63 protein-coding genes and 1 tRNA gene (2 of these 64 cut by a window edge) are annotated in these 57360 nt (G+C 47.1%); 25 read left to right on the forward strand and 39 right to left on the reverse strand.

Features of this window, described 5'->3' with window-relative positions:
- The 4 genes from B4E62_RS14015 to fliS (B4E62_RS14030) all read right to left on the reverse strand — a co-directional run.
- Positions 1 to 200, reverse strand: the 5' portion of a protein-coding gene (locus tag B4E62_RS14015) for a sigma-54 dependent transcriptional regulator (RefSeq protein ID WP_310070224.1). The gene continues 1261 nt to the left of window position 1, outside the view; the window shows 200 of its 1461 coding nt (coding positions 1-200); the start codon lies at positions 198 to 200; its stop codon lies beyond the left edge, outside the window.
- A gap of 294 nt (positions 201 to 494) precedes the next feature.
- Positions 495 to 902, reverse strand: coding sequence for a flagellar export chaperone FliS (fliS, locus tag B4E62_RS14020; protein WP_331352469.1), 408 nt, complete (start codon positions 900 to 902; stop codon positions 495 to 497).
- A gap of 159 nt (positions 903 to 1061) precedes the next feature.
- Entirely contained in the window at positions 1062 to 1340 is a 279-nt protein-coding gene (locus tag B4E62_RS14025; protein ID WP_331352470.1) for a hypothetical protein, read from the reverse strand.
- A 13-nt stretch (positions 1341 to 1353) separates the two neighbouring features.
- On the reverse strand, positions 1354 to 1740 hold the full coding sequence (fliS, locus tag B4E62_RS14030) for a flagellar export chaperone FliS (protein ID WP_310070216.1): 387 nt from the start codon (positions 1738 to 1740) through the stop codon (positions 1354 to 1356).
- Between the two features lie 115 nt (positions 1741 to 1855).
- Between fliS (B4E62_RS14030) and B4E62_RS14035 the strand changes: the two genes are divergently transcribed.
- The 4 genes from B4E62_RS14035 (at position 1856) to B4E62_RS14050 (ending at position 4200) form a co-directional block, all read left to right on the forward strand.
- On the forward strand, positions 1856 to 2686 hold the full coding sequence (locus B4E62_RS14035; protein WP_331352471.1) for an SDR family oxidoreductase: 831 nt from the start codon (positions 1856 to 1858) through the stop codon (positions 2684 to 2686).
- A gap of 59 nt (positions 2687 to 2745) precedes the next feature.
- The gene (locus tag B4E62_RS14040; RefSeq protein ID WP_331352472.1) at positions 2746 to 3108 is read left to right on the forward strand and encodes a DUF2845 domain-containing protein; all 363 of its coding nucleotides are present in this window, start codon (positions 2746 to 2748) and stop codon (positions 3106 to 3108) included.
- Between the two features lie 86 nt (positions 3109 to 3194).
- Positions 3195 to 3797, forward strand: coding sequence for a transcriptional repressor LexA (lexA, locus tag B4E62_RS14045; RefSeq protein ID WP_310070207.1), 603 nt, complete (start codon positions 3195 to 3197; stop codon positions 3795 to 3797).
- Complete coding sequence (locus B4E62_RS14050) at positions 3790 to 4200, forward strand: cell division inhibitor SulA (RefSeq protein WP_310070204.1); 411 nt, start codon at positions 3790 to 3792, stop codon at positions 4198 to 4200. The genes lexA and B4E62_RS14050 overlap by 8 nt, the downstream gene beginning before the upstream one ends.
- 137 nt (positions 4201 to 4337) lie before the next feature.
- Here B4E62_RS14050 and B4E62_RS14055 read toward each other — a convergent pair whose 3' ends face one another.
- The 6 genes from B4E62_RS14055 to B4E62_RS14080 form a co-directional block, all read right to left on the reverse strand.
- A complete protein-coding gene (locus B4E62_RS14055; protein ID WP_310070201.1) occupies positions 4338 to 4604 on the reverse strand; it encodes a hypothetical protein in 267 nt (88 codons plus the stop codon).
- A gap of 177 nt (positions 4605 to 4781) precedes the next feature.
- Entirely contained in the window at positions 4782 to 5960 is a 1179-nt protein-coding gene (fadA, locus tag B4E62_RS14060; RefSeq protein ID WP_331352473.1) for an acetyl-CoA C-acyltransferase FadA, read from the reverse strand.
- 12 nt (positions 5961 to 5972) lie between these two features.
- Positions 5973 to 8123 (reverse strand): fatty acid oxidation complex subunit alpha FadB, encoded by a 2151-nt coding sequence (gene fadB / locus B4E62_RS14065; RefSeq protein ID WP_331352679.1) that lies wholly within the window; start codon positions 8121 to 8123, stop codon positions 5973 to 5975.
- A gap of 122 nt (positions 8124 to 8245) precedes the next feature.
- Positions 8246 to 8842, reverse strand: coding sequence for a helix-turn-helix domain-containing protein (locus tag B4E62_RS14070; RefSeq protein WP_331352474.1), 597 nt, complete (start codon positions 8840 to 8842; stop codon positions 8246 to 8248).
- 59 nt (positions 8843 to 8901) lie between these two features.
- On the reverse strand, positions 8902 to 9264 hold the full coding sequence (locus tag B4E62_RS14075) for an MmcQ/YjbR family DNA-binding protein (RefSeq protein WP_310070192.1): 363 nt from the start codon (positions 9262 to 9264) through the stop codon (positions 8902 to 8904).
- Between the two features lie 448 nt (positions 9265 to 9712).
- Positions 9713 to 11449, reverse strand: a complete 1737-nt coding sequence (locus B4E62_RS14080; RefSeq protein ID WP_414633266.1) for an NAD-dependent malic enzyme — start codon at positions 11447 to 11449, stop codon at positions 9713 to 9715.
- Positions 11450 to 11549: 100 nt separating this feature from the next.
- Here B4E62_RS14080 and B4E62_RS14085 point away from each other — a divergent pair, with 100 nt between their 5' ends.
- Together B4E62_RS14085 and B4E62_RS14090 are read left to right on the forward strand one after the other, a co-directional pair.
- Positions 11550 to 11906, forward strand: coding sequence for a HopJ type III effector protein (locus B4E62_RS14085; RefSeq protein ID WP_331352475.1), 357 nt, complete (start codon positions 11550 to 11552; stop codon positions 11904 to 11906).
- A gap of 2 nt (positions 11907 to 11908) precedes the next feature.
- Positions 11909 to 12334 carry a secondary thiamine-phosphate synthase enzyme YjbQ gene (locus B4E62_RS14090; RefSeq protein ID WP_331352476.1) on the forward strand — a complete coding sequence of 142 codons (426 nt, stop codon included), beginning with the start codon at positions 11909 to 11911 and terminating at the stop codon, positions 12332 to 12334.
- Positions 12335 to 12392: 58 nt separating this feature from the next.
- On the opposite strand, the gene ffh is transcribed toward B4E62_RS14090, so the two are convergent.
- Entirely contained in the window at positions 12393 to 13784 is a 1392-nt protein-coding gene (gene ffh, locus B4E62_RS14095) for a signal recognition particle protein (protein ID WP_331352477.1), read from the reverse strand.
- 257 nt (positions 13785 to 14041) lie between these two features.
- On the opposite strand from ffh, the gene B4E62_RS14100 reads away from it, so the two are divergent.
- Positions 14042 to 14842 (forward strand): cytochrome C assembly family protein, encoded by an 801-nt coding sequence (locus B4E62_RS14100; protein ID WP_310070042.1) that lies wholly within the window; start codon positions 14042 to 14044, stop codon positions 14840 to 14842.
- A gap of 3 nt (positions 14843 to 14845) precedes the next feature.
- On the opposite strand, the gene B4E62_RS14105 is transcribed toward B4E62_RS14100, so the two are convergent.
- From B4E62_RS14105 to B4E62_RS14170, 14 genes are all read right to left on the reverse strand, one after another.
- Positions 14846 to 15145 carry a hypothetical protein gene (locus B4E62_RS14105; protein WP_310070040.1) on the reverse strand — a complete coding sequence of 100 codons (300 nt, stop codon included), beginning with the start codon at positions 15143 to 15145 and terminating at the stop codon, positions 14846 to 14848.
- 18 nt (positions 15146 to 15163) lie between these two features.
- Positions 15164 to 16015: an HAD family hydrolase gene (locus B4E62_RS14110; RefSeq protein ID WP_331352478.1), complete on the reverse strand. Its 852-nt coding sequence runs from the start codon at positions 16013 to 16015 to the stop codon at positions 15164 to 15166.
- Positions 16012 to 16212 carry a hypothetical protein gene (locus B4E62_RS14115; RefSeq protein WP_331352479.1) on the reverse strand — a complete coding sequence of 67 codons (201 nt, stop codon included), beginning with the start codon at positions 16210 to 16212 and terminating at the stop codon, positions 16012 to 16014. The genes B4E62_RS14110 and B4E62_RS14115 overlap by 4 nt, the downstream gene beginning before the upstream one ends.
- A 14-nt stretch (positions 16213 to 16226) precedes the next feature.
- Positions 16227 to 17627 carry a cysteine--tRNA ligase gene (gene cysS, locus B4E62_RS14120; protein ID WP_331352480.1) on the reverse strand — a complete coding sequence of 467 codons (1401 nt, stop codon included), beginning with the start codon at positions 17625 to 17627 and terminating at the stop codon, positions 16227 to 16229.
- Between the two features lies 1 nt (position 17628).
- Positions 17629 to 19350 carry a glutamine--tRNA ligase/YqeY domain fusion protein gene (locus B4E62_RS14125; protein WP_331352481.1) on the reverse strand — a complete coding sequence of 574 codons (1722 nt, stop codon included), beginning with the start codon at positions 19348 to 19350 and terminating at the stop codon, positions 17629 to 17631.
- A 124-nt stretch (positions 19351 to 19474) separates the two neighbouring features.
- Complete coding sequence (gene mltG, locus B4E62_RS14130) at positions 19475 to 20539, reverse strand: endolytic transglycosylase MltG (protein WP_331352482.1); 1065 nt, start codon at positions 20537 to 20539, stop codon at positions 19475 to 19477.
- A 13-nt stretch (positions 20540 to 20552) separates the two neighbouring features.
- A complete protein-coding gene (gene pabC / locus B4E62_RS14135) occupies positions 20553 to 21425 on the reverse strand; it encodes an aminodeoxychorismate lyase (RefSeq protein ID WP_331352483.1) in 873 nt (290 codons plus the stop codon).
- A gap of 72 nt (positions 21426 to 21497) precedes the next feature.
- A complete protein-coding gene (gene fabF / locus B4E62_RS14140; RefSeq protein WP_331352484.1) occupies positions 21498 to 22739 on the reverse strand; it encodes a beta-ketoacyl-ACP synthase II in 1242 nt (413 codons plus the stop codon).
- Positions 22740 to 22931: 192 nt separating this feature from the next.
- Positions 22932 to 23168, reverse strand: coding sequence for an acyl carrier protein (gene acpP / locus B4E62_RS14145; protein ID WP_007640684.1), 237 nt, complete (start codon positions 23166 to 23168; stop codon positions 22932 to 22934).
- 194 nt (positions 23169 to 23362) lie between these two features.
- Complete coding sequence (gene fabG, locus B4E62_RS14150) at positions 23363 to 24106, reverse strand: 3-oxoacyl-ACP reductase FabG (RefSeq protein WP_331352681.1); 744 nt, start codon at positions 24104 to 24106, stop codon at positions 23363 to 23365.
- Positions 24107 to 24181: 75 nt separating this feature from the next.
- Entirely contained in the window at positions 24182 to 25123 is a 942-nt protein-coding gene (gene fabD, locus B4E62_RS14155; RefSeq protein ID WP_331352485.1) for an ACP S-malonyltransferase, read from the reverse strand.
- Positions 25124 to 25180: 57 nt separating this feature from the next.
- The gene (gene plsX / locus B4E62_RS14160) at positions 25181 to 26203 is read right to left on the reverse strand and encodes a phosphate acyltransferase PlsX (RefSeq protein ID WP_331352486.1); all 1023 of its coding nucleotides are present in this window, start codon (positions 26201 to 26203) and stop codon (positions 25181 to 25183) included.
- Positions 26204 to 26227: 24 nt separating this feature from the next.
- Positions 26228 to 26410 carry a 50S ribosomal protein L32 gene (rpmF, locus tag B4E62_RS14165; RefSeq protein WP_310070006.1) on the reverse strand — a complete coding sequence of 61 codons (183 nt, stop codon included), beginning with the start codon at positions 26408 to 26410 and terminating at the stop codon, positions 26228 to 26230.
- A gap of 40 nt (positions 26411 to 26450) precedes the next feature.
- Entirely contained in the window at positions 26451 to 26984 is a 534-nt protein-coding gene (locus B4E62_RS14170) for a YceD family protein (protein WP_310070003.1), read from the reverse strand.
- Between the two features lie 130 nt (positions 26985 to 27114).
- Between B4E62_RS14170 and B4E62_RS14175 the strand changes: the two genes are divergently transcribed.
- Positions 27115 to 27732, forward strand: a complete 618-nt coding sequence (locus tag B4E62_RS14175; protein WP_310070001.1) for a Maf family protein — start codon at positions 27115 to 27117, stop codon at positions 27730 to 27732.
- Here the strand turns inward: B4E62_RS14175 and B4E62_RS14180 are convergent.
- Complete coding sequence (locus B4E62_RS14180) at positions 27699 to 28346, reverse strand: HAD-IA family hydrolase (RefSeq protein ID WP_310069998.1); 648 nt, start codon at positions 28344 to 28346, stop codon at positions 27699 to 27701. The genes B4E62_RS14175 and B4E62_RS14180 overlap by 34 nt on opposite strands.
- A gap of 21 nt (positions 28347 to 28367) precedes the next feature.
- Complete coding sequence (rluC, locus tag B4E62_RS14185; RefSeq protein WP_414633267.1) at positions 28368 to 29369, reverse strand: 23S rRNA pseudouridine(955/2504/2580) synthase RluC; 1002 nt, start codon at positions 29367 to 29369, stop codon at positions 28368 to 28370.
- Positions 29370 to 30211: 842 nt separating this feature from the next.
- Here rluC and rne point away from each other — a divergent pair.
- From rne to B4E62_RS14220, 7 genes are all read left to right on the forward strand, one after another.
- Positions 30212 to 33064 carry a ribonuclease E gene (gene rne, locus B4E62_RS14190; protein WP_331352487.1) on the forward strand — a complete coding sequence of 951 codons (2853 nt, stop codon included), beginning with the start codon at positions 30212 to 30214 and terminating at the stop codon, positions 33062 to 33064.
- Positions 33065 to 33219: 155 nt separating this feature from the next.
- Positions 33220 to 33309: transfer RNA gene (locus B4E62_RS14195), tRNA-Ser, on the forward strand.
- Positions 33310 to 33539: 230 nt separating this feature from the next.
- A complete protein-coding gene (locus B4E62_RS14200; protein ID WP_331352488.1) occupies positions 33540 to 34223 on the forward strand; it encodes a Bax inhibitor-1/YccA family protein in 684 nt (227 codons plus the stop codon).
- Positions 34224 to 34288: 65 nt separating this feature from the next.
- Positions 34289 to 34678, forward strand: coding sequence for a sulfurtransferase complex subunit TusD (gene tusD, locus B4E62_RS14205; protein ID WP_310069988.1), 390 nt, complete (start codon positions 34289 to 34291; stop codon positions 34676 to 34678).
- Between the two features lie 5 nt (positions 34679 to 34683).
- Positions 34684 to 35046 (forward strand): sulfurtransferase complex subunit TusC, encoded by a 363-nt coding sequence (tusC, locus tag B4E62_RS14210; protein WP_331352489.1) that lies wholly within the window; start codon positions 34684 to 34686, stop codon positions 35044 to 35046.
- A gap of 1 nt (position 35047) precedes the next feature.
- Positions 35048 to 35356: a sulfurtransferase complex subunit TusB gene (tusB, locus tag B4E62_RS14215; RefSeq protein ID WP_310069983.1), complete on the forward strand. Its 309-nt coding sequence runs from the start codon at positions 35048 to 35050 to the stop codon at positions 35354 to 35356.
- A gap of 1 nt (position 35357) precedes the next feature.
- Positions 35358 to 35690: a TusE/DsrC/DsvC family sulfur relay protein gene (locus B4E62_RS14220; RefSeq protein ID WP_331352490.1), complete on the forward strand. Its 333-nt coding sequence runs from the start codon at positions 35358 to 35360 to the stop codon at positions 35688 to 35690.
- 19 nt (positions 35691 to 35709) lie between these two features.
- Here the strand turns inward: B4E62_RS14220 and B4E62_RS14225 are convergent, their stop codons facing one another.
- The 9 genes from B4E62_RS14225 to B4E62_RS14265 all read right to left on the reverse strand — a co-directional run bounded on the left by B4E62_RS14225 (position 35710) and on the right by B4E62_RS14265 (position 44132).
- Positions 35710 to 37059: a sodium:alanine symporter family protein gene (locus B4E62_RS14225; protein WP_331352491.1), complete on the reverse strand. Its 1350-nt coding sequence runs from the start codon at positions 37057 to 37059 to the stop codon at positions 35710 to 35712.
- 80 nt (positions 37060 to 37139) lie between these two features.
- Positions 37140 to 37484 (reverse strand): preprotein translocase subunit YajC, encoded by a 345-nt coding sequence (yajC, locus tag B4E62_RS14230; protein WP_310069973.1) that lies wholly within the window; start codon positions 37482 to 37484, stop codon positions 37140 to 37142.
- Positions 37485 to 37589: 105 nt separating this feature from the next.
- Positions 37590 to 38033: an AraC family transcriptional regulator gene (locus tag B4E62_RS14235; RefSeq protein ID WP_310069968.1), complete on the reverse strand. Its 444-nt coding sequence runs from the start codon at positions 38031 to 38033 to the stop codon at positions 37590 to 37592.
- 226 nt (positions 38034 to 38259) lie between these two features.
- Positions 38260 to 38733, reverse strand: coding sequence for a thioredoxin-dependent thiol peroxidase (bcp, locus tag B4E62_RS14240; RefSeq protein ID WP_331352492.1), 474 nt, complete (start codon positions 38731 to 38733; stop codon positions 38260 to 38262).
- 132 nt (positions 38734 to 38865) lie between these two features.
- Positions 38866 to 39561, reverse strand: a complete 696-nt coding sequence (locus B4E62_RS14245) for a GGDEF domain-containing protein (protein ID WP_331352493.1) — start codon at positions 39559 to 39561, stop codon at positions 38866 to 38868.
- Positions 39562 to 39696: 135 nt separating this feature from the next.
- Positions 39697 to 40593, reverse strand: coding sequence for a carbon-nitrogen hydrolase (locus B4E62_RS14250; RefSeq protein ID WP_331352494.1), 897 nt, complete (start codon positions 40591 to 40593; stop codon positions 39697 to 39699).
- On the reverse strand, positions 40593 to 41636 hold the full coding sequence (locus B4E62_RS14255) for an agmatine deiminase family protein (RefSeq protein ID WP_331352495.1): 1044 nt from the start codon (positions 41634 to 41636) through the stop codon (positions 40593 to 40595). Before B4E62_RS14255 ends, B4E62_RS14250 begins: the two co-directional genes overlap by 1 nt.
- A gap of 74 nt (positions 41637 to 41710) precedes the next feature.
- On the reverse strand, positions 41711 to 42334 hold the full coding sequence (locus B4E62_RS14260; RefSeq protein ID WP_310069953.1) for a hypothetical protein: 624 nt from the start codon (positions 42332 to 42334) through the stop codon (positions 41711 to 41713).
- 16 nt (positions 42335 to 42350) lie between these two features.
- Positions 42351 to 44132, reverse strand: a complete 1782-nt coding sequence (locus B4E62_RS14265) for a hypothetical protein (protein ID WP_331352496.1) — start codon at positions 44130 to 44132, stop codon at positions 42351 to 42353.
- Positions 44133 to 44261: 129 nt separating this feature from the next.
- Between B4E62_RS14265 and B4E62_RS14270 the strand changes: the two genes are divergently transcribed.
- The gene (locus B4E62_RS14270; protein WP_331352497.1) at positions 44262 to 44771 is read left to right on the forward strand and encodes a molecular chaperone DnaJ; all 510 of its coding nucleotides are present in this window, start codon (positions 44262 to 44264) and stop codon (positions 44769 to 44771) included.
- Between the two features lie 2 nt (positions 44772 to 44773).
- Here B4E62_RS14270 and B4E62_RS14275 read toward each other — a convergent pair whose 3' ends face one another.
- Positions 44774 to 45577, reverse strand: coding sequence for a methyltransferase domain-containing protein (locus B4E62_RS14275; RefSeq protein ID WP_331352498.1), 804 nt, complete (start codon positions 45575 to 45577; stop codon positions 44774 to 44776).
- A gap of 38 nt (positions 45578 to 45615) precedes the next feature.
- On the opposite strand from B4E62_RS14275, the gene B4E62_RS14280 reads away from it, so the two are divergent.
- From B4E62_RS14280 to B4E62_RS14320, 9 genes are all read left to right on the forward strand, one after another.
- The gene (locus B4E62_RS14280; protein ID WP_331352499.1) at positions 45616 to 45930 is read left to right on the forward strand and encodes a GIY-YIG nuclease family protein; all 315 of its coding nucleotides are present in this window, start codon (positions 45616 to 45618) and stop codon (positions 45928 to 45930) included.
- Positions 45927 to 46610, forward strand: a complete 684-nt coding sequence (locus B4E62_RS14285) for a tRNA-uridine aminocarboxypropyltransferase (RefSeq protein ID WP_331352500.1) — start codon at positions 45927 to 45929, stop codon at positions 46608 to 46610. Before B4E62_RS14280 ends, B4E62_RS14285 begins: the two co-directional genes overlap by 4 nt.
- On the forward strand, positions 46607 to 49525 hold the full coding sequence (locus B4E62_RS14290) for an insulinase family protein (protein WP_331352501.1): 2919 nt from the start codon (positions 46607 to 46609) through the stop codon (positions 49523 to 49525). Before B4E62_RS14285 ends, B4E62_RS14290 begins: the two co-directional genes overlap by 4 nt.
- Positions 49526 to 49668: 143 nt before the next feature.
- Positions 49669 to 50535: a PP2C family protein-serine/threonine phosphatase gene (locus tag B4E62_RS14295; protein WP_310069934.1), complete on the forward strand. Its 867-nt coding sequence runs from the start codon at positions 49669 to 49671 to the stop codon at positions 50533 to 50535.
- Between the two features lie 139 nt (positions 50536 to 50674).
- The gene (locus tag B4E62_RS14300; protein WP_414633268.1) at positions 50675 to 53029 is read left to right on the forward strand and encodes a bifunctional serine/threonine-protein kinase/formylglycine-generating enzyme family protein; all 2355 of its coding nucleotides are present in this window, start codon (positions 50675 to 50677) and stop codon (positions 53027 to 53029) included.
- A 19-nt stretch (positions 53030 to 53048) separates the two neighbouring features.
- Positions 53049 to 54068: a helix-turn-helix domain-containing protein gene (locus B4E62_RS14305; RefSeq protein WP_331352502.1), complete on the forward strand. Its 1020-nt coding sequence runs from the start codon at positions 53049 to 53051 to the stop codon at positions 54066 to 54068.
- 219 nt (positions 54069 to 54287) lie between these two features.
- The gene (locus B4E62_RS14310; RefSeq protein ID WP_310069925.1) at positions 54288 to 54653 is read left to right on the forward strand and encodes a hypothetical protein; all 366 of its coding nucleotides are present in this window, start codon (positions 54288 to 54290) and stop codon (positions 54651 to 54653) included.
- Between the two features lie 34 nt (positions 54654 to 54687).
- On the forward strand, positions 54688 to 55122 hold the full coding sequence (locus tag B4E62_RS14315; protein WP_310069922.1) for a hypothetical protein: 435 nt from the start codon (positions 54688 to 54690) through the stop codon (positions 55120 to 55122).
- Positions 55123 to 55314: 192 nt separating this feature from the next.
- The gene (locus B4E62_RS14320; protein WP_310069920.1) at positions 55315 to 55815 is read left to right on the forward strand and encodes a hypothetical protein; all 501 of its coding nucleotides are present in this window, start codon (positions 55315 to 55317) and stop codon (positions 55813 to 55815) included.
- Here the strand turns inward: B4E62_RS14320 and B4E62_RS14325 are convergent.
- Together B4E62_RS14325 and B4E62_RS14330 are read right to left on the reverse strand one after the other, a co-directional pair.
- Positions 55781 to 57214 (reverse strand): RsmB/NOP family class I SAM-dependent RNA methyltransferase, encoded by a 1434-nt coding sequence (locus B4E62_RS14325; RefSeq protein WP_310069917.1) that lies wholly within the window; start codon positions 57212 to 57214, stop codon positions 55781 to 55783. The two genes, B4E62_RS14320 and B4E62_RS14325, sit on opposite strands and share 35 nt — an antisense overlap.
- Positions 57215 to 57295: 81 nt before the next feature.
- Positions 57296 to 57360 carry the end of a cache domain-containing protein gene (locus B4E62_RS14330; protein WP_310069913.1) on the reverse strand. 529 nt of this gene lie beyond the right edge of the window, so 65 of the gene's 594 nt are visible here — the last part of the coding sequence; its start codon lies off the right edge, out of view; the stop codon is at positions 57296 to 57298.

Below are 57360 nucleotides of genomic sequence, written 5' to 3' on the forward strand. Positions count from 1 at the left end.
AGGGATTGATTGCTGTCGCGGTAGTCACCAATCAAAATGGCAACATAATCTTCACCATTGTTTTCTTCGGCGACTGCCGCTTGCCAGGTATCGCTGGCTGCAGTGAGTGTGGTTTCGCTGAGAAAATCCAGCAGAATTTTTAAATCGTGCCTGCGTGACTGATTGTCGTCAATAACAAGAACTTTATTGTTGCGCCACATACCCCAAGACCTTTTTTCATTTCATGCCAAAATCTTGAATACGGGAAAAACTTATTCAAGACGGCGAGACGGCTTATTGGAGTAAGTAATAGACGAGGCAGTAGTCTTAGTCAAATTTATGGCGAAATGTTTTTGGCGTTTTAACAACATTCACTCAAGTAGAATAAATATTCGCCAAAAATATGCCTTTTATTTACTTTTTATCCAACAATATTTCACATCATTCTTCATGAGGATACCGATTAGGAATTACACAAAATATTTTTATGATTGCTCGTTTTATGATTGCGCAATTTATGGCTGGGTAGATGAAACCTGCGGAGCGATTTCATCCCATCCTGATTTAACGGTTTTTAGCAGTTGAATTGCCTCATTCACCTTTTCAGCATCATTTTGCACTGAGGCTTCCAATAACTTCAAATTGATGTATTCATAGAGCTGATCAAGACGCTCGGATAACTCCCCGGCACTCATATCCAGCGAGCTGCGCAAACCACCAACAATACTGATAGCTTTGCCCAACAGCTCTCCTTTGGCTGCCGGATCACCACGCTCGATAGCCCCTTGGGCAGCCGCCAAACGCGCCAATGCACCCTCAAACAACAGTTGAATTAAACGATGCGGTGAAGCATTGCTGACTTCGGATTCAATACCCAATTGACGGTATTGCTTCAGTGCTTCTTGCGGATTGTAGTTAGACACAGACTATCCCCTGCTAGCAGTTATGTTCCTTAAGGCTAGCAGGGCTAAGACGTTTTTGCGAGTTTTGCTATAAGAGAGTTGTTTTAAAAACCTTATGAGCTAGTACTTGTTAACACTTTTTATCACAAACGAACACAATGTTGCGTCGAAGCCTACGCCTCAAGTCGCGTGCAGCAGGGTCACCTCGCGCTGACATTGCGCAATCAGCCCTGCATAAACCCCCTTCAATTCACTCAGGGCACATACCAAAGTAGATCTGTCATCGCGATTAGCAGCAATGACTTTATCAATCAACACCACGCAGATGCGATCCAGATGTCGCACTCTATCCCAATCCTCAACTTGTAGCGCTTTGGTTAATTCCTGCTGTAGGTTGCGAATCGCCGTAATACCAGCCTGACCACAATAGTCAGGCGCAGACACCAACTGAATCGCCATAACAAACTCCTCATTACACTTGACTGCCAATCGCATCCCAAGCGGTTTTTATCTCACCCAGCAAACGACCACATTCATCAAGGTACTCAACGTTGTTTTCGTAATTTGCCTGACTCAAGCGACGAATAATGTAGTCATATAGGCCATCGAGGTTGGCAGCTAAAGCTCCACCCTCTTTGTCATTCAGACTTCCTTGCAATCCTCCGACAATGGCTACCGCTTTACCAATCAGCTCGCCCTTGCGTGCAACCTGATTTTGCGCCATAGCACCTTTAGCTTGAGCAATACGTTCAAGTGCACCTTCAAATAACATTTGAATCAATCGGTGCGGTGATGCAGTTTCAATACTTGAATGTACTTTAACACTGGAATAATTTTGCACGGCAGAGTAGGAATTCATAAATCACCACAGAGTGTTTGAATTTTGTTTTGCTATTATCGGAGCTAACAGAACAATTCCCGACCCTTAAGCTAACGGCAAAATACCTAAAACCTTTAACCAGAAACTGACAATAATGCAAAAAACTATTCTTATAACCGGCGCATCAACCGGCATAGGCTTTTACGTTGCACATGAACTAAAGAAAGCCGGCTACCGTGTTATCGCCTCCTGCCGATCGATAGCAGATGTGGCGCGTTTGCAGCAAGAAGGACTGGAGTGCGTGCAACTTGACCTGGCGAATTCAACATCAATCCAGATAGGGTTTGCACAGGCAATGGAACTTACCGGGAACGAGCTTTACGGCTTATTTAACAATGGCGCTTATGGCCAGCCGGGAGCAATAGAAGATTTACCAATTAACGCGCTGCGCCAGCAATTCAATACAAATTTTTTTGGTTGGTGCGAACTGACTAATTTAGCCCTGCCTATCCTGCTTAAACAGGGCTATGGACGAATTATTCAAAACTCTTCTGTACTGGGTATTGCAGCTATGCCTTTGCGCGGGGCCTACAACGCCAGCAAGTATGCTATTGAAGGAATTAGCGATACGCTGCGACTTGAGCTTGAGGGCACCGGCATCTACGTCAGCCTGATCGAACCCGGCCCGATTGAAAGCCAATTCAGAAAAAATGCTTTGACAGCACTGCGAGACCATATCGATATTGAGAAGAGCCGTCATCTCGCAACCTACCGCAACGCAATCGCAAGGCTTGAAAAGACTGAAACAACAACACCTTTTACATTAGGCCCTGACGCTGTATATCAACGCGTCATTCACGCACTGGAGTCCAAGCAGCCGCAGGCGCGTTATTACGTCACCTTCCCCACCTATCTGGTGGGTTTTATGAAACGCATTTTACCTACCTGCTGGCTAGATAAATTATTGCGCAAACTCGGTAGTTAATTCATTTCTCATTCAGTTGTGACGGCTAGAGTTGACGAGACCACAGGCAGGAGAAAATCATGAACAAATACGTTACCGCACTATTGTACACAGCCATTTGCGCAAGCTTTTCCAATATGAGCGTTGCTGAATCCCTGCGCTGCAACACCAAACTTGCGCAAGTGGGAGATACCAAAGCGGAAGTGATTGATAAGTGTGGCGATCCGGTAATGACCGACAATTTCTGCCAACCCGTAGCAGCAACCACCCAACCACAGGGAATACAAAATGGTAACAACAACGTACAAAACAATATCGCTATCGCCACATGCGAGAACATAGACATCTGGACTTACAACCCCGGTAAGGGCAAGTTTATGACGCACTTGTATTTTGCACGGGGCCAATTACAGAGCATACGCTACGGCGACAGGGTGAAATAAGCAGCAGATTGAAAAACTATTGCACAACCTGAATTACTGTATATAATCACAACCACTGTACAAATAAACAGATTCAGGAGTGCGCCATGTCTGACTTAACACCCCGCCAGGAACAGGTACTACAGCTCATCCGCCAATATGCGGAAGAAACAGGTTATCCGCCCACGCGTGCGGAAATCGCCCGGATTCTCGGCTTTAAGTCAGCTAATGCCGCCGAAGAACACATCAAAGCCCTTGCCCGAAAAGGTGCTATCGAAATCATCCCCGGTGCTTCACGTGGGATAAAACTACCTGAACTGCAATCCGGCATCCCTATTATTGGCCGCGTTGCAGCAGGTAACCCGATACTTGCGCAAGAACACATCGAAGACTACTGCAACATTCCACAGAGCTTTTTTTCACCCACCGCAGATTTTTTCCTACGTGTTCACGGCATGAGCATGAAAGATGCCGGTATTCTTGATGGCGATCTACTGGCTGTTCATAAAACCGATCAAGCGCGCAACGGGCAGATTGTTGTTGCACGTATCGGCGAAGAAGTGACGGTCAAACGGTTCAAACGGATAGGTAATAACGCACAGGTTGAATTGTGGCCAGAAAACCCAGAGTTCGAGGTCATCCTGGTAGATATGCGCGATCAGGAGTTTAGTATTGAAGGCCTTAGTGTAGGAGTGATTCGTCGTGACTAATATCGCCCGTGTAATACCCGCAACCACTACAACTCGCCAACAACCTGCCAGTGGTGTTACCGAACTGGTATTGACTAGTGATTCGCCTGAGCAAGTTGCGCTGCTGTTACCCATGATTGCATTTCTTAGCAACGCTTGCAGCGACCGCTGGATTACCTGGATAGCACCGCACAATATCAGCCGTGAGCTGCTGCAATCCTACGGTGTTAATACACGTTATATTCGTGTGATTCACTGCCAGAATCCGCAAACACTATTGTGGATCACTTGGGAAGCACTCTCTGCAGGCAATAGCCATACGGTGATATCAAGCCCGGGGAAATTGACAGATAAAGAACTTACACAGCTTGAATTGGCTGCTAAAACCGGCGGGTGTCAGGGATTACTGTTGAGAGTTCGTTAAATTTGCTGAGATTATTTAAATAATCAAATTTGTAAGGTAGGACAGATTACTTTGAAGTATTGAAGTAATGCAGGGAGGCAAGACCTCAATAATTGAACAAATAAAAAATTAAACAGACAAAACCATTCACCCATCGGTTAGTGCAACATCAGTTTTTCGGTATCACTTAGCTCTTCTACCAAATCATCCAGCATAGCTTCCGCCTGTTGATCAGCAATATCCCCCGCAGCCTCCATTCCCGCCTCAATCATGGCTTTGGCGACCATGAATTTTTCCTCGCCTAAAAAAGCCAGGGATTCTTCCGAAAAACGAATGGTTACCAAGGGTTCATTGCTCTCATCGTCAGCTCGCGCCAAAGCAACATCACCATTCAGCAATTCAATAATTTCGTAAAAAGACGACATAACTACCTCTGCGGCCTCAGCGCGAAACGGGCGCGCATTCTAGCACCCAATTATCTCAAAACCTATTCAAGAGATTTTTAGCTGCAAAGGCCTTTAATAGATTCCTAAACCCAACAAAAAAACAAAAGGCCAACACAACGCTGGCCTTTTTCGCCCTAGACACGGTCGTGTTGCAGATTAGTTCAAACGCTCCAACACTGTCGTAATCCCCTGCCCCAGACCTATACACATGGTTGAAACGCCCAGATTCAAATCCCGATCCTGCATCACTGTCAATAGTGAACCGGTAATGCGCGTACCTGAGCAGCCAAAGGGATGTCCAAGAGCGATAGCGCCACCGTGCACATTTACTTTATCGTTCATCACGTCCAGCAACTTTAAATCTTTCAACACCGGCAAGGCCTGGGCTGCAAATGCTTCATTAAGCTCAACAGCGTCTATATCCTCGATGGTTAGATTGGCCGCTTTCAACGCTTTTTCTGTTGAAGGCACGGGTCCATAACCCATGATGGATGGATCGACACCCGCAAGCCCCAGCGAAACTACTTTAGCAATCGGTTTTAACCCTAAAGATTTTGCTCGCTCAGCTGACATCACCAGCATTACCGATGCTCCATCACTTAATTGCGAAGAAGTACCCGCCGTCACCTGACCATTTTTAGGATCAAATACCGGCGGCAATTTGGCTAAGGCTTCAACTGTAGTGTCCGGGCGGATAGTTTCGTCCTGATCAACCGAGATTAGAAATCCATCGCTGTTATGCCCCTCAACCGCAATAATTTCGCGGGCGAATTTACCAGTCTCACGCGCTTTGGCTGCGAGCTGATGCGAACGCGCGCCGAACTCGTCCATTTGCTGGCGATTGATGCCGTGCAAGAGCGCAAGATATTCAGCAGTCATTCCCATATTGCCTGCCGCTTTAGCGACGGATAAGCCCAGCAAGGGGTTGATGCTGACCGATTCATACATCGGCAAATGCCCCATATGTTCAACACCGCCAATCAAATACACATCACCCTGCCCGGCGCGAATATTCACCGTTGCAGTATGCAAAGCCGACATCGAAGAACCACAGAGGCGGTTAATCGTTTGCGCAGGAATTGTGTGCGGCAAGCCGGCCAATAATAAAATATTACGCGCTACGTTAAATGCCTGCTCTTCGCGCTGCATTACGCAACCCCAAAGTAAGTCATCAATGGTGTTTGGATCAAGTTTTGGATTGCGTGCAAGCAAGCCTTTAATAATTGCAGCAGAAATATCATCTGCACGCATATGGCGGAAGCAACCGTTTTTGGAGCGCCCCATGGCGCTGCGGGCGTAATCAACAATAACGGCATCGCGTGGTTGTAAGCTCATTAGAATAACTCCTTAGCCGTAAAATTTTTGGTTGTTAGCCGCTTTGGCTTTGAGACTATCAGGCGCTTGGTAAAGTGCACCCAGAGCGGTAAATTTTGCAGCCATATCACAAAAGGTTTGCGCACCAATAAAATCAATCCAGCGGAAAACACCACCACGGAAAGGTGGGAAACCTGTGCCATAAACCAACGCCATATCGGCTTCAGCGGCCGTCTCCACTATGCCCTCATCAAGGCAGCGGGTTAATTCAGTAGCCATGGGAATCATCATGCGTGCGATGATATCCTCGTCGCTTATTTCAATTGCACCCCGGATAGTAGGCTTGAGAATATCAGCCACTTCAGCGGCCGCCACTTTCGCAGGTTTACCTTTTTTATCCAGCTCGTAATTATAAAAACCTTTTTCATTTTTCTGACCGAGACGGCCCGCTGCAAAAAGCGCATCAGTGCAGGAAGTAAAATCGCGCTGCATACGATCAGGAAAACCATTAGCCATAACTTTTTCGGCATGCACTGCGGTATCAATACCAACCACATCGAGCAAATAGGCCGGCCCCATCGGCCAACCCCAAGTTTCCATCAATTTATCAATACGCTGGAAATCCACACCATCGCGCAGCAACATCGCAAAACCCGCCAAGTACGGAAACAGCACGCGATTAACTAAAAAGCCGGGGCAATCTTTTACCACAATTGGTTTTTTACCCATGGCATTTGCATAAGCAACGGTACGGGCGACAGCATTGTCCGATGTCTTTTCGCCACGAATCACTTCTACTAACGGCATCATATGCACCGGGTTGAAAAAGTGCATACCGCAAAAATTTTCCGGGCGCGCCAAACCTTCCGCAAGATAGGTGATGGAGATGGTAGAAGTATTTGATGCGAGCACAGTATCGCTGCTAACTTTTGTTTCAACTTCAGCCAGCACGGCTTTCTTTACTTTAGGGTTTTCAACAACCGCTTCAACCACGATATCAACGTGATCAAAACCATCGTAAGTCAATGCGGGCTCAATGCGGTTGAGTACATCCCCCATTTCTGATGCAGTGAGCTTTTTTCGCTCGACTCGCTTGCTCAATAATTTATTCGCTTCTGCAAGGCCAAGATCAATTCCTTGCTGGGCAATATCTTTTAGTTTAATCGGCACACCTTTTAGCGCCGATTGGTAGGCGATGCCACCACCCATAATCCCAGCACCCAGAACAGCTGCGCGCGCGATTTTTTTATCGGCCTTTTTCTCCCAGGCTTTGGCTTTTTTACCAAGAATTTGCTCATTGATAAAAATGCCCACCAGCGATTGTGCGACGGGGGTTTGTGCCATTTTTGCAAAATTCTCAGCCTCGGCCTGCAATGCTTCATCGCGACCTTTGTCAGCGGCTTTTTGCATCGCTTTAATAGCAGAAACCGGAGCTGGATAATTGCGCCCTGCTTGCCCTCCCACAAACGCTTTTGAAGTTTCAAAAGCCATCATGGATTCAATAAAGTTTAATTTAAGCGGCGATTTTTTTTGCGCGCGACGCGCCTGATAATCAAACTTGCCACTGATACACTGCTGCAAACAATTCAGCGCAGCGTCATGTAATTTTGCCGGTTCAACAACGGCATCAACCACCCGCGCAGTCAATGCAGCCTCGGCGTCATTCTCTTTACCCGCAGCAATCCACTCAACCGCAGTATCGAGGCCTGCCACTCGCGGCAGGCGCACTGTGCCGCCCCAGCCTGGGATAATCCCCAACTTGGTTTCAGGCAATCCCACTTTGGCAGCAGTGCTGGCAATACGGTAATCACACGCCAAACAAAACTCCAAACCACCGCCCAATGCAAAACCGTTAATCGCCACAACGGTAGGAAATGGCAGATCTTCGAGGCGGCAAAAGTTGCGATTATTGGTTGCCAAGTGGCCAGTGATTTGTTCGGGGCCAGAAGCGAATACTGCACCGAACTCCATAATATCGGCGCCCACGATAAAGACATCTTTGGCGCTCTTGATCAGCAACCCGCGAATATCATTTGCTTTTTCAAGTAGGTCGAGTACTTTCTGGAGTTCAGAAACGACGAGCAAACTGAATTTGTTCACCGATTCACCTTGCAAATCAAAGGTCAGTTCAGCGATGCCATCGGGCAACAGGGAAACCTTTAGGGCTTTTCCTTGAAACATAATAAATCTCTCTTTCTAGTAAGGAACGAGGAGGGAAAATCTGGCTTTGAGTGTAGCAGGCTGGCGTGGACTTGCCTTGTAGGAGTGCAGGCTGCTGGGTTATAACGCACAAAAAATTGCGTGAATTACCCCTTATGCACAAAAAGCGAACAGCGGAACAGGCTCGCATCATGCCCTGAAAGGTTAATCAAGCGAAAGAGCTGGTTGGCTGGAATATAAAAGCTCTCGCCTTGCTTCAACAATTGATTACCACCCAGCAATGTCAGTTGTAAACTGCCGTCAAGTACCACACCACAAGAATCTATTGCGGGTGCACTAAACGCAGTGGACTGCCCGGCTGATAAATACTCAGTACGTACATCCAATTGTTGGTGATTGTAATTTAGGGTGCGAATATCCAACCCCCCAGTAGATGGGGCACAAATATCGCCAGAGAGTTTGAAACTAAAAAAATCAGCCAGACTTATGGGAAATGCAGCCAAAATACGCGAAAGGGATTGAACGCTAGGGCTAACCTGCCCCTGCTCAATCATCGATATGCTGCTATTAGTAACGCCAGCGCGCTTCGCTAGCTCGCGCTGAGAGTAGCCTATAGCATCGCGAATCAATTTTAGCCGGATTGCCACATCCAAAACTGAACTACAGGGATTGGAATCAGCCGAGTCGCCGGGAAGTATCGTAATATTGAGGGAAGAGTCCATACCAGTTGCGTCATTCGACATGCTTGGTACCTGGGCGAAAAGGAGCACCGGACACATTTGCCCAGTGCTACTAGCGGAATTTACTTTTTGGAGGCGAGCAACTGATCTCGCTCAGCGGTCGGTAGATTATCGACGATCAACTGGTAAGAATGATCAATCATTCGCTGAATCTGATCGCTAGGAACAGAGCCATCCAAAATAATAGTGTTCCAATGTTTTTTGTTCATCTGAAAGCCTGGGCGCACCGCTGGGTATTGCTCCCGCAACTGCAACGCAAGATCAGGGTCGCATTTCAAGCTAATACGCGGAACACCGCCCTCTGCGGTCAGTGTGGAAAACATTTTATGGCAGACTTTATAGACCGCCATATCGGGGCCAGAGGGAAACATCTCTTTGGCTTGGTGCTTCGTTAAAAGGTATTTCTGTGCGGAAAGAAAATCCATGTTTTAGTCCTTTATCGAACAACTCAGGTCGATTAAAAAGCTATAAATTTGGGTTAAGGTCGAGCTAATACATTGATAATTTTTTGCTTCTGCCGCAAGTTCCTACATGCAATGCCTTTCAGTATAGGTAACAAGAAACGAATATGTGCTTATCATCACCTCTGTAATCAGCCTCGCTCCCTCACCTAACACCTATTCTGCATCAGCTACAGCAGAAACGATAGCAAGAATGGCGCAGAAGTCATCATTTTTTACTTGTGTGGCGATTTTATGGTCAACATGACCAGTTGTCACCCCTTTCCTTCGACAAATCCAATTAGAATCACACACTCTCGGCTATCGGATTGATGTGTCGCTATTTCTTACAATCTCTGCAGAAGCCTAGCATAGAAGAGCCAATCGGGTCATTGCATATATTATTCGCCGAATCAGGTAATCACCTCTAGCCCTAAAAAGAGGTGCGCCGATACTCCCTATACTCAGGCTGCCAAAAATTCTTTTCGATTTTTTCATCAATAACATCGTGAGGTATCGGCAAGGCTACCCCATCGGCTATCGCCTGCAAAATGACCGCTCTAGCAATCAATTTGCTCACCTCTCTGATGTCACCCAATGGCGGCAACAAAGCCCCCGCCCCGAACTGAACAGCGGGCGATGCATCAGCCAATGCTTTGCTCGCAGTCATCATCATATTATCCGTGATGCGTGCTGCCTTGGCAGTGATAACTCCCAGACCAATGCCCGGAAAAATGTAACTATTATTGCATTGGGCAATCTCAACGAGCTGCTCCCCCATGTGAACGGGTGGAAATGGGCTGCCGGTTGCAACCATTGCCTTACCGGATGTCCAACGCAGAATATCCACCGGCTGCGCTTCTGCCTGTGAGGTTGGGTTTGAGAGTGGCAATATCAATGGCCGCTCGCAATTTACCTGCATTGCTTCGACAACCGCCTTGGTAAACAAACCCGCCTGACCGGAAACTCCAATCAATACCGTAGGCCGCGCATTGCTCACCACATCCAATAAATTGATGGCGCCATCAATGCGGCTGTGCGCCAATGTCCAACTGCTCACCACATCATCAGGAGTACAAAAGGGAATCTGGAAATCAAATAAATCCGGCATATTGCGCTGTAACAATCCATCGCGGCTAATCAAAAAAATCTTACTGCGCGCTTCCGCATCGCTCGCGCCTTCTGCTTTCATTTGTTTAACGATTTGATCTGCAATTCCACATCCAGCCGAACCTGCACCCGCAAACACGATGCGCTGATCTCTTAGCATTTCACCTTTCGTTTTACAGGCCGCAATCAAGGTACCGACCGCAACAGCTGCAGTACCCTGGATGTCATCATTAAAACAACAGAGTTGATCGCGATAGCGATTCAACAGTGGAGTCGCATGGTCCTGTGCAAAATCCTCAAACTGCAGCAGCACATTTGGCCAGCGCACCTTAACTGCTTGCATAAACTCATCGACAAACCGGTAGTAATCATCACCTGTGATGCGCGGGTGACGCCACCCCATATACATAGGGTCATCCAGCAGTGCTTGATTATTGGTGCCGACATCGAGCGTTACGGGCAATGTATAGGCCGGGCTGATACCTCCGCAGGCTGTATAGAGCGCAAGCTTACCGATAGGAATACCCATACCGCCGATGCCTTGATCACCCAACCCTAGGATACGCTCGCCATCGGTAACGACGATCACTTTGACATTTTGTTTAGTTGCGTTTTGCAGCATATCCTCGATTCGGTCACGATCAGGATAGGAAATAAACAAGCCGCGTTTGCGTCGATATATTTTGGAAAACTGCTGGCAGGCTAACCCTACGGTAGGGGTATATATCAGCGGCATGATCTCTGTGAGGTGATCAGTTACCAGGCGGAAATACGCTGTCTCGTTGGTATCTTGAATATTGCGCAGATATATATGTTTATCGATCGGTGATTCAAATGAACAGAGCTGCTGGTAAACCCGCGCTTCCTGCTCTTCAATTGTCTCAATGTTATAGGGCAGCAAACCCTCGAGATTAAACTGCTGCCGCTCACGCTGGGTAAAGGCACTGCCTTTGTTTAACAGCGGTGCTTCCAGCAATGCAGGACCAGCAAAGGGAATATAAATAGGACGTTTTTTCGCCATGGCATTCACTGACAAATTCTGTGGATATAGTGCAACCATAGCGCAATTGCAGTCGAACAACCAGCAAAGGAATAACAATTATTATTTTGTCCATAGTGTGGGTAAAATACTTAGCATTTTTACTTACTGGTGAACCGATATGACTCTCAATACTTTTTTTGCGACACTTAACTCAGCACCAGACACGATCCAATTTAGCGATACCATTGCCGTTATCGAGGCCCATTATGAGTTCACACCTACAGCATTCCAAAATGGATCGATAAAAAATGAAGCCGGGCAAAATTCAGGCTCTTGCAAATTATTTTCGTTTGCTAAATTACACGAATTAACCGAACAGCAAACACTCGCCTGCTTTGGCGATTATTACCGCGTCGATGTATTACAACATCCCGATGCCCAAGATCATCAAAACATTCGCAATTTTATGCAATATGGTTGGAGTGGTATTCAATTTGATAACCAAGCATTAACAAAAAAAATCCTAAGCAATTAATCATGTGGACACAAAAAGAATTCAGTTTAACTGCTCGCACCCGGGGCTTTCATTTGATTACCGATGAAATCTTGCGGCAGTTACCTGAGCTGGCGAGCTATAAAATCGGCCTGCTGAATATTCTGCTTAAACACACATCCGCATCGCTAACCATTAACGAAAATGCCGACCCAACCGTGCGCAAGGATTTTGAAAGCTTTTTTAACCGCGCAGTGCCACAAGATGAGCCTTATTACTTGCATAACGATGAGGGTAGTGACGATTTACCCGCACATTTAAAAGCCAGCATTCTTGGCGCCAGCGTCAATATTCCCATCACCAATGGACGTTTAAACCTGGGAATCTGGCAAGGAATTTATCTGTGCGAGCATCGCAACCATGGCGGTAGCCGCACATTAGTCGCAACACTTCAGGGCGACACCTTTTAAATACTACAGACAATAAAAAACCCGCTGGTAGCGGGTTTTTTATTAGATGGATCAAAATTTATTTACGGAAGCCCGGGGGTAAAACACCGCCATGTGCTGCACCGCCGCCCGGCATCATACCGCCGATACCGCGCATCATTTTCTGCATGCCGCCGCCCTTCATTTTGCCCATCATTTTTGCCATTTGTTTGTACTGTTTTAACAAACGGTTGAGATCCTGAATTTGTGTGCCCGAACCTGCGGTAATACGGCGTTTGCGCGAGCCACTTAAATCATCCGGATTGCGGCGTTCTTCCGGGGTCATGGAATTAATAATCGCTTCCATGGTTTTAAACTGCTTGCCCATGTTGGCGGTCTGCGCCATTTGCGCTACGTTGCCAAGGCCAGGCAACTTATCCAGCATTGAGGGTAAACCGCCCATGTTTTGCATTTGCTGCAATTGATCGCGCAAATCTTCCAGATCAAATTTTTGACCTTTGCTGACTTTCTTGATCAGTTTTTCCGCTTTCTCTTTATCAACTGTACGCTCAACTTGTTCGATCAGCGAGAGCACATCACCCATACCTAAAATGCGTGAGGCAATACGGTCAGGATGGAAAGGCTCGAGCGCATCAACCTTCTCGCCCATACCCAAAAACTTGATTGGCTTGCCAGTGATGTGACGTACAGAAAGCGCCGCACCACCGCGCGCATCGCCGTCAGCTTTGGTGAGGATGACACCAGTCAATGGCAGCGCATCATTAAATGCTTTTGCGGTGTTCACTGCATCCTGACCGATCATAGCGTCGATCACGAACAGGGTTTCAATCGGGTTAATCGCAGCGTGCAGGTCCTTGATTTCAGTCATCAAGTCTTCATCGATATGAAGACGACCAGCGGTATCTACAATCAACACATCAAAGAATTGTTTCTTCGCGTGATCAATCGCATTGCGCGCAATATCAAGCGGCTTTTGCTCGCCGGTGGATGGATAACATTCAACACCCACTTCTGCCGCCAAAGTTTGCAATTGCTGAATCGCCGCCGGACGATATACGTCGGCGCTGACCACCAAGACTTTTTTCTTTTCCCGCTCTTTCAAAAAGCGCGCAAGCTTGGCCACCGAGGTCGTTTTACCTGCACCTTGTAAACCTGCCATCAAAACAATAGCGGGTGGCTGTTGGGCAAGGTTCAGCGATTCATTCGCTTGCCCCATAGTCGCAATCAGCTCAGCTTCAACGATCTTGATAAATTGCTGGCCGGGATTTAGCGCCTTGCTAATCTGCTGGCCCAGAGCGCGGCTGCGCACCTGGTCGATAAATGCTTTAACAACTGGCAGCGCAACATCTGCCTCCAGCAACGCCTTGCGCACGTCGCGCAACGCATCCTTAATGTTGTCTTCACTAAGGCGCGCCTTGCCGGTGATACTGCGCAGCGTGTGGGATAAACGGTCGGTTAGATTCTCAAACATAGCCTGTCTCGAACAAACGGTTGATTCGCGGCGGGTCAAACCCAGTGGATTACTCCGAGCCCAGCCCATAAAAAGTGGCGGCGATTATACCCCCAAAGCCAGTGTAATTGGTGCAATCTCCTACAGAATCCCGACGCCTACCGCGATTTGCGTAATAAGGACTCTTCTCATCTACCCTTCTCTTTAAGGGTACCTTGTGACACACTTGCGGCCTTGGTTTAGCCTATGAAAACACCCTACGGACCAGCCCTATCAGTATGATAACCCTAAGCGCCAACCTGATCGCCATTCTTATCTATACCGCCGCAGCCATTTATTTTGGCAGCCAGTTCGCGCGTCAAAAATCCTTTCAGCCATCGCAGCTGCTCAGCACTGCAGCATTGGGACTTATTGCTCACGGCATAGGGGTTTACGGTATCAGCGTGAACGGAAGCAGTTTGAACTTCAGCTTATTCTCCGCTTCATCGCTTATTTTCTGGGTAATTAACGCGATTGTACTAATTAGCAGCCTGAAAAAAGAATTGCATAATCTGTTTTTATTATTGTTCCCACTCTCTGCAATATCCGTTATCGCCTCCATTACTGCCACTAATCCCGAATGGCAACACTCACTCAGCTACACCATCGCTGCGCACGTTATCCTCTCCATACTCGCTTACAGCTTGCTGACGATCGCCAGCTTGCAGGCATTGATATTGGCCTACCAAAACCATGCCCTTAAAAACAAAAGCCGCATAGCAAATGCGCGCTTGTTGCCACCGCTGCAAACGATGGAATCACTACTGTTTGAATTGTTGTGGGTAGGTGAAATATTACTGACGCTGGCAATACTGTCAGGTTTTTATTTTCTGGAAGATATGTTCGCGCAGCACCTCGTGCATAAAACCGTATTCGCACTCAGTGCCTGGTTTATTTATGCGTTGCTCTTGTGGGGACGCCATCAAATGGGGTGGCGCGGGACTAAAGCGATTCGCTGGGCACTGGCAGGATTTATCTGTTTGATGCTCGCTTATTTTGGCAGCAAGCTGGTGCTGGAAGTTATATTAAACCGGGTGTAGCTTCTAATCGCGTTTCGTTTGCTGATCTTCGTTATTCTGTTCTTTTTCATCGTGATCCTCATCAATCTTAGTAGTGGCTGCGGGATAAGTATTTTCCCCGCGACTCATAAACTTGCGCAACAACCAACCCAGCAAAGCAGCAAGTCCAATCAAGCCGACCAGGAATACAAGGATAACGAGTAAATAGCCACCCAAGTCTTCCCAATCCAAGCCCCAGCCATACACCGCCAGCATCAAAAAACTGAAGCCGGCAATCAGGTTTACGCCCAAGCCACGGTGTTTGAATAGTCTGCGAAAAATCATATTAAGACCGGATTTATACTAGAGATTTAAATGGTTTAAGGCGAAAGCGACACCTGCCTCATCAGCAGTTTTAGTTACCCAATCAGCGACAGATTTTACATTTTGATTGGCATTACCCATGGCAACACCAATACCCGCCATCTGCAGAAAATCCATATCCGACTCTGCATCGCCAAAGGCAATAACTTGATGGGGTTTCAACTGATGGTGATGCAATAAACAATCAAACGCACGCTGTTTGGTTGCAGCACCAGAAATGACGCTGGCGAATTGCCAATCAGGATATGCCACCAAGTAAGCACGCGCAAAAATCAACTGCGGAAACTGTTTTTCTAGTAGCGAGATTTTACCGTCGTTAACTGCGCGATTAACTCCCACCAACAACTTGGAAACGCTGCTGCGGCTCACCACAGTAAGCAAATCGTCAACTTCAGGATTTACACGAAGGTGCGCAGCATGCACACGGCTAATTTCAGTCTGCTCCTGCACATAAAAACCACTTGGTGTATAGACCTCTGCATACAAACCCAATGCTTGCGCAGACTGCACAACAGCCAGTGCATCAGCAACTGGCAAAGGCACCTCAAGCAATGTCTGTTGCGCACAAGGATCAAATAAATGCGCGCCGGTATAAAACATACCTGCATCGCTAATGCCTAATTCATCCACTAAGAAACGCGCTGCAAAATAGGGGCGCCCTGATGCAATCGCCGTTTTTATTCCTTTGGATTTCAATCGTGCAATCACAGGATAAAGTTGGGGATGAATTTGTCCGTGCGAATCAAGCAGCGTGCCATCAATATCGAAAAATGCCAACCGAATATCGGCCGCTGCCGTAAGCAAATGTGCGTCCGGTTGCATCACACTCATGCAATTACAAACTGCACGAGCACATAGGCCAAACCAAAACCACCAATCGCTATCAGTTTTACCAACACACTCTTTTGAATGGGCGATAAAAACTGAAAGCGCGGATGTTTGGCAACAAGTAACTGCGCCAATACATAAATCAATAAAAAGCCACCCGCCCAATGAAGCGCATATTGGTTAAATAATTCTGCTTTCATAATCGCTCATTAACTCAGGTAGATTCACGGCGCCATTGTGTAGTGCCATCGCGGGAATCCTCCAACACCACACCGGCAGCAAGCAATTCTTTGCGGATCTCATCGGCACGTGCATATTGTTTGTCTTTTTTTGCCTGAATACGCTCAGCAATCAAACGCTCAACATCATCAGCTGCGATTTGATCTGAGCCGCCCGCTTGCAAAAACACCTCTGGATTTTCTTGCAATACACCCAAAATCAATCCTAATGCTTTCAACTGACCAGCGAGATTTTTGGCCAGCTCCGGGTTGTTTTTGGCATTATTCAAATCGCGCACCAAATCAAACATACCGGCTAAAGCAACGCGGGTGTTGAAGTCGTCGTTCATGGCTTCAACAAATGCGAGATAATAAGCGCTCGACTGGATCTCATTCAATGACAGAGGAGCAATATCAGCGTAATCGCGCAAGCCGCCATAAAAACGCTCAAGTCCACTACGCGCCTCAATCAAATTGTCTTCGGCATAGTTAATGGGGCTACGGTAATGACTGCTGACCAGTAAAAAGCGTACCACTTCCGGATGATACTTTTCCAACACATCGCGGATGGTGAAAAAGTTGCCGAGTGATTTCGACATTTTTTCGCCATCAACACGCACGGCGCCAGCATGCATCCAATAGTTGACATACTTGCAACCGTTAGCCGCTTCACTTTGGGCGATTTCATTTTCATGGTGCGGAAATGGCAAGTCGGGACCACCACCGTGAATATCAAACGTTTCACCGCAGCAATTTTTGCTCATCGCGGAGCATTCAATATGCCAACCGGGACGGCCATTTCCCCAAGGGGATTTCCATGCAGGCTCTCCTGCCTTCGCGGCTTTCCACAAAACAAAATCACGGGGATCTTCTTTGACTTCATCAACTTCGATGCGCGCACCAACCAATAACTCATCAACGTTTTTGTTGGTGAGCTTGCCGTAATCGGCGAAGCGCGTTACGCGGTAATACACATCACCATTACTAGCTGCATAAGCAAATCCTTTGTCGATCAACGTTTTGTTCATATCAACAATTTGATCAATATAGGCTGTTGCACGCGGCTCAATATCAGGGCGAGCAATTCCCAAGCGGGCTTCATCTTCGTGCATATAATCGATAAAGCGTTTAGTCAGCGCAGAAAACTCTTCACTGTTTTCATTGGCGCGCTTGATAATCTTATCGTCGATATCAGTAATGTTACGTACATAGCTAACATCCCAACCCTGACTACGCAGGAATTTGGTAATAACATCAAAAGCGACCAGCACTCGCGCGTGACCAATATGGCAATAGTCATACACGGTGATACCGCAGACATACATAGAAATCTTGCCCGGGTGAATCGGTTTAAAAATTTCTTTTTGGCGTGTGAGTGTGTTGTATATCTGTAGCATGTTATTCCTGATCTTCTGTTTTGCCGAAGCTGTCTTTTAAACTGATGGTACGGTTGAATACGGGCTTTGCTGCGGTACTGTATTTACTATCCAAACAGAAATAACCTTGACGCTCAAATTGGTAGCTATTGCCAACAATGGCACCGGCCAAACTGATTTCTGCTTTACAGCCTTGCAGAATTTCCAAACTCTCAGGATTAATACAATCGAGGAAATTCTTACCACCGGCATCAGGAGCTTCATCGGTAAATAAACGGTTATACAAACGAACTTCGCAATCAAGATGATTGGTTGCCGAGACCCAGTGAATAACGCCCTTGGGCTTTACACCATCCGCAGGATCTTTACCCAAGGTGCCTTCGATGATTCGTGCACGTACTTCAACAATATTGCCAGCAGAATCTTTGATCGCCTCATCAGCTTCAATTACATATGCTCCACGCAAACGTACACGCTTACCAGTGACCAAACGCTTGTATTTTTTATTGGCTTCTTCGCGGAAATCCTCTTGCTCAATAAATACGGTTTGCGTAAATGGAATCGTGCGATCACCTAAATCATCACGGTTGGGATGATTATGCACATTCAAGGTTTCCACTTTTTCAGCTGGATAATTGGTGAGCGTCACTTTCAAAGGTTTCAACACACACATAGCGCGCGGCGCGTTTTTATCCAAATCATCGCGCACACAAAATTCCAGCACACCAACATCGACAATACCGTCCGAGCGGGTAACGCCGATACGCTCGCAAAAATCGCGCAACGCAGCGGGTGTAAATCCACGGCGACGCATACCGGATATAGTCGGCATGCGCGGGTCATTCCAACCATCCACATGGTTTTCATCGACCAATTGTTTTAATTTACGCTTACTGGTTACCGAATAATTAATATTCAAGCGCGCAAATTCATATTGGCGCGGCACCGCTGGCACGGGCAAGTGTTGGATAAACCAATCGTACAACGGTTTATGGTCTTCAAATTCAAGGGTGCAAATGGAGTGGGTAATTCCTTCAATTGCATCGCTTTGACCATGGGCAAAATCGTATGAAGGATAAATACACCATTTGTCACCGGTTTGATGATGATGAGCCTTCTTAATGCGATAAATAATGGGGTCGCGCAAATTAATATTGGGCGATGTCATATCAATTTTTGCGCGCAGTGAGCAAGCACCTTCCTCAAAGGCTCCCGCGCGCATTTTTTCAAACAGCGCGAGATTTTCTTCCACACTGCGCTCGCGGAATGGACTGTTCTTACCCGGCTCAATCAATGTGCCGCGATACTCACGCATTTGCTCTGCCGTTAAATCGCAAACAAATGCCAAACCATTGTTGATTAAATGAATAGCCCATGCGTGCAACTGATCAAAATAATCCGATGTGTAGCGCACAGCACCATCCCATTTAAAACCTAACCACTCTACATCCTGCTTGATGGAATTAACGAATTCTTCGTTTTCTTTTTCAGGATTGGTATCGTCAAAGCGCAAATTGCAAGCACCACCAAACTCTTCTGCCATACCAAAATTCAGGCAGATAGATTTGGCATGACCGATGTGCAGATAACCATTAGGCTCGGGCGGAAAACGCGTGACGATTTTTTTATGCTGCCCTTGCTCCAGATCTTTGCGGATAATTTGTTGGATAAAATGCAAAGGTTTGGTTTTTACTTCTGTACTGTCAGTATCGGCAGTACCAATCGTTGAATGATTGTCGCTCATAGGATAAATAAATCCGTTAGGTGTGATCGTAGATCAGGGGTGGTCATCGAGAATTGGGGCTATTGTACTGAGTCGAGGGCGCTTTTCATACCGCGAAAAATAGCGCGCAACGCGCAAAAAACACTCAATTTTCCACTGCAGATGGCGGTGCCGCACGATAATCACTGCGCCGGTTCAACTGATAGCGCCTGACCGCCTGGTTGTGTGCATCCAGCGTATCGGAAAACTCGCTGGTGCCATCGCCTTTGGCGACAAAGTAGAGCGCCCTGCCCGGCGCTGGATTGAGCGCCGCTTTGATCGAAGCCGCGCTGGGAAGGGATATTGGTGTGGGCGGCAATCCCGGGATCACGTAGGTGTTATAAGCTGTCGGCTCTTCGAGGTTCTTACGGGTAATACGCCCTTTGTAATTGTCGCCCATACCGTATATCACCGTCGGATCAGTCTGCAGTTTCATGCCCTGTTGCAAGCGGCGGACAAAAACACCGGCAATTTGGTCACGCTCACTGTGATGCCCGGTCTCACGCTCAACTATCGAAGCCATGATTAAGGCTTCATAAGTGTTTTTATAAGGTAAATTTGATGCACGCTTTGCCCATTCAACCTCAAGCAGAGATTGCATTTTACGATAGGCATTTTGCACAATTTCCACATCCGACGTATTGCGGCTAAAGCTGTAGGTGTCAGGAAAAATCCACCCTTCCAGATCTTTCACCGGCAGCGCTAATAATGCCAACTGATCAGCAGAAGATTTACCCGCAAGTAGGTGATCAATGCTATCCATTTTTTCCAATGCAACCAGCGCCTGCTTTACCGTCCACCCCTCTACAAAAGTGACTTGATACAAAATCACATCGCCCTTAATGAGTTTTTGTAGCAAGCTTTCCGGCGTTGTGCCCTGCGGGAAAAAATACTCGCCTGCATGAACTTTGTTGGCGTCATTCAACCGCGCATAAAGGCGCAATAAACGCGGATGTTTTAATACACCAGCCACACCCATATCATTGGCCAAATGCCCGAGGGATTGGCCCTGCTTTAATTCATAGACATAACCTGCATCCGATATTTGCAGTGGCGTTTTCAACCAATTCTGTACATAAAACCACACCGCCAAAAGGCTCAAAAAAGCAGCAAGAAAAACTCCCCCCGCCACGCCCAATAACTTCACCGTAAACGATATTTTTTTGCTCATAAGGGATTCGTTGTTATTCGCCCAGCAAGTGCGCTAATTGTTGCTGTAAGGTCCGGGTAATCTGATGGCTGCTGTAACTAGTGAGCGTTGCAGTCACTGATTGCCGGTCATCGACCAACATATTTACCGGCCAGATACCATAGACACTATTGCACAGAAATATTTCATCGGCCCCGCGCACAAAATCCAATTCCATATTCACGATCTGGCAAGCCAATCCCAGCGCGGGCGCCAATTTTTCAGTAATGGTGCGGCGCATAACGCCAGCAACACCGGCAGCGGATAAATCTGGTGTATACAACTGATTATTTTTTACCACAAAAAGGTTGCTGACCGTTGCTTCAACAACCCTGCCCTGTGCATCAAGCAATAGACCTTCCGCAAATTCATCCTGCCACTCTGCACGCGCCAGAATGTGTTCAAGGCGATTTAAATGTTTCATGCCCGCCAATGCTGGCGCCTGCGACAGGCGCAAATCGCAAATACGCACAGCAACTCCATTTCGGTATTGCTCAGTCTGTAATGGAGTACACGGAAAAATACCAATGCAATAGGTTGGCACAATCTGATCAGGCAGACGATAGCCGCGCCCACCAACACCACGGGTCAGGATAATTTTTACCACTGAGTGTGCGATATTCGCATTGCGGAGATACGCCAGCATGGCATCGAGGTACTGCGCCAATAAACTCTCATTGAGTGGGATTTTTAATCGCTCAGCGCTACGCGACAAACGCTCGCGATGGTAGCTCCAAAGCGGAATCGTGCCCCGGCTATAACGGCAGGTTTCAAACACACCATCACCATAGGAAAAACCTCGATCAAGTGGCGATATGGCCGAATCGAGTATACCGTTGACGCTGATCAGGGGCAGATTGATTGACATAGGTGGAGTCTATACAAAAACGCCGGACTGTCTCCAGTCCGGCGCCATTTTTTAACTCAAAATAAACAAGAATTACAACTTGCGGAAAATCAACGAGCCGTTAGTGCCACCAAACCCAAAAGAGTTGGACAACACTGCATCAATTTTGCGCTCTTGCGCTGTGTGCGGTACCAGATTGAGATCCGCACAGGAGTCTTCCGGATTATCCAAATTGATTGTCGGCGGCGCAACTTGATCGCGAATCGCCAACACACTGAATATCGCCTCAACTGCGCCCGCAGCACCCAGCAAGTGCCCAATCATGGATTTGGTAGAGCTTACAGCGACCTGCGCCGCCGCCGCCCCCATAACCGACTTCACTGCCTGGCACTCCGCCTTATCGCCAGCAGGTGTTGAGGTTCCATGAGCGTTGATGTAATGAATTAACTCGGGCGATATGCCCGCATCCTGAATTGCATTGCGCATAGAGGCTGCTGCACCTGAACCGTCTTCTGGTGGTGAGGTCATGTGATAGGCATCGCCGCTCATACCAAAGCCAATCAGCTCGGCATAAATTTTCGCACCGCGTTTTTTCGCGTGTTCGTACTCTTCTAACACTAATACACCGGCACCATCGCCAAGTACAAAGCCATCGCGATCTTTATCCCAGGGGCGGCTTGCAGCTTGCGGATTATCATTGCGTGTTGAAAGCGCACGTGCAGCAGCAAAACCACCTAATCCCAATGGTGTGGTTGCCATCTCTGCACCACCGGCCACCATCACATCCGCATCGCCATACTGGATCATGCGCGCGGCAAAACCAATACTGTGCGTACCTGTTGTACAAGCAGTTGTGATAGCAATATTTGGGCCGCGCAACCCAAACATGATCGACAAATTGCCTGAGATCATATTGATGATGGCGCTGGGCACAAAAAACGGGGAGATTCGGCGCGGCCCCTTGTGCTCAAGCGTAGATGAACCCTCTTCAATGGTTCCTATGCCACCGATACCTGAACCAATCGACACACCAATTCGTCCGGCATTGGCTTCAGCAATCTCCAATCCAGAATCGCGAATTGCCTGAATACCAGCAACCATGCCGTATTGGATAAATGGATCCATTTTGCGTGCTTCTTTGCCGGGGAAATAATCATCCACCACCAAACCTTTCACCGATGCACTAAATTGCGTGGTAAAAGCCGATGCATCAAAGTGGGAAATAGTTGCCACACCACTTTTCCCGTTGACAATGCCATGCCAAGTATCTGCAACGGTATTACCCAGTGAACTGATCATACCCAGACCAGTAACTACAACTCTTCTACGCGACACGATTGAGGTTCTCCTGCGAAAGATGATTGAGTGCAACAAGCAACACCCCAACTATCTTGGTGATTCGTAAGAAATCGAAAAATACGATTGGACAATGCCTTGCGGCAAAAGAAAAAGCCGTACTATTTTGCAATAATACGGCTTTTCGAAAACAGGTATCAGCTGCCGGTTAAATAACTACAAACAAGCAGGTTATGCCAGATTGGCATTGATGTAATCGATAGCTAATTGAACGGTAGTGATTTTCTCGGCTTCTTCATCCGGAATCTCAGTTTCGAATTCTTCTTCGAGAGCCATTACCAACTCTACGGTATCCAAAGAATCAGCGCCCAGATCTTCGACGAAAGAAGCTTCGTTTTTAACTTCGTCTTCTTTCACACCCAGTTGCTCAGCAACGATCTTTTTTACGCGTTCTTCAATGCTACTCATGATGTTATGTAACTCCTAGTGGTTATATGTTCGAAACACCTGACTGATCAAGCCAAAAAACAGCTGAGTCGAGCGTTCCGGTCAAAATCGTCGCGCATTTTACATCGATTTTCAGGTTGTTGTAATGCCAAGAGGCAAATTTCTTTGATTTTTAGAATATAACCCATAAAAAACAACAAGTTATAAGCAAAAAATTACGCCATATACATGCCGCCATTGACGTGAATTGTCTCTCCACTGATGTAAGCACCCGCATCACTGGCGAGGAAAACAACAACAGAAGCAATCTCTTCAGGTGCACCAAGACGCCCTAATGGAATACGGGATAAGAGCTGTTGTTTTTGCTCTTCTGGCAACACTTTAGTCATATCGGTATCGATAAAACCTGGCGCAACGGTATTCACGGTAATATTGCGTGAACCCACCTCTGCGGCCAAAGAGCGCGCAAAACCGGCGACACCAGCCTTGGTTGCGGCGTAATTGGATTGCCCTGGATTACCCATTGCACCCACAACCGAACTAATATTAATAATGCGTCCCCAGCGGGCTTTCATCATACCGCGCAACACACCTTTACTCAGGCGATAAATTGCGCTCAAATTGGTATTGATAACATCAAACCACTCTTCATCACTCATGCGCATCAACAAATTATCTTTAGTGATGCCGGCGTTGTTAACCAGAATTGCAGGTGCACCGAATTCATCACCCACTTCTTTCAGCAAAGTCGTAACAGAATCAGCATCGGTTACATTTAATACTTTACCAGCACCGCGAATACCAAGCTCGGTAAAACGCGCAGAAATTTTCTCCGCACCTGAGACACTGGTAGCAGTGCCGATCACAATCGCGCCCGCCTTACCCAACTGCTCAGCAATAGCTGCACCAATACCGCGGCTGGCACCAGTAACCAATGCAACTTTATCATTCAGGTTCATCATTTATCGTTCCCTTATAAAAATCTAGAAAGTAGAAAACTAAAAACAGATTAAAAAAATGGAATATTCAATTAGCTAAACAAAACTGATTAAAGCTGCCTGCAACTCTTCCGGCTTTTCAACTGAAGTTGTTATTAGTTCGGCTTTGATGCGCTTATTCAAACCAGAAAGCACCTTGCCTGGACCACACTCCAGCGTAGCTGTAATTCCTTTTTCAGACATAGCATTAACGCATTCAACCCAACGAACAGGACTATAAATTTGCTCGATCATTAGTGCTTTAATTTTTTCCGGATTCACTTCAGTTTCTGCTGTCACATTGTGAACAACAGGCGTTTTGGGCACAGAAAAAACCGTTGCGATAATTTGTTCTGCCAAACGCTCTGCTGCGGGACGCATCAACTCAGTATGAAACGGCGCGCTTACTGGCAAAGGCAATGCACGCTTTGCACCAGCTTCTTTGCAGAGAGCACTCGCACGCTCTACTGCCGATGCCGAACCTGCAATAACAACCTGACCAGGTGAATTAAAATTCACTGCAGCAACCACTTCACCCTGCTCTGCTTTTTTGCAGGCATCAAGAATCAAAGCATCATCAAGACCGATAATCGCGGCCATAGCACCCTGCCCTGCAGGAACAGCCTCTTGCATAAATTTTCCGCGCTGCTGCACTAGCTTTACTGCATCTTTAAATTCCACTACGCCGGCGCACACCAACGCTGACCACTCACCCAAACTATGGCCAGCCATCAGCGCAGGCTGACTACCATTTTTTTCTTGCCACGCACGCCATACTGCAACGCTCGCCGTTAACAAAAGCGGTTGGGTGCGCTCGGTTAAATTAATTTCGTCTTGCGCGCCGGTTTGAACTAACGCCCACAAATCGTAACCCAGAACACTCGATGCCTCAGAAAAAGTTTTTTCTACTATTGAGAACTCGGCCGCTAGTTCTGCCAGCATGCCAATTTTTTGCGAGCCCTGACCCGGAAATACAAAAGCAAGATGTTGATTAGCCATAATGATTAAACGCTTCTCTTTTTGGGGAACATTAAATTTTTAGAAATGTAGATTTTACTAAGCTTTAGCAATGCCTTCAGCTTCACACAACACCCGCTGGATTCGTGCAGGCACTTTATGGATAACTTGTTCACGCGCCACAACAAGTGCCTGTAAAAATGCTTTTTCATCTGCGCCGCCATGACTTTTAATGACAGTTTTTTGCAACCCTAGAAAACTTGCACCATTATATACCGATGGATTCAACTCGTGCTGTAAGCGCTTAAGTAAAGGCAGCGCCAACAGACTCAAACATCTATTAAATAAATTTTGTTTTACAATCTTTGAAATTTTATTTGCGATAAATAGTGCGACACCTTCGCTGGCTTTTAATGCAATATTGCCGTGAAAACCATCACAAACTATAACATCTACCGCTCCGGTAAAAATGCTATTTGCTTCGACAAAACCGACATAATTAATGCGCGGATCTTCTTGCAAAAGTAATTGTGCAGCTTTTAACGTATCAGTCCCTTTTTGCTGCTCGGTGCCAATATTCAAGAGTGCAACACGCGGAGATACTTCACTTGACGCACCAGCCAAGACACTTCCCATCAACGCAAACTGATGAAGGTAGTCCGGAGGGCAATTAATATTAGCGCCCAAATCCAATAAATAGGTACTTCCTGCTTCCACAGGCATGGATTTACAGATAGCCGGGCGCTCAATAGCTGGAAAGGTTTTAATCAGGAATTTTGCTATAGCCAACAATGCTCCTGTATTGCCCGCACTCACACAGGCATCAACGTCATTGTTGCGTAACAAATCCAATGCCATCCACATTGAAGAATCTTTTTTCTGACGCAGTGCCAGCAAAGGATCATCATGCATGCTGACCACATCAGCAGCATGCACCAGCGAAATCCGCTCGTGTAATTTTTGGGATTGGGAAAACAAAGAAAGAAGCTGGGTTTCATTGCCAACCAACAGCAAATCCACATCAGGAAATTGTGTTAAAAATTTTTGAGAGGCTGAAATAGCAACGCGGGGACCTAAGTCCCCGCTCATAGCGTCAACCGCTATTCGAATTCTTGCCGACAAGGTGCAGTCGTCTTGAGTAAATAATTACTCGTCGCTGCCTTTGTCAATCACTTTACGGCCGCGATAGAAACCGTCAGCAGTCACATGGTGACGCAGGTGTTTCTCACCGCTGGTAGCGTCAACTGACAGGGTTGGACCGGTCAGGGCATCGTGTGAACGACGCATGTCGCGCTTGGAACGAGATTTTTTGTTTTGTTGAACTGCCATGGTTTGCTCCTATTTACTTACTCGTTGGAACCGAGGCGCCTCAGGGTTTCGGCGAGCTCTTTAATTGTTCCAACACCTGAAATGGGTTTTTCTCTCTTTTTACTTCCACCGGTTTGCCACTCGAATAAAGCTTGCTATCGATGCAAGGCTCTTCGTGATAAGCAACGGCAGGTAAACTTAACAACAGCTCCTCTTCGATCATATCGTAGAGATCTGTAATGCCCTCGCCCGTAATCCAAGGCTCAAAGTGTGGCGGCAATTTATTTGCCCCCTCTTCGTCCCATACAATTCCGAGTGAGATATCGCTTTGAACAGGCACTGTCACTGGCTCCAAGCAACGCTGACAAATCAAAGACAATTCAGCATGCGCAGTTCCAACAACAACCTTTTTCTTTTCCTCACTAATCTTGAACTCAAGCTTTACTTGAACTTCTCCACCTGAACTTTCTGTAGCCTCTGTAACACGGGCGAGGTCAGAAACAGCAATATAACCCTCCAAAACGACGCCGTGTTGGGCGAATTTTCGTGGGTCACCCTGCCGAGGCAGAACTTTGTTAGAAGGGGTCTTAAACATAAGCGCGCCATAATAGGGATATCACCCTGCGGTGTCAAAGAAAAACTGGTCAAATAGCGCTATTTAGTGGCTTGGGAGTAGAATCGCCCCCTTATTTAGCGTTTCACTACCCATAAATTACGGCCATTTCATGACACCCCCCAAAATACTGCTTGCCTCAAGCTCTATCTATCGCCGCCAGTTACTACAAAAACTGGGACTAGCCTTCGACTGGGCAAGCCCAGATATAGATGAAAACCATCAACCGGAAGAGAGCCCCGCGCAACTGGTGTACAGGCTCGCCGAAGCCAAAGCTCACCGCCTTGCAAGCACTTACCCAAACCACCTGATTATCGGCTCAGATCAAGTCGCAACACTCGACAACTGCATACTGGGCAAACCCCACACACATATAAATGCTGTTGCGCAACTCAGAAGTTTTCGCCAACGCGAAGTCACATTTTTGACCGGCCTGTGCCTATTCAACGCGACAACAAACCGCACCCAAACCAGTGTTGAGAGCTATAAAGTCAGATTTCGCAACCTGTCTGATGAGCAGATAGAGAGCTACTTACAGCGCGAGCAACCCTACGATTGCGCCGGTAGTTTTAAATCGGAGGGATTGGGGATTTGCTTGTTTGAGCAACTTGCGGGCGATGACCCAAACACGCTAATAGGTCTGCCGCTAATTGCCCTTACCCGGATGCTTGCCACAGAAGGAGTGGATCCACTAAGTCAGCCAGCCAATTTTTTCCATGTAAGCAATTGATCAAACCGATCCAGGCACAACTCCGGCTGATAGCTATGCAATCGGTCAACATGGTGTGCCCCGTAGCTAACTGCAATACGCGGCATATGAATACGGCGCGCCATTTCCATGTCGTATTCAGTATCGCCAATCATTACTGCTTCACCCGCAGCCACACCAAATTCACACAATAACTCTTCCAACATCAAGGGATCAGGCTTGGATGCCGTTTCATCGGCACAACGGGTAGCATGAAAAAAATCAGCCACACCCAGCACCCCGAAAATACGATCGAGCCCCTTGCGGCTTTTCCCTGTAGCAATAGTCAAAGTATGCCCATCAGCCTTAAGGCGGTGCAACGTATCCATAACACCCGGAAAGAAATCGGACGGACGCACCTCATCAAGTGACAAAAAATGGGTTGCATAGGCATCGCGCAAACGCTGACGCCCAGACAAATCAACTTCGGGATACAAACGGTGAATGGCCTCCGGCAACCCAAGGCCAATAATGTTGTGAATATGATGATCAGCCAATGGCACCCACCCCATATCCTGCGCAGCAAGCTGCATAGCCTTGGTAATTTTGGCCTTTGAATCACTCAGGGTGCCATCCCAATCAAAAATAAACAGCAATTGCTCTCTCCACAATACAGGCTAACTAACCGCAAGCAACTTTCCCAAAGGGATGGCCAAATCAGGCGGCAAGGGAGCATCAACATGCGTAAGCTCGTCCGACTCGGGCAAATAAAACGAGAGCGCAGAGGCATGCAAAAACAAACGCTTTATACCCTGCCCGCGCATTGCTTCATTGATCTCATCATTGCCATACTTTTCATCACCCACTAGCGCACACCCTGTGTACTGAGCATGCACCCGAATTTGATGAGTCCGGCCAGTAATCGGCCGCGCCTCAACCAAACTAAAACCATCAAAACGTTGTAACAACTTAAACTCAGTCAAGCTTGGCTTACCTTCGGGATGAACCCGCACCACCCGCTCTCCACCTGCCACCTCTGTTTTCAACAAAGGCGCATTGACCTGATGGGCGCGTTTGGGCCAATCACCAATCACCAGTGCCTGATACACCTTGGTTATACCCCCCGCACCTGCAGACTTGTCGCGCAACGCAGCTTGTAAGTGACGCAAATAGCTACGTTTTTTAGCCACCATAATGCAACCAGACGTATCCCGATCAAGGCGGTGCACCAACTCCAAATGACGAGCTTCGGGGCGCATCTGGCGCAGCGTCTCAATTAATCCGAGCGTAATGCCGCTACCGCCATGCACTGCCAAGCCCGGCGGCTTGTTGATAATCAATAGGCCATCATCCTCAAACAGGATGGATCTGGCCAGCAGCGCCATCATTTGATGGCTCGCTTTAGCCTCAGTCCCCGCCTCCGCAGTCCTTATCGGTGGAACCCTGACCGAGTCGCCCGCCATTAATTTGTATTCAGGCTTTATCCTTCCCTTATTAACACGTACTTCGCCCTTTCGAATCACATTATAAATTTTCGATTTGGGCACACCTTTGAGACGTGCAATCAGGAAGTTATCGAGTCGCTGACCAGCCTGATCTTCATCGATAGAAATGATCATCACCTGTGCAAATGGAGAGGATTCGATAGTTTGAGATGTATTTTCAGGGGATATTTTCATAGCCGCCATGATACCCGATACCACCTGATAACCGAACCAGCCACACCATTTAACGAGCTAAAAACTTATGTAAATCACTGATTTAATTGCCGCATATGAGGAGAGCTGCTATATTCAGACAGCTGATACAGGCTGGTTTCCGGATCGCGCGCAAAAGACAGGCGCATCATTAGGAAATACCGCTGACAGCAGGAGCGCCTGCCTCAATACACTATTAATGTATGAAGCTCCCGCTCTTGATGACACTGACAACGATAGAACGCAAGCCAAGCTTGCCAACTATCCTAACAATCGCGTCAACCAACGTTGCACTCATTGTTAACACTGTTTTTGTTTTGCTGAACTCAAGAAAGCTCTATTTGTAAATTCCGGATAACAGCGTCGCATGCGATGCACAACTTTATCCGATGCTAATTTTGCAGGTTGCCAAATTTAATCTTGTGGTTTGACTGTTAAAGCTAACCGCCTGATTGAGAAGCCGATTTGAAGATCGATTATCTTCACACTGTCGCTCGATCAACCGAGATCAATAGATGAACAACCCGGCCGCAATAGGATGGAATACCGCCTTGGCCGAGCACCACAATAAGCACTACAAATAGGAAAGCCGGAAACTCCGGTGTACATGAATGAGCCAAATGGGCCATCTGGTTATTAAAGGCTAGTATTGCAGCCGCTGTAAAGCGATTACACTGCGCAAGCCAACAGGTAGACCCCACCAACCGCTAGTACGAGCCCATCATCAATCGGGTAGCGCATTAGTCCACAAGGTTGCGCAAAACATCGCCGTGTTCACCTTGATTGTCGCGTCAGCCAGACGCTCACAAACAATTAGGTAACACATGAAAAGAATGCTCATCAATGCAACTCAGCCTGAAGAGTTGCGCGTGGCGCTAGTCGATGGACAATGGCTTTACGACCTAGACATTGAAAACCGCAACCGCGAACAAAAGAAATCAAACATTTATAAAGGCCGCATCACACGCGTAGAACCAAGCCTCGAAGCAGCGTTTGTTGACTATGGCGCAGAGCGTCATGGCTTCCTCCCACTGAAAGAAATCTCTCGCGAATACTTCACCAAAAACTCTGGCGATTCAGACGGCCGCATAAAAATCAAAGATGTGCTGAAAGAAGGCACCGAAGTCATCGTGCAGATCGATAAAGAAGAGCGCGGCAACAAAGGCGCCGCCCTCACCACCTTCATCAGTCTTGCCGGCCGCTATTTGGTCTTAATGCCCAACAACCCGAGAGCCGGCGGCATTTCCCGCCGCATTGAAGGCGAAGACCGCGCCGAATTGAAAGACGCCCTCGGCGAAGTAGAAGTCCCTAACGGCATGGGTGTAATCATCCGCACCGCCGGTGTTGGCCGCAGCTCCGAAGAATTGCAATGGGACCTCAACTATCTGTTACAACTATGGGAATCCATAGCAACAGCAGCAAAAACCTCCCCCGCACCTGCATTTTTATTCCAGGAAAGTAACGTTATTATTCGCGCAATCCGCGATTACTTACGTCAGGACGTCGGTGAAGTAATTGTTGATAATAAGGAGGCTTTCGATCTTGCAGCAGGATTTATCCAGCAGGTAATGCCGAACTACCGCAGCAAAGTAAAGCTATATCAAGACGACATCCCCCTGTTTAACCGCTACCAAATCGAGTCTCAAATTGAGACCGCATTCCAACGCGAAGTTAAATTGCCATCGGGCGGCTCAATTGTTATCGACGCGACCGAAGCCTTGGTTGCAATCGACATCAACTCCTCGCGCGCCACCAAAGGCGGCGATATCGAAGAAACCGCACTGCAAACCAATCTGGAGGCGGCGGATGAAATCGCACGCCAATTGCGCTTGCGCGATATGGGTGGCCTGATCGTAATCGATTTTATCGATATGCAACCCGTACGCAACCAGCGTGAAGTTGAAAACCGCGTACGCGACGCATTGATGATGGACAGGGCGCGCGTACAGATCGGCCGCATATCCCGCTTTGGCCTGATGGAAATGTCACGCCAACGCCTGCGCCCATCACTGGGCGAAACCCACTCCAAGATCTGCCCACGCTGTGATGGTGTAGGCAACATTCGCGGCACCCGCTCACTTGCCCTATCAATTCTTCGCCTGGTTGAAGATGAAGCGCAAAAAGAACGCAGCGCAGAAATCCGCGCAATTTGCCCGGTATCTGTTGCCACCTACCTCTTGAATGAAAAACGCAAAACAATCTCCAGCATTGAATCCCGCAACAACACCCGCGTAGTGATTGTACCTAGCGCCGAATTAATGACACCGCATTTTGAAGTCCAACGCTTGCGCGATGACGACGAAGGCACTCTGGAAACCAGCTATAAAATTGTTGCGCACACTGACGAAACCAAAGCTGACGAAGAAGACTTCAAAGCAAAACCCATCAATGCGCCCAAGCCACTTGTACAACCAAGCAGCCCAAGCCAGCCAGCACCTGAGCCGGTTAAAAAGCCCGGCTTGTTAGCGCGTCTGATTGGTTCAATTAGCAGCATTTTTGGCGGTGAGAAAAGCGAAGAGAGCAAAGGCAAGCGTGAACATAAACGCGATACTCGCCGCAACTCAGGCCGCAATAACCGTCGCGATGGCCGCAATAACCGTCGCGACAAAGATCGCAAAGAAGACCGTGAAATTATCGACAATCTGGATCACCGTCCAGCCGGCGAAGCAAAACCTGCGCGCGAGCAAGAAAAACGCGAAAGCGGTAGAGACGGCGAAAAACGCGATAACTTTACTCGCGATAGCAATGAACGCAGACCGCGCAACAATCGTGACCAACAACGCGAACAGCAACCACGCGATTCACAAGCTGGCGATGATGAACCACGTCAACCACGTAATCGCAACCAACGCAATGAGCGTGACAATAGTCGCCGCCAAACGATTAAAGAAGAGCCTGCGGTTATTGCTGAAGTAACTATCAACAACAATGATGCAATCAACACCCAGGAAGAAGGGGATGATCAACGCCCATCCAAGCGCCCTGCTGGTCGTCGCACCCGTTCGCAACAACGTCGCCGCACTCGCCATGGCGGTGAGGGTATAGAAGGTGAAAACACTTCATTCAATACCGAAGAGGAAGAAGTGATCACACCAACGGTATCCGATGAACCAAAAGTGCTGAGCGAATCTGCACAGCTGGCACAACAAATTTCTGCCGCTATCGCAGAACACGCTCAACAAGCTCAAGCCACCAAAGTTGAGCCCGAAACTGGTGCAGAAGAAAATGTACCGGCTGCCGAAACCTCAAACACAAGCAGCGCTGAGCCGGGTGTCGATACATTTGCCAAACCGATTGAACCCCAAATCGAAGCCGCAACTGTAATTGCCACAAGCGAGGATAAAGCTGCACCTGAGGCCATTTCAGCTCCCGAACCAGTAACCGCAGAAGCCATTGTCAATGAGCCTGCTGCAGCTACAACTGACGTGGAGATTGAGACATCCGAGAGAAAGACTATTACTGAAGTGAATCTTGCCCCTCCGGCAAGAGCCAGCAATGATCCACGCAAAGCGCCCAAACCCGTAAGCCAGGTAAGCATTATTACCGAAACTATCGAAAGTCAGGCATCGCGTGCGCTGGACACCAGCTTGCCTCCAAGCGTCGACCACAACCCCCGCCCACTGGCCAGGCCATCAAATGATCCGCGCCTGAATAAGCGCAGCACTACCGAGCAATAATCTTAATTCAAAAAATAAGATGGCCGAATTGGAAACAATTCGGCTTTTTTATACTCAGTAATCAGGGTTAGGAAAAATTAAGTGCAACATTCAGCTATAAAAATAACTTTTTACACTTGCCCAATAAAAAAAGCTATGTATAATTTCCCGCACTCGGAAGGGTGGCAGAGTGGTTTAATGCACCGGTCTTGAAAACCGGCGTAGGTGCGAGCCTACCCAGGGTTCAAATCCCTGCCCTTCCGCCATAATCAAAAGGCGCTAGAAAAACATCTAGCGCCTTTTTTATTGGTCTTTTATTTACCTTTTTCGCAGTGAACACCGGTCACTTTCTCTGGTCAAACTCTGCAAGCCCACCTCAACTAAAAGCCCGTAAATAAGAAGTAAAATCGTAATAGCTTGGCTTTGAGGTTGCTTATTTGTATTATCGCCCAAATCTACTTAATACTATTTCAGTAATTTTTAATTGGAGGGTTTTATGCAAGAAGTTTATAGCACTGACACAGCTCAGCCACTAAGCCAGACCGAGACGAGTAAAGTCCTGCGTAATACTTATATGCTGCTGGGTTTGACCTTGGCATTTAGCGCCTTGGCAGCAGGAGTATCTATGGCAATGGGCATTGGCCACGGTGCAGGACTGATCATGAGCCTTATCGCGATGGCACTTATCTGGTTTGTGCTCCCACGCACAGCCAACTCAGCCACCGGCCTGCTCGTTGTATTCGCATTTACCGGTTTGATTGGTGCCGGCCTTGGCCCAATCATTAATCGCTATCTCAGTATGGCGAATGGTTCGGCAATTATCATGCAAGCGCTTGCGGGAACCGCAATCGTTTTCGTTGGACTATCCGCTTACGTATTAACTACTCGTAAAAGCTTCAATTTCCTCGGTGGATTTGTTGCCGTTGGCATGATGGTAATGCTCGCGGTAATGGTATTCTTGTTAGGTGCATCATTTTTTGGCTACCAGTTTTCCGGTTTGCAATTAGCGTTCTCTGCTGGCATCGTTTTATTAATGTCCGCATTAATTCTCTACCAAACCAGCGAAATCATTCACGGCGGCGAAACAAACTATATTATGGCGACCACCAGCCTGTTTCTTTCTATTGTGAACCTATTTACGAGCTTGCTACATTTACTTGGCGTTACCAGCGACGAGTAAGATTATCCAGACGTTCACCCAAGGCTCCCTTCGCGGAGCCTTATTTTTTGGGCTTCATCTTAATCATGATTTTTTCACTAGCGGTTTATGCTGCCCCCTATTCATCACAAGCAAGCCACAGTGCTTATCAGTTTGCATTGGCGGCCCTGCTCCAAGGACACAGCGTACACCGTGTATTTTTTTATCAGGATGGAGTTCATAATGCGACCAATCTGGCAGCGCCTCCTCAAGATGAATTTAATTTACAGGAAGCATGGCAGCGCTTGGCGAATGATCACAAACTGGATTTAGTTGTATGTGTAGCGGCTGCTTTGCGACGAGGAATCCTCGATGAAGCTGAAGCTAAACGCTACGACAAGCCTTCACACAATCTCGCCAGTGAGTTCACAATTAGCGGCTTGGGGCAATTGGTCGAAGCCGCCGTCGTATCTGATAGATTAATTAGCTTTGGTTAACTGGCATGAACAAGAAAATGTTACTGATTAGCCGACAAGCTCCCTATGGCAAAAGCACTGCAAGAGAAGCGATCGATATCGCACTGGCAGCCTCTGTCTACGATCAGGACATAGGAATTCTATTTATGGACGATGGCGTTTTTCAGCTACTGAAAAGCCAAAAAAGCCAAAATATAGATCAAAAAAATATCTCCTCTATACTGTCTGCGCTAGCTTTATACGGAATAGAGAATATTTATGTACATCAAGAATCTTTAGATGCAAGAACAATAAGAACTGATGAACTAGTCGTTGATGACTTACAACTGTTAAACAATAAGGACATAGGACACCTGCTAAACCAGCAGGATCAACTCCTGAGTTTTTAATATGAGCATTCTGCATACCGTTAACAAATCACCTTTTGCACACAACACCCTATTCTCTTGCCTTAAGGTATGCACAGAGCGCGATGGGATTTTACTACTGGAAGACGGTGTATTCGGAACAATCACTTCCGCTCCAGGGGCAGATGAGTTACAGCTGCTAATCCAACGTGGGGTTAAAGTTTTTGCATTGATAAATGATATAAAAGCCCGGGGATTGGAGGAAAAACTGGCACCGAACATCGAGCTAATTGACTACAACACATTCGTGCAATTGACGCTCGATCATCGCTGCGTGCAAAGCTGGTATTGATATGCAGCTAAATATAGACGGGCGCATTATTGCGTTAGATAAAGATGGCTACCTGATCAACCTTAATGACTGGGATAAGGAAGCAGCCGAGGCACTTGCAGCACAAGAAAATATTTCACTCACACCTGAACACTGGGAGATTATTTATCTGCTGCAAGAGTTCTATCGGGAATTTGAATTGTCGCCAGCGATGCGCGCACTTGTAAAATATACCGAAAAAAAACTTGACCCAGAAAAAGGAAAAAGTATTTATTTACTACAACTTTTCCCCCCCAGCCCCGCTAAAATCGCCAGCAAAATTGCCGGACTGCCACGCCCGACAAATTGCCTGTGACTATTTAGCGCTATTTGAATCACAATTTATTTTTATCAAAATAGTCTTTCGTTAATCTCAACACCACAGGGCTCAACAACAGCAACGCAACCAAATTGGGAAGCGCCATAAGTGCGTTTAGCGTATCCGCCAACAACCACACAAAATCTAACTGAAACACTGCACCACCAAATACAGCCAACACCCAAAGGATTCGGAAAGGCAATACTGTTTTACGGCCAGCCAAATATATCCAGCATTTTTCACCGTAATAGCTCCAACCCAAAATTGTTGTAAAGGTAAAAATCAACAAGGCTATTGCCACCAAGTAACCACCAATACCCGGTAGCGCAGACTCAAACGCAGCAGTCGATAAAGTTGCACCCTTTACACCACTAGTCCAAACACCAGAACAAATAATTGCCAGCCCCGTCATACTACAAATAATAATAGTGTCGATAAAAGTACCAATCATCCCTATCAAACCTGAACGCACGGGGCTATTTGTTGTCCCGGCAGCTTGGGCGATACCCGCTGTGCCAAGACCAGCCTCATTGGAAAAAATGCCGCGAGCAACACCATACTGCATCGCCATCATCACTGCAGCACCAGCAAATCCGCCAGTTGCAGCAGAAGGAGTGAAAGCACTGGTGAAGATCAGCACAAAGGCATCAGGTACACGATCAATATATATTCCCAATACAACAAGGGACATCACCACATAACCGACACACATAAATGGCACCAGCGAAGCGGACACTTTCGCAATGCGTTTAATGCCGCCTAAAATGACCAATGCCACAATAATCGTCGTCACCAAACCAGTAACCCAACGCTCAATGTGAAAAGATGACTCCATGACTTCAGCCATACTGTTGGACTGCACCATATTGCCAATACCAAAACCGGCCAAACCACCAAAGATAGCAAACGCAAAGCCCAACCATGCCCAAGACTTATCTAAACCATTTTTGATGGCATACATGGGGCCACCGATGTATTCACCGCGCTCATCCTTCTCGCGATAATGCACCGCCAATACTATCTCCGAATATTTGGTGGCCATACCTACAAGTGCCGTACACCACATCCAAAACAAAGCGCCCGGACCACCCAAAAAAATGGCCGTAGCAACACCCGCAATATTCCCTGTACCCACAGTGGCAGAAAGACACGTCATCAATGCCTGGAAGGGGCTCACATCACCAGTATCGGCATCCCCTTTAACCCTACCACCCCACATTAAACGGAATCCCATCAAAATCCGTAGCAATGGCATTCCCTTTAGCGCCACCATCAAAAACAACCCCGTACCGAGAATCAGGATTAGCATGGGCACACCCCAGACCAAGCCATTTAACAAGGCTACATAGTGATGAATAAGCTCCATAAAGACTCCGGAATAATTATAAGGATGGGTAGTCAGGGCAATAAAAAAGGGGCCTAAGCCCCTTTCTGGTTTCTTAACTCCTAGGCGGCATCAATAGATTTGATGGTGCCTTTTGGAAGTACTGCGTGCACAGCTACTTTTTGGAATTTGAGCTCTACGTTATTTCCCGTTTCGATGACAACATAGTTATCGTCAACTTTGAGAATCTTACCCAGCATGCCACTGGTCATTATCACCTCATCGCCTTTCGCCAGAGCTGAAACCAGATTCTGATGCTCTTTTTGACGCTTACGTTGAGGACGAATAATCAGCAGATACATGAACAGGAACATGCCACCAAACATCAATAAAGTAATCATAGGATTACTCTGTGGCGCCGGTGCCGTTTGAGCCTGAGCCATTGCGGATGCTATAAAGAAACTCATGAAACTAACCTCGTAGAATAAAGAGCGCTAACTGTACCTGTTTTGAAAGACACAGGCAATTAGCACTCTTTAATCGAACGAGGTCGTTGGCTGGGAGCAAGAAAACTACGCGTAATCGCGGAATAACTTTCTAAAAACGCTGGGTGACAAGCTGGTCCACCGCTTAAACGCATTAGTGAAACTAGTGCGATCAGAAAAATCCAAGGCCTTCGAAACAGTATCAACGCTCATATGCTCATCAATCAAATACTTGATCGCATAATGAAAACGCAAGACATCACGCAGCTGTGCAAAATTCGCGCTCTGCTGCTGCAATCGACGTTGCAAGGTCCTTTTCGACAGCTTTAAGTCCTCAGCAATTCGATCAATAGACAAATCATCGCGGCCGACTCTCTGCTTCAGAGCATCGATCACTCGGGCCGAAACCCCTTCAAATTTAGGAATATCAGCCATAGCAAGATATTCCGCATAAGATCTGACCTCAGACCCTTCAAAGGAATTTTCAGAAAAATGTTCGCTGTTACGGTAAATTCGCTGTAATTGGATCATCCAGGCGTCTCCTTTGCCAATTAAGGGCGTTTATGAAATCAATCAGGAGTGTTTTTCCTTGGTAAAAGCACAAGTTACCAAATTTTCAAGCACCATCCATGATTTTTTCAAATTACACTCAGCTAATAGGGATTATAGACGAACTATTTTTGAATCAAAGAGAAATGCGTATAATTTCCAATCAAAACAGAAGTTTTTTATCACAAGAAATTATATTAAAGACGGTTTAAATGCCATTACGCAAAATACTGAGTACTTCTTGATCATGGGTCTTGGTATTGACATTATCGAGGATATGTTTCAAGCGCCCGTCTTTGTCGATAATAAAACTAGTACGCAATATCCCCATGAATTCGCGCCCCATAAATTTCTTGAGCCCCCAGACACCGTATTTTTCTGCCAACGCGTTGTCTTCGTCCGATAATAAATCAAAATTCAAATCGTACTTATCAATGAATTTTTGCAATTTTGATGGTGCATCTGGGCTAACCCCCAACACTACCGTATCTAATGCATCAAATTCTGCATACGTATCCCTGATACCGCAGGCTTGAACCGTACATCCTGGCGTTGAAGCTTTAGGATAAAAGTACAAGACCACATTCTTTTTACCTTTGTAATTTTTTAGCGCAACATCAAGCCCTGTCTGATTCTTCAGGGTGAATGTTGGGGCGAGATTGCCAATCTTGGGAAACGTCATTCGCTTGTGAACCTTCGACTATGTTGTGTATAAATTATTGGGAATTAAGATAAAACTTTACGCCTTATCAAGACTCCTCGATCAGTTCAGACTTTACTACAGAACAAAATAATAAAGATCCAAACTGCGAAATCATTCATCTGATCCAAACGCACCAAAGAGTGCATCTTTCTCCTCAGTTGTTACGGTAGTTTTGACATCCGCCGACTCAATAACAGGGCCTTTCACGCAATTGCGGCCAGCATGTTTGGCCTGATACAACCAGGCGTCTACACGCTCGATAAAGCCTTCAGGGCTATCACTGTGACTACCCCGGTATTCATCTACACCCAAACTCGACGTTATAGTGATTAACTCTTGCTCGTGCACCAAGGGAGTGATTGCAATGATTTCACGCAACCGCTGAGCAACACTCATTGCCTGCCGTAGGTCAGTATTTGGTAACAAAATCACAAATTCTTCACCACCAAAACGACAGGCAAAATCCAATTTCCGAACAGTCAATCCAATTAATTGGGCGATATGGGACAGAGCTCTATTCCCCAACTCATGGCCCCAGCAGTCATTAAAACCTTTGAAATGATCTATATCCAAAATGATGAGTGATAGCGGTTGAAACGAACGGCTTGCACGCTCCATTTCTAACGGCAAGGCATCGGAGAAAAAACGAAAATTATAAAGCCCTGTTAGCGCATCGGTACGTACTTGCTCTTTCAGTAAACACACCTCTTCTCGCAAGGTTTGCAGCTCCTGCAAAAATTGGCAGGGAGCATCGCCAAGCGGACAGGAGAGTGCAACAAAATCGGAAGGAGATGCAGGAGAATCCATAAACAGTGCTTTTGTTCAAAAGTATTAATAGATATGCCGGATCAAGTCTAGCCGAAGTAATCCACCATAACCAGAAACTATTTTTTATGTAATCCCCCAAAAAAAGCCGTGAAAAATCACGGCCTTTCATCAATATCAATCACGATAGATCTTTACCAAATCACTATAGTGATCAATTCGCCTATCGCGCAAATAAGGCCACATGCGTCGCACCTGTTCGCTGCGTAGCAGATCAATTGCAACTACCGCGGTCTCTCCCTGATCAACACTTGCACACAACAAAAATTCACCCTGGGGACCGGCAACAAAACTGCTACCCCAAAAATTCAAGCCAGCGCCACCTGCTGGATCAGGTTCATGACCTACGCGATTGACGCTAATGACTGGCAGACCATTGGCAATTGCATGGGCGCGTTGTACCGTAATCCATGCGTCACGCTGACGCACTTTTTCATCCGCAGCTTCGTTAGGACTCCACCCAATTGCCGTTGGATAAATTAATAACTCTGCTCCAGCCATTGCCATTAAACGTGCAGCCTCAGGAAACCACTGATCCCAACACACCAGGATTCCCAATTTACCAACTGATGTCTGGATTGGCTGAAATCCCAAATCACCCGGCGTAAAATAAAATTTCTCGTAATACCCAGGGTCATCGGGAATATGCATTTTGCGATACTTTCCCGCGATACTGCCGTCGCGCTCGATAACCACAGCCGTATTATGATGCAGGCCCACAGCGCGCTTTTCAAATACTGACGCAACAATAACGATATCCAATTCTTGCGCGAGCGTACCCAAAGCTTGAGTACTCGGCCCCGGAATTGTTTCCGCCAAATCAAAATGCGCAGCAATTTCCTGCTGGCAAAAATACAATCCGCGATGCAGCTCTTGCAACACCACCAACTTTGCGCCCTGCCCGGCAGCAATACTAATCTGAGCAATAGTTTTTGCAAAATTAGCAGCGGTATCTGCAGTACAGGATTGTTGCACAAAACCCACTTGTAAGGTTTTCACGACAGAATTTTGCATCAAATTTGCTCCCGCACACCTTCAGGAATTTGCATGGTAATGCAGTGTAAACTTCCGCCCTGCTCTATCAAGGATAAACAGGGAATGCCAAAAATTTCATAACCAGGAAACGCTTGTGATACCACTTCCAATGCATCTTCATCCATCGGCAAACCATAAATAGGAACCAGCACCGCCTCATTGATAATTAAAAAATTTGCATAGGTTGATGGGAGGCGCTCATCACTCTCATCACCTAACACTTCTCCCGCCCAAGGCAATGGAAGTAATCGATAAGGCTCACCCTGTGCATTCGTAAAGGATTGCAACTGAGCTTCCATTTTTTTGAGTTCGCCGTAATGCTCATCTTGCTCATCATCGCACGCGGTATAGACAATTGTATTATTGGGGCATAAACGCGCAAGCGTATCAATATGGCCATCGGTATCGTCCCCTGCGAGATAACCATGATCCAACCAATTAATTTTTTGCACACCAAACGCAGACATTAAACGTGCTTCAATATCCGCCTTTGATAAATTGGGATTGCGATTTTTATTGAGCAGGCAGGATGAAGTGGTCAGCAAAGTACCCTGCCCATCTGTCTCAACAGACCCACCCTCAAGTACCCAATCCTGAGGTTCGATCGTCGCGTACGGAAACGCATTTTGCGCGAATAGTTGGCGGGAAATTTGATCATCCAGATCATGGGGGAACTTATTTCCCCAACCATTAAATTGGAAATCCAATAGTTTATATCCATCAGGCGTTTCAACCGTTAATGGACCGTGGTCGCGCGCCCAGCTGTCATTACTCGCGCAGGGATAAAGATGAATATATTCCAGGGGTGCCCCCATAGCTTCAAGACGGGCGCGGACTTCATCTACCTGGGTTTCAGGCACAGCGATAATAACGTCGGCATAATCACAAATTACCGTCGCCAATGCTTCATAGAGCTCAACAACGTCATCCAGAATCCAATCCCAAGGAGAGTTTTTATGCGGCCAGGTCAACATGACGGCATCTTGTGGTTCCCATTCAGCGGGCAATCGTTGGCTTGACATAAAATTTCCTCATTAAAACGCAAATGGCCAGTCACTGGGCTGGCCATTATAAACAAAGCGGCTGCCGCAATGAATTAGCGTGGTGAAATAGTCTCCTGTGCGGGCAGGGAAATAACTGTCTCTACTTCTTGCCCTGCTCCCTTTGTCGAGGCTTTTTGCGCTTTCACACCAGGTTCACCCACCTGCAAAATAGCAGCGATAACACGCGAGGACTTCTGCCCATCAGCTGTAATCGTTATATGCAGCTGAATATAAAAGCGCCCTTCGGCATTGGCGTTGATTGTCAGTGGCACCCCATATTCACCACCCTCGTGTAACTCAAATTCAAAATGATGCGCGGAGGAAACAATCGCAAGTCCATCGCTGGTCGATACATCTACCGTCATTTTACCTTCATGGTTGGGCGACAATAATTGCAACTGGTATTCATACACGCCGGGAACAGTAGCATAGAGTGGCTCGCTATTTTTTAAACTGACTGCGGCACCGGGTTTTGTACGCTTGTGTTGTTGATGCTCACTGTATTTTAAATGTAGATTTTTTTCGTTAACAGACGAGCTTATAGCTGCATTTTTAGCATTCGGCTGTGATTGCTCGGGAGCGTCCGTTGTTTTTTCTCGCGTACTTAAAATCACAATGCAGGCAAAAATAATGATTGCAGCGATAAATTCCAGGTAACTAACTGACATCTTATTCACAATTCAAGCCTCCACTTTAGTTGAGGCGCAGCGCGCGCACGTCAAAACAGGCAGTAATTTCATCTGTATTCTCTACGTCCATCGCCCTGTCATCGACAATTTCAAGGACATAGGTTCCTACCGACAAAAATCGAGATAAACTCTCCTGATCAATCTGTGTCCCTTCAGCGAAATCCAGCAGATTACCGCGGCGATAGAGATACACATCCGGGTCAGAATCGCCGGAATCATCAATTCCCTCTTGAACACTGATTTGATAAGTACCGGAAGATGCCACTTCCAACAACAGGAATTGCGCAACCGCCAGTTTGTTATAGGCACCAAAACGATTGGTACTGCATACATTTACAGGACTATTGTTTAACGGTAGAGGTTTATAAATTGGCAAGCTACCGGTGTAGCCACCGCTGTTACTTTCATCTACACCGAATGCATCGGTAGTTTCGATATTTTGTTCCAGCAAGAGCGTATTAAAATTGGTAATCTGCGTTGGGACAAGGTTGCGCAATGTATCAGCAAACACATAAATCGACGTCATTGCGGTGTTGTTAGCGTAGCCCGTCGAATTCAATGTTTTAAAGATGTCGGTAAAATCCCGTGCCGCTTTTCCATTATTGCTAGTGTAAAAATTGTAAAGTACTGACTGCACTGATGCCTCTGAATACCAACCACGCACCGTATGATTTTTACGGCTGACATTATTCGTAAAGCCATCCGCTTGTTGCAGACCACTAGCATCGCGATAATTGGGGTCATCCAGCATCATCGCTGAAAATGCGTTGGCAAAACCTTCCGACATAGCGACACGCATATCTAATTTATCGCCATATACATGGTCACCACCAACACTATCCGAGCGAGAAAAATCACTCTCAAGATAATGCCCCCACTCATGCAAAATAACATGGCGATCGTATTCATCTGTATCGTTGTTTTCATCACCTAAAATATAAATCGCAGATCCGCTATAAAAACTGGTGCCGATTTCACCCAACTCCAAATCACCATCAGCGGCTTTATTCTTAGGGCTCCAACGCAGCTCCAGCGAGGGAAAATCAATGTCATTCCCCGCCGCCATAACCTTTTCAACACCAAGCAAAACTGAATCCAATATTGCAAAGGGTGCAGCAACACGTGTTTGTGTATAACCAGTACCAGTCCATCCAGAGGCCGCATGCAAATTGCGCACTGCAGTTGCATTACTCGCTGCCACCAAACTTCCATCCATTACGTAAAGACTATTACCATCAGAGTTGTCAGTCACTTTGAAATTCCAGGCTGGCGATTGGGTGTGCAAGAGCTGCGCCTTTACACGCACCTTCACGAGCTTATTGTTTTCAACGGTAAAACTGTAATTACCAAGATTATCGCTATTGGTAGTAGCCAGAATCAGGTTATTGCTATCGAGCAATTCAACCACCAATCCACGCCCGGCACTTACTTTTGTAGCCGAATAGTTCAAACCAAATTGATTATCGTTGTGCGGGACAAAATCATAGGTCACTTTGCCACTTAGAGTGATCAAATCAGGCAGAGAAGAACTCGCAGCTGATGAGCTCGCTATTGATGAACCGGGGGTAGATGCGATTGACGAGGATATTGGCGATGAACTTGCATCGGAAAGCCCCATTGAACTGCCTGCTGAAGATGCAGGTTTACTGCTCGCCTGCATAAACCCGGATGATCCGCCGCCACCGCCACCACAAGCGAGGAGCAATGTGCAGACGCACACCAGTAGTGTTCGTCCACTCCAGGACAATATTGGTAGAGCCATAGTTGTTTTAATGTCGCGCCCCATTTGGCCTACACCTTTATTGATACAAACTGATTACGTCAAGCATAGCCAAGATCACCGGAGAGCACAAAAATGAGGCTATCGACTGACAGGGCTTGTGCCTATAATGGCGATCTATTTACTGGAGGCGTTATGCTCAAAATTCTATTATTTGCGGTCATAGTGACGTGCATTATTATTGGCAGTGCCCGCTATAAAAAAATGGATCCAGTGCAAAAACGTAAAGCGTTATGGCGTATGGGCACTGGCGTATTCCTCGGTATTCTGATTTTGTTGGTTGTCACTGGAAAAATGCATTGGATTGGCGCTGCTTTGGGCGCTTTACTGCCTTTTCTCCGCAACGCCTACGGCTTGGTTAGCCAACTATTGCCACTCTGGTTGCAGCGCAAAAATGCACAACACAATCAGGCTGACGAACCTCCGCCACCCCAGCACCCTGTGGTGCCCATGCCAATCCAGGAGGCACTGGAAGTCTTGGGCCTGTCGGGAGCAATCGACAAAGGCGAAATTACCGAAGCGATGATTCAGGATGCACATCGCCGGCTGATCCAAAAACTCCATCCTGATCGTGGCGGCAATGATTACCTCGCCGCAAAAATAAATCAGGCGCGCGATCTGTTGCTTGAAAAAATCAAACACTAATATCAGTTGCGCAACAAAAGGTGAACATAGCGCCCCAGCGAGCGATAGGGTTCTTGTTGCGAAAACTCCAATTCCAGCTGCAGCAACGTTTGAGGTTCACGCGCGCGATGCTCTTCATTAAAAATATAATCGTGAAACACACGAATTCCGCTGTGACTAAGCAACTGCAATTGCAAATCACCAATCCACCCTAATACCTGCTGTGGGTCCAGCGGATTTATCGGCGTCAAACTTCCTGCTGAACCACTGTAATCCTTGTTGATGATTTTCTTAAAATTGGTGCGCAGTAAATTTTTGTAAATCAAGGAATGAATATTATAAAAGGTGAGCGATAAATATCCCTGCGGCTTGAGATATCTGAGCAAACAAGGCAGTAAGGAATGCGGTTCCTGCATCCATTCCATCACTGCATGGCAAATCACAAAATCAAATTGATGCTGGTCGTCAGGCAAATGTTGCGGCAAATCCTGTAGCGCGCAATGAACCAATTGCACTCGCTCCGCCAATCCTAATTGATCAACTTTCTCTTGCGCGAGCTTGAGCATTTCCGCCGATATATCGCAAATCACAACCTTGTGCCCGGCTTGCGCCAATTGCAGTGAAAACTGCCCTTGCCCCCCACCAGCATCCAGAATTGTCCAACACCCAGTAGATGCAGTAAAAGGTACAACCGGGATATGCGCCGCACAATCGCGCTCTAGTACTGCAAGGCGAATATCGCCTTTTAATCCACCGTAGATATTTTTTTTAAACCGTTTGGCCAGATCGTCAAAATTGCGATCCTGACCGGTTGATTCTTTTGCCATATAATTCTCATCACCTACTCAAAAACTGCCCTACTGATATGACTTCATCGAACCACTGGTTTGTCTACATGATCCGCACAAGCGATGCGCAAGTGTACACTGGAATTACCACCGATATGGCACGCCGCTGGCGTGAACATGAATCGGGGAAAGCGGGCGCACGCTACTTTCGCGGGCGCAAACCTGTGCAACTTTGTTATCTGGAAGCCGACCACAATCGCTCCACCGCGAGCCAACGTGAATATGCGATTAAATCCCTGAGCGCCAGTGTAAAAAAACAACTTATTGCCGAACAACTAACACAAACACACACGCTTATTGGTCTCCATCAACTGGAGCAATTGCCACATTGAATACTACTCCAGCGACCAAGCGCCCGATCTGTAGCAACTGTAACAGGCCCGTTCGCAACTGCATTTGTGCTCTGATTAGCACTATCACCAATGAGGTTGAAATCCTTATTTTGCAACATCCCGATGAAGCACCTAACGCAAAAAATACGGCGGGATTATTACATCTCAGCCTAAAAAGCAGCCAACTTAAAATCGGCGAACACTTCGTCACACAGGATCTGGACAGTTGGTTATTTGCCGACCAAAAGCAACCGCTACTCCTCTATCCGGAGATACCCGAATATCAGGCCCTGGGACTAGGAGCCCCCCGGACACTCCCATCCCTCAATCTGATGGCACCAAACCAATTGCGGTTGGTGGTAATTGATGCGACTTGGCGCAAAAGCCGCAAAATGCTCTACCTGAATCGCACGCTGCAGATACTGCCCCGGATGATGCTGACAGAAACACCGCCATCCATTTACAAAATCCGCAAAGCGCATAGCGAAAATCAGCTTTCCACACTGGAGGCAAGTTGTTACGCTCTACAGCAACTGGAACAACAACAAGTGGATTATGCTCCCCTATTGTCCGCGATGCGTCTGTTCGTTGCACAACAAAGCGCGTTTGTTCCCATGCTTCATGATCAAAATGACTTATCTAATCCCTTTGCTCCCGACGAGAGAAATCCAAACCTATGAGTTACCCAACGTTTGAATTACTGCGCAGCCAAACTATCGATGCATTAAAAATCCGTGTTGAAGAATATCGCCATAAGGTAACCGGCGCCCAACATATTCATTTGGCTGCCGACAACAATGAAAACGTTTTTCTCGTCGCCCTGCGTACAGTCCCGCACGATTCCACCGGCGTCGCCCATATTCTGGAACACACTGCGCTCTGCGGCAGCCAAAAATATCCGGTGCGCGATCCGTTCTTTATGATGGTGCGCCGTTCGCTCAATACCTTTATGAATGCCTTCACCAGTTCTGATTGGACGGCTTATCCGTTTGCCAGCCAGAATCCAAAAGACTTTAATAATTTGCTCGATGTGTATTTGGATGCGGTGTTTTTCTCGCGTCTGGATGAATTGGATTTTGCACAAGAAGGCCATCGCGTTGAATTTGCTGAAGCGGATAACCCCAATTCTGATTTGGTGTTCAAGGGCGTGGTATTCAATGAAATGAAAGGTGCGATGAGTTCAGTCTCATCGCAAGTGTGGCATACACTCTGTAAATATCTCTACCCAACGTCTACTTATCATTACAACAGCGGCGGCGAACCGGAAGATATTCCCAATTTGACCTATCAGCAACTGCAAGATTTTTATCGCACCCACTATCACCCCAGCAATGCAATTTTCATGACCTACGGTGATATTCCTGCCGCAGTCCATCAAGAAAAATTTGAAGAGCAAGCATTAAGCAAATTTGAAAAACTCGACGAAATTATTAGCGTTGGCGATGAAAAACGCTATCACGCACCCATCGCTGTAGAGGAAGCCTATCCGCTCGACGAAAATGATGCGGATGATATTGAACATAAAAACCATGTTGTGGTTTCCTGGCTATTGGGTAAAACCACTAATCTGGATGAATCACTGGAAGCACAATTAATTTCCAATATTTTGCTCGACAACAGCGCCTCGCCATTACAGCAAGCACTGGAAACCAGCGAGTTGGGCCAAGCGCCCTCGCCACTCTGCGGCTTGGATGACTCATCGCGCGAAATGGCATTTGTATGCGGCCTTGAAGGCTGCGCATTGGAAAATGCAGCAAAAGTTGAAGCGATGATTTTGGGTATCATGCAAAAAGTCGCTGATGAGGGCGTACCACAAGAGCAAATCGAAGCATCACTGCATCAGTTGGAATTATCTCAGCGCGAAGTTGGTGGCGATGGCTACCCTTATGGATTGCAGTTGATCTTGACGGGCTTAACTTCAGCAACCCATCGCGGCGATCCTATCGCATTGTTGGATATGGATGCCGCACTGGAAAATTTGCGCCTTAAAACGCAGAACCCACACTTTATTCAGGAAACCGTACGCAAATGGTTGCTGGATAACCCACACCGTGTGCGCTTGACTATGCGCCCGGATTTAAAAATGAATGGGCGCATCCAAGCCGCTGAAATTGCACGCCTCGCGCAATTAAAAGCCAGCTTAAGCGAAGATGAAAAACAAACCATTATCGCGCGCACTCACGCCTTGCAAGAGCGCCAGTTGCAACAAGACGATGAAAGTATTTTGCCCAAAGTCGGCCTGGAAGATATTCCGGCAAACTTGCATTACACCGCTGGCAGCCACGAAAGTTTTCACAACTTTCCATTGCGCCGTTATAGCGCTGGTACCAATGGCTTGGTGTACCAGCAAATTACTTGCAAATTGCCCGCACTCACCGATGAACAAATAAGCCTACTGCCCTATTACAGTATCTGTCTCACTGAATTAGGCGCGGGCGAAAAAGATTATTTAGCTAACCAGCGCTGGCAATCCCAGGTTGTCGGCTCAATCCATGCCTTTAGCAGCATTCGCGGTGCAGGCGATGATGTGCAAAAAATTGATGCCTATTTAACCCTCTCATCCAAAGCATTGAGCCGCAACAGCGCAGCCATGAATGATTTGATGAAAAATACCTTATTGCATGTTCGCTTTGATGAACTTGGGCGCATACGTGAATTAATTGCACAAAACCGTGCACGTCGCGAGCAGAGTATTACTGGCCACGGCCATAGTTTAGCGATGACTGCCGCTTGTGCGGGAATGAGCCCCGCCGCAAAAGTATCGCATCAACTGGGCGGGCTTGAAGGTATCGCCGCTGTAAAAGCACTGGACAACTCGCTGGAGGATGAAAAAAATCTCGCTAATTTTGCGACGCAATTAAACGCAATCCATCAATTGGTTTTACAAGCGCCCAAGCAATTTTTAATTGTCGGGGAACAGGAACATTTGGATAGCTATCGCGATGACCTGCAAGCGCGCTGGACAAATGAAATAACGCGCAATGATTTCGCTTCATTTGATCTCGCCCCTGTGAGCGAAACGATCCGCGAAGCCTGGATTACCAATACCCAAGTAAATTTCTGCGCTAAAGCCTATCCCACAGTGCCGAGTGAACACCCGGATGCCGCTGCACTTACCGTGCTCGGCGGATTTCTACGCAACGGTTATTTACATCGCGCGATTCGCGAACAAGGCGGCGCTTACGGCGGCGGCGCAAGCCAGGACAGCAACAGCGCTGCGTTCCGTTTTTATTCCTACCGCGATCCACGCTTGAGCGAAACTTTGAAAGATTTTGATGATTCATTGGTCTGGCTGCAGGAGACTGATCACCAATGGCAATCCGTTGAAGAAGCCATTCTTGGTGTTATCGGCAGTATCGATAAACCCGGCTCCCCAGCCGGTGAGGCCAAATCGACCTATCAGGCAGAATTATTTGGCCGCACACGCGAGAAACGCGAGCTGTTCCGCAATCGCGTATTGGCCGTCACAGTTGCCGATCTGAAGCGCGTGGCTAATACCTACTTGGTACCAGAGAAAGCCAGCATCGCGCTAGTCACGCACGCCGGTCACAAAGAGTTGGCAGAAAAAATGGGGCTCACGCTCAAGACTTGTTAAGTAACAACCTGTAACCAAGTGTGCCGGGGCGCATAGTTTTCCCCCGGCCACATAGTTTTCCCCACTAAAGTCATCTAGTATTGCTCGATAACGAATTGCACAACAATTTCTACAATAAGCTGCATTGATACCTGCCGACACTTATGACCATCAGCCCGCTGGAATATAGCGCCGCTTCCCACCCGGGATTACTGCGCGACAACAACGAAGACTGTTTCCTCAGTCGGCCTGAACACGGGCTATGGCTAGTCGCCGACGGCATGGGTGGTCACGAAGCTGGCGAAGTCGCTAGCGCCATCGTGCGCGATACCATTGAACGCGAAACCCAAGACAACCCTAACATCTCTCTCCTCGATTCCATCCAACACGCCCATTCCAGCATCCTCACTTCGGCGGCACGAGGGATAGGCGCGCCCGGTATGGGCTCAACAGTGGTTGCACTAAAAAGTAATTCCGAAAAATATCAGGTGGCCTGGGTCGGAGATAGCCGCGCCTATTTGTGGACCCCCACGCGCGAGGGCGGACGCTTGGAGCAATTGAGTGTCGATCACTCTTATGTGCAGATGTTGGTAGAGACCGGCGTGATTCGTCCGGAAGACGCCGAATTCCATCCGGAAAAAAATATCATTACCCAATGTTTGGGGATGCAGGAGTTGGCGCAGGTCAGGGTCGATGTTGTCGAACACGAGTGGCAAAAAGATCAGTGGATTTTATTGTGTAGTGATGGACTGACTGATGAAGTCAGCGATAAAACCATCGCGCAAATTTTATGTGAGTCACAGGATTGTTTAGCGGCAGTGGATCAATTGCTACACGCCGCACTGACCAGCGGTGGGCGCGACAACATCACCTTACAAATTATTGAATCGCCCTTACGCGATAATTTCGCGCGCAAGGGTTTGTGGCAATGGGTGCCCTATCTCACCGGTAAACCCGGTACCGATGCCTGGATTTTCGGCACAGCACTGGCATCACTATTAGGGCTATTAGTTTATGTAGTACATTTTTAACAATTTCCGACACCTGTACGATTTCTAACAACATCGCACAGCAGCAAAAATTACACTAAAAATTTTATACAGATACTGATTTGTTATGGCAATGCATATTCCCGGCTATCGGGTGATAAGAAAAATTAACCAGGGTGGGATGTCCACAGTTTACCTCGCGATCCAAATCAGCGTGGGGCGTGTTGTCGCGTTAAAAGTAATGAACCCGCAACTCAATAGTGACCCCGCTTTTAGTGAACGTTTCCAACGCGAAGCCACTATTGTAGGGCAATTGTCTCATCCTAACATTGTGGCGATTTACGATATCGGCCGCCATGAAGATTTAAATTACATCGCCATGGATTACCTGCCCAACGGCTCAGTACACGACAAAATGAGCACAGGGTTAAGCGGTGAAGAAGTGCTACGTATAACGCGTGAAATTGCGAGCGCACTTGATCACGCACACGAGAAAGGTTATATCCACCGCGATATCAAACCGGAAAATGTTTTATTCCGCGCCGATAATTCTGCAGTGCTGTCAGACTTTGGTGTAGCACGCGGCCTGGCCGCCAATTCGCGCATGACCCATGTAGGTACAGTCGTCGGCACGCCGCACTATATGAGCCCAGAACAAACTAAAGGCAATAGCGTTGATGGTCGCTCTGACCTCTACAGTTTGGGCATCGTCTTTTATGAAATGCTCACCGGCACGCTTCCCTACCAAGGTGATGAAGCCGTTACCATCGCCCTCAAACATATCAGCGCACCCATCCCCAAATTGCCCATGCAATATTTGGCTTACCAGAAAATTCTGGAAAAATTATTAGCCAAAGACCCGGAGCAGCGCTTTCAGCGCGGGCGTGATTTAATTGTTGCAATCGAGGATTTGGATAAAAATTACCGCGCGCCCAGTACAACGGTAACCCACCCGGCTGATCTTACGGTGATGAATTTGGCGCGCGCACTTATATCGGCAACCTACAATGCCGTGCGTTGGCGCTGGAATAAAATTCGTGCCTTGCGTTGGAATCCGAGCAGGGGCTTTTATCAGCGCCCCTCTACCAAAATCACTGAAATTTTTTTTAATGAACAACACACACCCGCACTGACAGTGCGGGCAGAAATTGAAACCCAAATCCATAAAGCCTTTAGCCAAAAAAATGCAGCCTTTGCAAAACTGGGCACAGCGGCAAGCATTATGATAATTGGTTGGTGTGGCTTTAGTATTTGGTATGCCAAAACGACTAACGCTAACGCAAACGCTTCTTTTACTGGGAAACTGGCACTGGCCACTGCCGATTTTTTTATTGAATTGCCCACCGCAACGCCATTAAACCCGGCGCTCAATACAGCAATCGTATCAAGTAGTGCGCAATCCAGTAGTACCCAAACAGTAAATGCAGTAACACAGGATGCCGCCGCGAATACCACTGCGACGCTGACAACTACCAGTGAGGCAACACTGGCCCCCATTGATATGGCCACAACTGCGTCAGCCAGCAGCAGCGATGCAATCATTAGCGGTGGTTCGTCCAGCAGCTCACCACTTATCACCTATGCACTCACCGTAAAAACCTCACCTGCACAAGCGCGTGTGCGTATATTAAATATTCCTGACCGCTATCAACCGGGCATCCTGTTACCTGCCGGGAGTTATCACATAGAAGTCAGCCAAACGGGTTACGATACACAACGCACCTGGATTGATATTGTCGACCAGGATCTCACCCCTACATTTTCATTAACCGAGAGCATTGCACCGGGAGATGAAATTAGCAGTCAGGTAATTACCTCCATAAAAAGCGACGGCCCGGAGATGATCAGCATCCCCACCGGCACTTTTTTTATGGGGAATAAAGATGACCCGCTAACAATGCCCGTGCATAAAGTCACCATCAGTAAACCTTTTGCGATGAGCAAATACGAAATCACTTTTGACGATTATGATATGTTCGCGCAGGCAACCAATCGCGCATTACCGAGCGATAATCGCTGGGGACGCGGCAATCGCCCGGTGATCAATGTGAGCTTTGACGATGCGAGCGCCTACGTGCGCTGGCTGAGTGAAACTACTGGCAAAAAGTATCGCCTACCAACCGAGTCCGAATGGGAATATGTCGCCCGCGCCGATACCAACTCATTATTCTGGTGGGGCAATGATGTGAAAGAAGCCAGCGGCCGCGCTAATTGCCGCCGCGGCTGCAACAGCAAATTTTCCGGTTTATTCGGCGCGAAAACAGCACCAGTGGGCAGCTACCCTGCTAATGGTTTTGGTATTTACGACACCGCTGGCAATGTCGCTGAATGGGTGGAAGATTGTTTTACCGACAACTACACACTGCACCCGAAAAATGGACAGGCAATGTTAGTAAAAAGCTGTGATTCACATGTGGTGCGCGGTGGCTCGGCAAAAGACAACGCCGAGCGTCTTGCTAATCACATTCGCGATTATCACCGCACTGAAATTTTTGATGTGCATTTAGGGTTCCGTGTAGTGATGGAACTGAAATAGATATGAGCAGCTAAACGTTATGCTAACGGTTCTCAGCCAATGGATGATCGGTTTTTCGTTTGTGTGCCTTGTGCTTTTGTGGCTGGTTTACTGGTCAGTGTTTAAGGCATTTGAAAAAACCTGGCTCTCTAAAATGGCATGCACTTCAATGTTAATTGCACTTGCGCTATTGCAATGGCATCACTGGCAATGGATTGCTCTGGATGAGTCCATTTTCAATAACGCTGCATACTTGGCAATATTGTTTCTTGCCGCTCCGTCGTTTTACCTGTTTAGTCGTGAACTCCTGCAATTCAATACACGCAATCATCCATTATTACTATTGCATTTTATCCCATTAATAATCAGTCCCTGGCTAAGCGGTGTAATCGGTATTCCCATTGCATTTAGTATCGGCTGCGGTTACGCGCTTTGGTTGTGTCTGATCATTTTCAAACTGCGTGGTCAGCGTCAGCATTTCTCACTCGAGTTCGTAACCTTTGCTGCATTTGCAGCCATAGCGCTATTTATTTTATTAATTGGCCTGCTGGCGCCTTGGGTGGGCGAGTTCTGGTTTGTAATTGCCTATAGCAATCTAATCGGGCTGGCTCTACTGGCGATGCTCTACCTACAACTGCGTTTTCCTGATATCACTCAAAAAACCTGCGATGCCGTCGCCGCCAGCTATGCAGCATCCACACTCAAAAACACCGATTGCGCCGCATTGGTGAGCCAGCTAAAACAACTGCTGCTTGAGCAAAAAATCTATCGCAATGAAAACCTGAACTTATCTACCCTCGCCGACAATCTCGCGTTAAGCAGTCACCAAACCTCTGAGCTTATTAATACTCACTTCGGTCAAAGTTTTTCCCGCTTGATTCGCGAACATCGGGTCAATGAAGCCAAGCAGCAGTTAGTTAATGAACCCAAGGCATCGGTGCTATCGATTGGGCTAGCAGTAGGGTTCAGCACCCAGTCAAACTTTTACTCTGCATTCCGTGAACTGACCGGTGAAACGCCGGGCCAATTTCGCAAACGCATGGGGATCGCAGACACTTAACCCTCATCAATTCCTTTAAACGGTATTTCAATCTCTCCATTCACTCCAAAATGATCATTCTGGAGTTTTATAAGCCATTGTTTTTTATAAGAAAATAACGACAGCATAAATACTTATTACAAAACGATAAAAACGGAAGCCCCACCTCTCCCGGATCGACAAAATCCCTGTTGTGCGCTGTAACCGCAGCCAGTACTCACCACACAACAGGAGCTTTTTATGCTGAATCTTGCCATCTACTGTTTTTACCTTGCCATTAGCCTGCTGATCACCATCCACATCGGCAAACTGCTCAACCAAAATGGAGTGATTTTTCTCACCAATCAATTGGTGGGCAATAAACCCTTGGCGCTGGCCATTAACAACCTGCTACTTATCGGCTACTACCTGATCAACATTGGCTACATCTTACTGGTACTGAACCTGGGTACATCGGCCATGGCGAATGGCGAACTGAATGGTCAGCTTTATTTTCTCACCCGCAATCTTGGACTGGTCACTCTCATGCTCGGCGCGATGCATATGATTTTGTTGTACGTACTGGCCAATTGGAAGCCAGATGTTCAGGTCACCGAAGAACAATAATTTCACCACAACCTATTTCCGATTGGAGCACACCATGTCCTTATTTAATTCTGCCTGTTTACGTTTACCCATTGGCCTGTTGTTAGTCGGCTTACTGGTTCCTGCCATTCTTGCGCTGGCTGCACCGCAATTTATCGATGTTTTTGAGGGTTTGCCTCACTGGTTATCCAGTTGGATTTATTTAGCACTCTCATGGCTCGCCGTACGTCTTACCTGTAAACAATTATTGGAATCCAGCTTACCTGCAGATGAATGCCCTAACGGACCCGCGGGTTTACAGGCACATACCCGCACCGCCGAGCTCCTCATTATGGGCACAGCACTGCTAAGCCTGAGCTGGGGATCAGGCCCTGAATACATTGAAGAAGCGATGTTATTTGTGAGTATGCGTTTGGGAATTACGCTGCTGTTACTAGGAGGAATGGTGTTGGTGTTTACCCATATCAAAATGCGGGGACTGCAGGAGTAATAGTGATGAATTCAATTTGGATAAAACGTTTTTCGCTAACACTCATTGCAATTTTATTGCTCAGTGTATGCAAAGAATTCTACCAGCAAAAATCGCCACGAGAACAAATAATCGAATTCTGTGAAGAGTATTACAGCACCGGTAAAAGACCGGCCCACATTGAGTTACCTTGTCACTAATAGGAAATAGATCATGAAAAAAATCATCAAACCCATGCTCGTTATTGAGTTTATCGCCTGCTTCAGTTGCATCGCATTATTGTGGGGAACCGGATGCTTTTTTGCATTTTACTGGCTATTTGATCTCTTTAATAATATTGAGGACAATCTGGCTGGCTTTTTATTCTTACTGTGGATAATCGCCGGTGGTATTGGATTAGCTGGTGCTATCACATTGCTAATCCACCTTCTGCAAACTCAGAATGGAGACGCAAATCCCCGGCAACTAAAAGCCATTATTTATGTCTCGATTATTACTGGCATGATTGCCAATATTATCCTCAACTTTATGTTTAGCGACATTTGGCAAGATGTCACAGTGCAGTTCACATTGAGCGGATTATGGGTAATAGTCATACTCAATGCGCCAATAATCTGCACACTACATTTTCTTTGGCTCAATTGTCGTCACAACCGAGATGTAAGCAAGCGCTGCTGGCTTAAGAATTGTTTACCAACACCGCAACAAACATAGTATCCGAATCCAATTCCGGCACACCTAAAATGCGTTGGGATTGGATGCTAAATTCTGGATGCTGTTGCACAAACCATTCAATTTGCTCTTCGTTTTCACTTACTTGCCAACTGCATGTAGCATACACTAAATGCCCACCTGCCCTTACCGCAGGTGCGGCATTGGTGAGCAGTTGTTGCTGCAACTGAATTAATTCATTGGTGTCATTGGCATCAAAACGCCAGCGGGCATCCGGGTTGCGGCGCCAGGTTCCAGCGGAACTGCAAGGTGCATCAATCAACACCCAATCAAACCCGCGTTGCTGTGCAATTTCTTTCGGCAAACGCAGCGGCTCCAAACCTGTCCAGGTAAAAGCGCGCACATTAAAAATATCCGCGCGTTTCACACGGCGTTTTAATTCATCCAATTTGTATTCATGCAAATCGGTTGCAACCAATGCACCTTTGTTATTCATATGCGCGGCGATCGCGAGCGTTTTACCACCGGCACCAGCGCAAGCATCCCAGACTTTTTGGCCAGGTTTTGCAGCGACCGTTAATGCAATCTGTTGACTGGCGATATCTTGAATTTCAACTGCACCAGTTTTGTATTCATCCGTTGAATGAACACCCAAACCACCGCGTGCCGATAACCGCTGTTGATCATCGAGTTGTGCTTTTACACCTTGGCGCTGCAAGCTCTCGCACACATCAACCACATCCGCATTCTTTTGCACACGCAACCAGAGCGGCGGCGTAGTGACTTGCTGCTGGATAAAATGTTGCAGGGTTTTATCATCCCAATTGCTCACAGTTTTGCGTGCGCTTAATAAATCTGCCCACTGCGGACGCAAGCCATACCACAATAAATAGATGTGAAAATTCTCGGGCGTTGCCTGCGCAGCGAACTGGTTAAAAAATTTGCGTCGATCTTCTGCGTCGCGCAATTGCGCCTGATTTTTTTTCGGTTGATCGCCATTCACACGCAACTGAACCCAGTACCAAAATGACACTGGCACTATGGCCTGGACATCCCGATGCTGCCACTCCAAGTCCCACTGTAACCAATCAATCGCCGTTTCCTGATTGCGGTAGGCAAACTCCAGCGCCGTCGCTAATTGCTGAAAGCGCAGCGCAGAAAACATTGCAAGGCTCAGTGATGCACTTTCGACCGCTTCCGGTTCGGCATTAGGGGCAAAGGTTTTGGGGGTTTTGAATTTATTGTGCTTTTTGACCTCATCATACTCAGGCATGGAGGTCGGCCCGGAATGAGCATATTGGCGCACGGTATTTTTTAGCCACTTATCCAGCGGCATGCTGCCCGCCACCTCTAACCACGCGCGCCAGAGCGGAACCAAGCGGGAATCTTCATACTGGGCGGCGGAAGCGGTTTGTTTGGAGCTGGAGGATGGAGATTGCATAAGAGGCGCCACAATTGGGATCGGGATCAGGAAGACCCAAAAAGTGGCGCATTCTACCAGTGATAGGGGTGCCGATGCAGCTTAACGCTCGGCCGCATCGGCCAGAATATCCAGATTGACCCCAATGGTCAGGGCACCAATGGTTC

This window comes from Cellvibrio sp. UBA7671 (genome assembly GCA_002483145.1).
Taxonomy (GTDB): domain Bacteria; phylum Pseudomonadota; class Gammaproteobacteria; order Pseudomonadales; family Cellvibrionaceae; genus Cellvibrio; species Cellvibrio fibrivorans.

Bases quoted from the DNA above. Each gene is read 5' to 3' on its own strand.
- B4E62_RS14025 (WP_331352470.1), bottom strand. From the start codon at position 1,340: ATGGCGATTCAGTTGGTGTCTGCGCCTGACTATTGTGGTCAGGCTGGT.
- fliS (WP_310070216.1), bottom strand. From the start codon at position 1,740: ATGAATTCCTACTCTGCCGTGCAAAATTATTCCAGTGTTAAAGTACAT.
- B4E62_RS14035 (WP_331352471.1), top strand. From the start codon at position 1,856: ATGCAAAAAACTATTCTTATAACCGGCGCATCAACCGGCATAGGCTTT.
- B4E62_RS14040 (WP_331352472.1), top strand. From the start codon at position 2,746: ATGAACAAATACGTTACCGCACTATTGTACACAGCCATTTGCGCAAGC.
- lexA (WP_310070207.1), top strand. From the start codon at position 3,195: ATGTCTGACTTAACACCCCGCCAGGAACAGGTACTACAGCTCATCCGC.
- B4E62_RS14055 (WP_310070201.1), bottom strand. From the start codon at position 4,604: ATGTCGTCTTTTTACGAAATTATTGAATTGCTGAATGGTGATGTTGCT.
- fadA (WP_331352473.1), bottom strand. From the start codon at position 5,960: ATGAGCTTACAACCACGCGATGCCGTTATTGTTGATTACGCCCGCAGC.
- B4E62_RS14070 (WP_331352474.1), bottom strand. From the start codon at position 8,842: ATGTCGAATGACGCAACTGGTATGGACTCTTCCCTCAATATTACGATA.
- B4E62_RS14075 (WP_310070192.1), bottom strand. From the start codon at position 9,264: ATGGATTTTCTTTCCGCACAGAAATACCTTTTAACGAAGCACCAAGCC.
- B4E62_RS14080 (WP_414633266.1), bottom strand. From the start codon at position 11,449: ATGGTTGCACTATATCCACAGAATTTGTCAGTGAATGCCATGGCGAAA.
- B4E62_RS14085 (WP_331352475.1), top strand. From the start codon at position 11,550: ATGACTCTCAATACTTTTTTTGCGACACTTAACTCAGCACCAGACACG.
- B4E62_RS14090 (WP_331352476.1), top strand. From the start codon at position 11,909: ATGTGGACACAAAAAGAATTCAGTTTAACTGCTCGCACCCGGGGCTTT.
- ffh (WP_331352477.1), bottom strand. From the start codon at position 13,784: ATGTTTGAGAATCTAACCGACCGTTTATCCCACACGCTGCGCAGTATC.
- B4E62_RS14100 (WP_310070042.1), top strand. From the start codon at position 14,042: ATGATAACCCTAAGCGCCAACCTGATCGCCATTCTTATCTATACCGCC.
- B4E62_RS14105 (WP_310070040.1), bottom strand. From the start codon at position 15,145: ATGATTTTTCGCAGACTATTCAAACACCGTGGCTTGGGCGTAAACCTG.
- B4E62_RS14110 (WP_331352478.1), bottom strand. From the start codon at position 16,015: ATGAGTGTGATGCAACCGGACGCACATTTGCTTACGGCAGCGGCCGAT.
- B4E62_RS14115 (WP_331352479.1), bottom strand. From the start codon at position 16,212: ATGAAAGCAGAATTATTTAACCAATATGCGCTTCATTGGGCGGGTGGC.
- cysS (WP_331352480.1), bottom strand. From the start codon at position 17,627: ATGCTACAGATATACAACACACTCACACGCCAAAAAGAAATTTTTAAA.
- B4E62_RS14125 (WP_331352481.1), bottom strand. From the start codon at position 19,350: ATGAGCGACAATCATTCAACGATTGGTACTGCCGATACTGACAGTACA.
- mltG (WP_331352482.1), bottom strand. From the start codon at position 20,539: ATGAGCAAAAAAATATCGTTTACGGTGAAGTTATTGGGCGTGGCGGGG.
- pabC (WP_331352483.1), bottom strand. From the start codon at position 21,425: ATGTCAATCAATCTGCCCCTGATCAGCGTCAACGGTATACTCGATTCG.
- acpP (WP_007640684.1), bottom strand. From the start codon at position 23,168: ATGAGTAGCATTGAAGAACGCGTAAAAAAGATCGTTGCTGAGCAACTG.
- fabG (WP_331352681.1), bottom strand. From the start codon at position 24,106: ATGAACCTGAATGATAAAGTTGCATTGGTTACTGGTGCCAGCCGCGGT.
- fabD (WP_331352485.1), bottom strand. From the start codon at position 25,123: ATGGCTAATCAACATCTTGCTTTTGTATTTCCGGGTCAGGGCTCGCAA.
- rpmF (WP_310070006.1), bottom strand. From the start codon at position 26,410: ATGGCAGTTCAACAAAACAAAAAATCTCGTTCCAAGCGCGACATGCGT.
- B4E62_RS14170 (WP_310070003.1), bottom strand. From the start codon at position 26,984: ATGTTTAAGACCCCTTCTAACAAAGTTCTGCCTCGGCAGGGTGACCCA.
- B4E62_RS14175 (WP_310070001.1), top strand. From the start codon at position 27,115: ATGACACCCCCCAAAATACTGCTTGCCTCAAGCTCTATCTATCGCCGC.
- rluC (WP_414633267.1), bottom strand. From the start codon at position 29,369: ATGAAAATATCCCCTGAAAATACATCTCAAACTATCGAATCCTCTCCA.
- rne (WP_331352487.1), top strand. From the start codon at position 30,212: ATGAAAAGAATGCTCATCAATGCAACTCAGCCTGAAGAGTTGCGCGTG.
- B4E62_RS14200 (WP_331352488.1), top strand. From the start codon at position 33,540: ATGCAAGAAGTTTATAGCACTGACACAGCTCAGCCACTAAGCCAGACC.
- tusD (WP_310069988.1), top strand. From the start codon at position 34,289: ATGATTTTTTCACTAGCGGTTTATGCTGCCCCCTATTCATCACAAGCA.
- tusC (WP_331352489.1), top strand. From the start codon at position 34,684: ATGAACAAGAAAATGTTACTGATTAGCCGACAAGCTCCCTATGGCAAA.
- tusB (WP_310069983.1), top strand. From the start codon at position 35,048: ATGAGCATTCTGCATACCGTTAACAAATCACCTTTTGCACACAACACC.
- B4E62_RS14220 (WP_331352490.1), top strand. From the start codon at position 35,358: ATGCAGCTAAATATAGACGGGCGCATTATTGCGTTAGATAAAGATGGC.
- B4E62_RS14225 (WP_331352491.1), bottom strand. From the start codon at position 37,059: ATGGAGCTTATTCATCACTATGTAGCCTTGTTAAATGGCTTGGTCTGG.
- yajC (WP_310069973.1), bottom strand. From the start codon at position 37,484: ATGAGTTTCTTTATAGCATCCGCAATGGCTCAGGCTCAAACGGCACCG.
- B4E62_RS14235 (WP_310069968.1), bottom strand. From the start codon at position 38,033: ATGATCCAATTACAGCGAATTTACCGTAACAGCGAACATTTTTCTGAA.
- bcp (WP_331352492.1), bottom strand. From the start codon at position 38,733: ATGACGTTTCCCAAGATTGGCAATCTCGCCCCAACATTCACCCTGAAG.
- B4E62_RS14245 (WP_331352493.1), bottom strand. From the start codon at position 39,561: ATGGATTCTCCTGCATCTCCTTCCGATTTTGTTGCACTCTCCTGTCCG.
- B4E62_RS14250 (WP_331352494.1), bottom strand. From the start codon at position 40,593: ATGCAAAATTCTGTCGTGAAAACCTTACAAGTGGGTTTTGTGCAACAA.
- B4E62_RS14255 (WP_331352495.1), bottom strand. From the start codon at position 41,636: ATGTCAAGCCAACGATTGCCCGCTGAATGGGAACCACAAGATGCCGTC.
- B4E62_RS14265 (WP_331352496.1), bottom strand. From the start codon at position 44,132: ATGGGGCGCGACATTAAAACAACTATGGCTCTACCAATATTGTCCTGG.
- B4E62_RS14270 (WP_331352497.1), top strand. From the start codon at position 44,262: ATGCTCAAAATTCTATTATTTGCGGTCATAGTGACGTGCATTATTATT.
- B4E62_RS14275 (WP_331352498.1), bottom strand. From the start codon at position 45,577: ATGGCAAAAGAATCAACCGGTCAGGATCGCAATTTTGACGATCTGGCC.
- B4E62_RS14280 (WP_331352499.1), top strand. From the start codon at position 45,616: ATGACTTCATCGAACCACTGGTTTGTCTACATGATCCGCACAAGCGAT.
- B4E62_RS14290 (WP_331352501.1), top strand. From the start codon at position 46,607: ATGAGTTACCCAACGTTTGAATTACTGCGCAGCCAAACTATCGATGCA.
- B4E62_RS14295 (WP_310069934.1), top strand. From the start codon at position 49,669: ATGACCATCAGCCCGCTGGAATATAGCGCCGCTTCCCACCCGGGATTA.
- B4E62_RS14300 (WP_414633268.1), top strand. From the start codon at position 50,675: ATGTCCACAGTTTACCTCGCGATCCAAATCAGCGTGGGGCGTGTTGTC.
- B4E62_RS14305 (WP_331352502.1), top strand. From the start codon at position 53,049: ATGCTAACGGTTCTCAGCCAATGGATGATCGGTTTTTCGTTTGTGTGC.
- B4E62_RS14310 (WP_310069925.1), top strand. From the start codon at position 54,288: ATGCTGAATCTTGCCATCTACTGTTTTTACCTTGCCATTAGCCTGCTG.
- B4E62_RS14315 (WP_310069922.1), top strand. From the start codon at position 54,688: ATGTCCTTATTTAATTCTGCCTGTTTACGTTTACCCATTGGCCTGTTG.
- B4E62_RS14320 (WP_310069920.1), top strand. From the start codon at position 55,315: ATGAAAAAAATCATCAAACCCATGCTCGTTATTGAGTTTATCGCCTGC.
- B4E62_RS14325 (WP_310069917.1), bottom strand. From the start codon at position 57,214: ATGCAATCTCCATCCTCCAGCTCCAAACAAACCGCTTCCGCCGCCCAG.